Origin of the sequence: Pseudomonas sp. RIT357 (assembly GCF_000632245.1) — a bacterium.
Lineage (GTDB): Bacteria > Pseudomonadota > Gammaproteobacteria > Pseudomonadales > Pseudomonadaceae > Aquipseudomonas > Aquipseudomonas sivasensis.
The window spans coordinates 56092-112429 of record NZ_JFYX01000008.1 but is presented as its reverse complement, the minus strand read 5'-3'; the positions used below and the strand labels follow the sequence as shown (position 1 = coordinate 112429).

Annotated in this window: 55 protein-coding genes and 2 pseudogenes; 31 read left to right on the top strand and 26 right to left on the bottom strand. The window is 59.4% G+C overall.

What is annotated here, in order from left to right; translation table 11 throughout:
• Window positions 1-104: 104 nt before the first annotated feature.
• Window positions 105-256 (bottom strand): annotated as a pseudogene (locus BW43_RS28230) (sulfoxide reductase heme-binding subunit YedZ); the annotation flags it as partial.
• Window positions 257-463: 207 nt separating this feature from the next.
• Here BW43_RS28230 and BW43_RS19450 point away from each other — a divergent pair.
• Genes BW43_RS19450 through BW43_RS19460 form a run of 3 tightly spaced genes read left to right on the top strand, consistent with a single transcriptional unit; the run spans window position 464 to window position 3207 of the window.
• Complete coding sequence (locus BW43_RS19450; protein ID WP_032885651.1) at window positions 464-1957, top strand: hypothetical protein; 1494 nt, start codon at window positions 464-466, stop codon at window positions 1955-1957.
• 54 nt (window positions 1958-2011) lie between these two features.
• A complete protein-coding gene (locus BW43_RS19455; protein WP_032885650.1) occupies window positions 2012-2752 on the top strand; it encodes a hypothetical protein in 741 nt (246 codons plus the stop codon).
• Between the two features lie 8 nt (window positions 2753-2760).
• On the top strand, window positions 2761-3207 hold the full coding sequence (locus tag BW43_RS19460; protein ID WP_032885649.1) for a hypothetical protein: 447 nt from the start codon (window positions 2761-2763) through the stop codon (window positions 3205-3207).
• 2 nt (window positions 3208-3209) lie between these two features.
• Here the strand turns inward: BW43_RS19460 and BW43_RS19465 are convergent, their stop codons facing one another.
• Window positions 3210-3494, bottom strand: coding sequence for a hypothetical protein (locus BW43_RS19465; RefSeq protein ID WP_032885648.1), 285 nt, complete (start codon window positions 3492-3494; stop codon window positions 3210-3212).
• An 18-nt stretch (window positions 3495-3512) separates the two neighbouring features.
• Entirely contained in the window at window positions 3513-4409 is an 897-nt protein-coding gene (locus BW43_RS19470) for a hypothetical protein (protein WP_032885647.1), read from the bottom strand.
• A 198-nt stretch (window positions 4410-4607) separates the two neighbouring features.
• On the opposite strand from BW43_RS19470, the gene BW43_RS19475 reads away from it, so the two are divergent.
• Window positions 4608-4937 (top strand): hypothetical protein, encoded by a 330-nt coding sequence (locus BW43_RS19475; RefSeq protein WP_032885646.1) that lies wholly within the window; start codon window positions 4608-4610, stop codon window positions 4935-4937.
• Window positions 4938-4943: 6 nt separating this feature from the next.
• Here BW43_RS19475 and BW43_RS19480 read toward each other — a convergent pair whose 3' ends face one another.
• Complete coding sequence (locus BW43_RS19480; RefSeq protein WP_032885645.1) at window positions 4944-5579, bottom strand: LysE family translocator; 636 nt, start codon at window positions 5577-5579, stop codon at window positions 4944-4946.
• A gap of 127 nt (window positions 5580-5706) precedes the next feature.
• Between BW43_RS19480 and BW43_RS19485 the strand changes: the two genes are divergently transcribed.
• From BW43_RS19485 to BW43_RS19495, 3 genes and pseudogenes are all read left to right on the top strand, one after another.
• Window positions 5707-6078, top strand: coding sequence for a PH domain-containing protein (locus BW43_RS19485; protein ID WP_032885644.1), 372 nt, complete (start codon window positions 5707-5709; stop codon window positions 6076-6078).
• A gap of 146 nt (window positions 6079-6224) precedes the next feature.
• Window positions 6225-7355 (top strand): annotated as a pseudogene (locus tag BW43_RS19490) (colicin E3/pyocin S6 family cytotoxin).
• Window positions 7352-7576, top strand: a complete 225-nt coding sequence (locus BW43_RS19495) for a pyocin S6 family toxin immunity protein (RefSeq protein WP_032885643.1) — start codon at window positions 7352-7354, stop codon at window positions 7574-7576. Before BW43_RS19490 ends, BW43_RS19495 begins: the two are co-directional and overlap by 4 nt.
• Window positions 7577-7799: 223 nt before the next feature.
• Here BW43_RS19495 and BW43_RS19500 read toward each other — a convergent pair whose 3' ends face one another.
• Window positions 7800-9179 carry a sensor histidine kinase gene (locus BW43_RS19500; RefSeq protein WP_032885642.1) on the bottom strand — a complete coding sequence of 460 codons (1380 nt, stop codon included), beginning with the start codon at window positions 9177-9179 and terminating at the stop codon, window positions 7800-7802.
• Complete coding sequence (locus tag BW43_RS19505; protein ID WP_032885641.1) at window positions 9176-9838, bottom strand: response regulator; 663 nt, start codon at window positions 9836-9838, stop codon at window positions 9176-9178. Before BW43_RS19505 ends, BW43_RS19500 begins: the two co-directional genes overlap by 4 nt.
• A gap of 147 nt (window positions 9839-9985) precedes the next feature.
• Between BW43_RS19505 and BW43_RS19510 the strand changes: the two genes are divergently transcribed.
• From BW43_RS19510 to BW43_RS19530, 5 genes are read left to right on the top strand one after another with little or no spacing between them, the layout of a single operon-like run.
• A complete protein-coding gene (locus tag BW43_RS19510) occupies window positions 9986-10252 on the top strand; it encodes a PepSY domain-containing protein (protein ID WP_032885640.1) in 267 nt (88 codons plus the stop codon).
• Window positions 10252-10797, top strand: coding sequence for a cytochrome b/b6 domain-containing protein (locus tag BW43_RS19515; protein WP_032885639.1), 546 nt, complete (start codon window positions 10252-10254; stop codon window positions 10795-10797). Before BW43_RS19510 ends, BW43_RS19515 begins: the two co-directional genes overlap by 1 nt.
• A gap of 22 nt (window positions 10798-10819) precedes the next feature.
• A complete protein-coding gene (locus tag BW43_RS19520) occupies window positions 10820-12088 on the top strand; it encodes an exo-alpha-sialidase (RefSeq protein WP_122680689.1) in 1269 nt (422 codons plus the stop codon).
• On the top strand, window positions 12088-12672 hold the full coding sequence (locus tag BW43_RS19525; RefSeq protein WP_032885638.1) for a hypothetical protein: 585 nt from the start codon (window positions 12088-12090) through the stop codon (window positions 12670-12672). Before BW43_RS19520 ends, BW43_RS19525 begins: the two co-directional genes overlap by 1 nt.
• Window positions 12672-14693 carry an LTA synthase family protein gene (locus BW43_RS19530; RefSeq protein WP_032885637.1) on the top strand — a complete coding sequence of 674 codons (2022 nt, stop codon included), beginning with the start codon at window positions 12672-12674 and terminating at the stop codon, window positions 14691-14693. The genes BW43_RS19525 and BW43_RS19530 overlap by 1 nt, the downstream gene beginning before the upstream one ends.
• Here the strand turns inward: BW43_RS19530 and BW43_RS19535 are convergent, their stop codons facing one another.
• Complete coding sequence (locus tag BW43_RS19535) at window positions 14694-15068, bottom strand: cytochrome c family protein (RefSeq protein WP_032885636.1); 375 nt, start codon at window positions 15066-15068, stop codon at window positions 14694-14696. It abuts the gene before it with no gap.
• Window positions 15069-15344: 276 nt separating this feature from the next.
• On the opposite strand from BW43_RS19535, the gene BW43_RS19540 reads away from it, so the two are divergent.
• The 7 genes from BW43_RS19540 (at window position 15345) to BW43_RS19570 (ending at window position 24652) form a co-directional block, all read left to right on the top strand.
• Window positions 15345-15725, top strand: coding sequence for a response regulator (locus BW43_RS19540; protein WP_032885635.1), 381 nt, complete (start codon window positions 15345-15347; stop codon window positions 15723-15725).
• A gap of 194 nt (window positions 15726-15919) precedes the next feature.
• Window positions 15920-16534 (top strand): biliverdin-producing heme oxygenase, encoded by a 615-nt coding sequence (locus BW43_RS19545; RefSeq protein ID WP_032885634.1) that lies wholly within the window; start codon window positions 15920-15922, stop codon window positions 16532-16534.
• Window positions 16531-18774 carry an ATP-binding protein gene (locus BW43_RS19550; RefSeq protein WP_032885633.1) on the top strand — a complete coding sequence of 748 codons (2244 nt, stop codon included), beginning with the start codon at window positions 16531-16533 and terminating at the stop codon, window positions 18772-18774. Before BW43_RS19545 ends, BW43_RS19550 begins: the two co-directional genes overlap by 4 nt.
• A gap of 513 nt (window positions 18775-19287) precedes the next feature.
• Window positions 19288-21186 carry an alkaline phosphatase D family protein gene (locus BW43_RS19555; RefSeq protein ID WP_032885631.1) on the top strand — a complete coding sequence of 633 codons (1899 nt, stop codon included), beginning with the start codon at window positions 19288-19290 and terminating at the stop codon, window positions 21184-21186.
• A 136-nt stretch (window positions 21187-21322) separates the two neighbouring features.
• Window positions 21323-22336, top strand: coding sequence for a diguanylate cyclase domain-containing protein (locus BW43_RS19560; protein WP_032885630.1), 1014 nt, complete (start codon window positions 21323-21325; stop codon window positions 22334-22336).
• Window positions 22337-22553: 217 nt separating this feature from the next.
• Complete coding sequence (locus BW43_RS19565; RefSeq protein ID WP_032885629.1) at window positions 22554-23804, top strand: aspartate aminotransferase family protein; 1251 nt, start codon at window positions 22554-22556, stop codon at window positions 23802-23804.
• A gap of 131 nt (window positions 23805-23935) precedes the next feature.
• Window positions 23936-24652, top strand: a complete 717-nt coding sequence (locus BW43_RS19570; protein WP_032885628.1) for a hypothetical protein — start codon at window positions 23936-23938, stop codon at window positions 24650-24652.
• A gap of 54 nt (window positions 24653-24706) precedes the next feature.
• On the opposite strand, the gene BW43_RS19575 is transcribed toward BW43_RS19570, so the two are convergent.
• Both BW43_RS19575 and glyA read right to left on the bottom strand, forming a co-directional pair.
• Window positions 24707-25801, bottom strand: coding sequence for a pyridoxal phosphate-dependent aminotransferase (locus tag BW43_RS19575; protein ID WP_032885627.1), 1095 nt, complete (start codon window positions 25799-25801; stop codon window positions 24707-24709).
• A 145-nt stretch (window positions 25802-25946) separates the two neighbouring features.
• Entirely contained in the window at window positions 25947-27302 is a 1356-nt protein-coding gene (gene glyA, locus BW43_RS19580; protein ID WP_032885626.1) for a serine hydroxymethyltransferase, read from the bottom strand.
• A gap of 308 nt (window positions 27303-27610) precedes the next feature.
• Between glyA and BW43_RS19585 the strand changes: the two genes are divergently transcribed.
• Together BW43_RS19585 and BW43_RS19590 are read left to right on the top strand one after the other, a co-directional pair.
• Window positions 27611-28213 (top strand): helix-turn-helix transcriptional regulator, encoded by a 603-nt coding sequence (locus tag BW43_RS19585; protein WP_032885625.1) that lies wholly within the window; start codon window positions 27611-27613, stop codon window positions 28211-28213.
• The gene (locus BW43_RS19590) at window positions 28200-29078 is read left to right on the top strand and encodes a queuosine precursor transporter (RefSeq protein ID WP_032885624.1); all 879 of its coding nucleotides are present in this window, start codon (window positions 28200-28202) and stop codon (window positions 29076-29078) included. The genes BW43_RS19585 and BW43_RS19590 overlap by 14 nt, the downstream gene beginning before the upstream one ends.
• Window positions 29079-29119: 41 nt before the next feature.
• On the opposite strand, the gene queC is transcribed toward BW43_RS19590, so the two are convergent.
• From queC to hmpA, 8 genes are all read right to left on the bottom strand, one after another.
• Window positions 29120-29818 carry a 7-cyano-7-deazaguanine synthase QueC gene (queC, locus tag BW43_RS19595; RefSeq protein ID WP_032885623.1) on the bottom strand — a complete coding sequence of 233 codons (699 nt, stop codon included), beginning with the start codon at window positions 29816-29818 and terminating at the stop codon, window positions 29120-29122.
• A gap of 103 nt (window positions 29819-29921) precedes the next feature.
• Window positions 29922-30809 carry a heme o synthase gene (cyoE, locus tag BW43_RS19600; protein WP_014719864.1) on the bottom strand — a complete coding sequence of 296 codons (888 nt, stop codon included), beginning with the start codon at window positions 30807-30809 and terminating at the stop codon, window positions 29922-29924.
• A gap of 11 nt (window positions 30810-30820) precedes the next feature.
• Window positions 30821-31162, bottom strand: a complete 342-nt coding sequence (cyoD, locus tag BW43_RS19605) for a cytochrome o ubiquinol oxidase subunit IV (RefSeq protein WP_017734785.1) — start codon at window positions 31160-31162, stop codon at window positions 30821-30823.
• A complete protein-coding gene (locus BW43_RS19610) occupies window positions 31162-31788 on the bottom strand; it encodes a cytochrome o ubiquinol oxidase subunit III (RefSeq protein ID WP_032885622.1) in 627 nt (208 codons plus the stop codon). The genes cyoD and BW43_RS19610 overlap by 1 nt, the downstream gene beginning before the upstream one ends.
• Before the next feature lie 3 nt (window positions 31789-31791).
• Window positions 31792-33810 (bottom strand): cytochrome o ubiquinol oxidase subunit I, encoded by a 2019-nt coding sequence (cyoB, locus tag BW43_RS19615; RefSeq protein ID WP_032885621.1) that lies wholly within the window; start codon window positions 33808-33810, stop codon window positions 31792-31794.
• A 3-nt stretch (window positions 33811-33813) separates the two neighbouring features.
• Window positions 33814-34755 (bottom strand): ubiquinol oxidase subunit II, encoded by a 942-nt coding sequence (gene cyoA, locus BW43_RS19620; RefSeq protein WP_032885620.1) that lies wholly within the window; start codon window positions 34753-34755, stop codon window positions 33814-33816.
• Between the two features lie 792 nt (window positions 34756-35547).
• Complete coding sequence (locus BW43_RS19625) at window positions 35548-36054, bottom strand: disulfide bond formation protein B (RefSeq protein ID WP_032885619.1); 507 nt, start codon at window positions 36052-36054, stop codon at window positions 35548-35550.
• Window positions 36055-36264: 210 nt separating this feature from the next.
• Window positions 36265-37446, bottom strand: coding sequence for an NO-inducible flavohemoprotein (gene hmpA, locus BW43_RS19630; protein WP_032885618.1), 1182 nt, complete (start codon window positions 37444-37446; stop codon window positions 36265-36267).
• Between the two features lie 147 nt (window positions 37447-37593).
• Between hmpA and norR the strand changes: the two genes are divergently transcribed.
• Window positions 37594-39138, top strand: a complete 1545-nt coding sequence (gene norR, locus BW43_RS19635) for a nitric oxide reductase transcriptional regulator NorR (RefSeq protein ID WP_032885617.1) — start codon at window positions 37594-37596, stop codon at window positions 39136-39138.
• Window positions 39139-39264: 126 nt separating this feature from the next.
• On the opposite strand, the gene BW43_RS19640 is transcribed toward norR, so the two are convergent.
• The gene (locus BW43_RS19640; protein WP_032885616.1) at window positions 39265-40167 is read right to left on the bottom strand and encodes a DMT family transporter; all 903 of its coding nucleotides are present in this window, start codon (window positions 40165-40167) and stop codon (window positions 39265-39267) included.
• A 136-nt stretch (window positions 40168-40303) separates the two neighbouring features.
• Between BW43_RS19640 and BW43_RS19645 the strand changes: the two genes are divergently transcribed.
• Window positions 40304-41176, top strand: coding sequence for a helix-turn-helix domain-containing protein (locus BW43_RS19645; RefSeq protein ID WP_032885615.1), 873 nt, complete (start codon window positions 40304-40306; stop codon window positions 41174-41176).
• Here BW43_RS19645 and BW43_RS19650 read toward each other — a convergent pair.
• From BW43_RS19650 to BW43_RS19680, 7 genes are all read right to left on the bottom strand, one after another.
• Window positions 41173-43674: a LuxR C-terminal-related transcriptional regulator gene (locus BW43_RS19650; RefSeq protein WP_032885614.1), complete on the bottom strand. Its 2502-nt coding sequence runs from the start codon at window positions 43672-43674 to the stop codon at window positions 41173-41175. The two genes, BW43_RS19645 and BW43_RS19650, sit on opposite strands and share 4 nt — an antisense overlap.
• A gap of 228 nt (window positions 43675-43902) precedes the next feature.
• Window positions 43903-45261: a DUF1329 domain-containing protein gene (locus BW43_RS19655; protein WP_032885613.1), complete on the bottom strand. Its 1359-nt coding sequence runs from the start codon at window positions 45259-45261 to the stop codon at window positions 43903-43905.
• 26 nt (window positions 45262-45287) lie between these two features.
• A complete protein-coding gene (locus tag BW43_RS19660) occupies window positions 45288-47066 on the bottom strand; it encodes a DUF1302 domain-containing protein (protein WP_032885612.1) in 1779 nt (592 codons plus the stop codon).
• 482 nt (window positions 47067-47548) lie between these two features.
• Window positions 47549-48460, bottom strand: a complete 912-nt coding sequence (locus tag BW43_RS19665; RefSeq protein ID WP_032885611.1) for an SDR family oxidoreductase — start codon at window positions 48458-48460, stop codon at window positions 47549-47551.
• A 118-nt stretch (window positions 48461-48578) separates the two neighbouring features.
• Window positions 48579-49481, bottom strand: coding sequence for an alpha/beta fold hydrolase (locus BW43_RS19670; protein WP_032885610.1), 903 nt, complete (start codon window positions 49479-49481; stop codon window positions 48579-48581).
• The gene (locus BW43_RS19675; protein WP_032885609.1) at window positions 49481-50263 is read right to left on the bottom strand and encodes a class II aldolase/adducin family protein; all 783 of its coding nucleotides are present in this window, start codon (window positions 50261-50263) and stop codon (window positions 49481-49483) included. The genes BW43_RS19670 and BW43_RS19675 overlap by 1 nt, the downstream gene beginning before the upstream one ends.
• A gap of 198 nt (window positions 50264-50461) precedes the next feature.
• On the bottom strand, window positions 50462-50917 hold the full coding sequence (locus BW43_RS19680) for a flavodoxin (RefSeq protein WP_032885608.1): 456 nt from the start codon (window positions 50915-50917) through the stop codon (window positions 50462-50464).
• A gap of 128 nt (window positions 50918-51045) precedes the next feature.
• Here BW43_RS19680 and BW43_RS19685 point away from each other — a divergent pair, with 128 nt between their 5' ends.
• The gene (locus BW43_RS19685) at window positions 51046-51513 is read left to right on the top strand and encodes a PAS domain-containing protein (protein WP_032885607.1); all 468 of its coding nucleotides are present in this window, start codon (window positions 51046-51048) and stop codon (window positions 51511-51513) included.
• Between the two features lie 59 nt (window positions 51514-51572).
• Entirely contained in the window at window positions 51573-52178 is a 606-nt protein-coding gene (locus tag BW43_RS19690; RefSeq protein WP_032885606.1) for a hypothetical protein, read from the top strand.
• A 2-nt stretch (window positions 52179-52180) separates the two neighbouring features.
• Here the strand turns inward: BW43_RS19690 and BW43_RS19695 are convergent, their stop codons facing one another.
• On the bottom strand, window positions 52181-53140 hold the full coding sequence (locus BW43_RS19695) for a MerR family transcriptional regulator (protein ID WP_032885605.1): 960 nt from the start codon (window positions 53138-53140) through the stop codon (window positions 52181-52183).
• Window positions 53141-53354: 214 nt separating this feature from the next.
• Between BW43_RS19695 and BW43_RS19700 the strand changes: the two genes are divergently transcribed.
• Genes BW43_RS19700 through BW43_RS19725 form a run of 6 tightly spaced genes read left to right on the top strand, consistent with a single transcriptional unit; the run spans window position 53355 to window position 56285 of the window.
• Window positions 53355-53915, top strand: a complete 561-nt coding sequence (locus BW43_RS19700) for an antibiotic biosynthesis monooxygenase (RefSeq protein WP_032885604.1) — start codon at window positions 53355-53357, stop codon at window positions 53913-53915.
• A gap of 57 nt (window positions 53916-53972) precedes the next feature.
• The gene (folM, locus tag BW43_RS19705) at window positions 53973-54683 is read left to right on the top strand and encodes a dihydromonapterin reductase (RefSeq protein ID WP_032885603.1); all 711 of its coding nucleotides are present in this window, start codon (window positions 53973-53975) and stop codon (window positions 54681-54683) included.
• A gap of 20 nt (window positions 54684-54703) precedes the next feature.
• Window positions 54704-55264: a GTP cyclohydrolase I FolE gene (gene folE, locus BW43_RS19710; protein WP_032885602.1), complete on the top strand. Its 561-nt coding sequence runs from the start codon at window positions 54704-54706 to the stop codon at window positions 55262-55264.
• Window positions 55265-55266: 2 nt separating this feature from the next.
• A complete protein-coding gene (gene folX / locus BW43_RS19715) occupies window positions 55267-55638 on the top strand; it encodes a dihydroneopterin triphosphate 2'-epimerase (protein ID WP_032857710.1) in 372 nt (123 codons plus the stop codon).
• A 16-nt stretch (window positions 55639-55654) separates the two neighbouring features.
• Window positions 55655-55951, top strand: a complete 297-nt coding sequence (locus BW43_RS19720) for a DUF1244 domain-containing protein (protein WP_010206472.1) — start codon at window positions 55655-55657, stop codon at window positions 55949-55951.
• Window positions 55944-56285, top strand: a complete 342-nt coding sequence (locus tag BW43_RS19725; protein WP_032885601.1) for a HopJ type III effector protein — start codon at window positions 55944-55946, stop codon at window positions 56283-56285. Before BW43_RS19720 ends, BW43_RS19725 begins: the two co-directional genes overlap by 8 nt.
• Window positions 56286-56338: the final 53 nt, after the last annotated feature.

The window sequence follows — 56338 nt, the reverse complement described above, 5'->3', positions numbered from 1 at the left end:
TGCCGAAAACTGCGTAACTCATTGTTTACCAAGGAGTTTTCCGTTTCGACTGCGCCGGAAGTGGGGCGAATTATAGGCTCCCAGAATCTGCGGTCAAGCGTTAATTACGCTTTTGTTGCAGAAGGTGCTTTTTTCGCAATAAGCCGTGGGATTCGGCGCATCACTGGCGGTACACGCAACACCAGCAGCAGCGCAGCTATAGATAGATGCATAGCCTGTGATCAGCCCGCACGATCCAAAATATATGCAGCAGCCCACCCCAGCAATGCGCGCCCGGCGCACAGACTTAGCTCCCCTCACACTGAATCCGCGCAGACCTGATAAGTCCCGCTATCAATCGCCTGACGCAAGGGCGGGCGCATAACCGCCGGGTGGAGTGGATATTGGAGCGGTGAGCAGCGGGGTTGTTTTTAGCGCGCAGGAACAGTGATCATCGCCCTCCCCCCTGAAAGAACGGTTGGCGATGCTGAACATGGACGATCTGCTGGCCAGCCCTGACGAGCGCACCCTCAAACGCCAGTACGCCAAGCTGCTCAAGGTAACGCGGCCGGACGATGACCCCGTCGCCTTCCAGCGTCTGCGGGAAGCGTACGAGCGGGCGTTGCAGCGACTGCGTGACGGCGACAGCCTCGTCGCCCACGCCCTCCCCCCTGCTGCGTATGAACAAGCGATGGCGCTGCTGGCCGAATTCGATGACTGGAAAGTCGACGAATGCTGGGCCCGCGCCGTGGCACAAGGGTGTGCCGCCGACTTTGAACAACTGCTGTTCCAGCGTTGCGTCAACGCACCCGACCGGCATCTACCGCTGTTGACCTGGGGCATTGAAAAACGCCAATGGCTCACGCCATGGCAGCAAATAAACAGCGGCGGTTTTCCCCATCAACGCCTGGTCCACGCACTCAAGTGCGCGCTGTACGACGACCTTGAAAAATACCTGGCAGACGCCCAGCCTCAGGCGTTCTTCGAACGACTGGAACGGGCATGCCGCCAGGGCTGGCTGGTTGACCTGACCCATCACCAGGCGTTGCAGGTGCAGGTGTTGCACCTGTTCACGGTGCAAGAAAGCTGGTCGCCGACTCTTTTCCAACAGGTCTGCCAGCTGTTCGCCTGGGACGCTGGCGCTGCGGTGCCTATCGATCAAGCCCAGTGGCAGGCCCTGGTCCGGCGCAGCGAGCAATACGTCTGGCTGAACGCGTTGCGAGATCAGGCGCAACAACCGGGTGCGGCGGCGTTGTTTTTGATGTGTGCAAAACCCGCGCAGCAAGCGCAATTGGCCGCCACGTTCGGAGAAGCCGATTGGCAGGCCTGCGAGCAACTGTCCGCAGCGTTTTCCACACGGTTCCCCGACCTGCTGGGCTTGTTCCCCAATCACAACCCGTGGTTCTGGCACGCCCTCGTCGGCTATCGCCCCACCCGCCACGGCCTGAAACGAGCCACCGCCGTCCTTGCAACCTGCCTGGCGTTGGGTAGTCTCTCCAGCCGATTCGCACTCGGCCCGACCTTATTGATGCTGCCGCTATACCTACTGGGCGGCTGGTTGATGGCCCGCGTCGGCCAGTGGCTGCTGACCTACTGGACCGTCATGGCCGAGAGCCTGCAAGACCTCGACCAACGCGTCAGCCGCTGGTGTGTGCGCCGCAAATGGATCCCCGACCGCCGCTATCGGGTGATCCGCAACGGCGGCCCATTAGTAGCGCTGGGTTTTGTCGTGTGGCAATGGCTTGGGTGGTTGGGGCTTGCTACCTACGCAGTGACCGGTTTGATCGGCGTGCTCCAGCCGGCACGCTGGGCACCTGCCGAGTATGAGTACCGCTGGCGGCGACCGTTGCAGGCGATCTATCGGATTGCCGGGCTGAGTGCGCTCCAATGGCTGTTTTGCGCAGTAATGGTCGCGGTGATTGCGTATATACAGTTGGAATTGCCCGGCACCGCGCTTACCCGAGGGGCATGGCGTTAACATGCCCGTTACCTGATTTTTTGCGCTGATATCCACGATCAAGGAAGACACCCCATGACCAATACGCTCTCCCAAGACTTCACCCAAATCCCCACAGGTATGCAGCCCTTTCCGGCGATTGAAGACGTGTTCGTCGCCGATCAACTGGAACTGGCCAAGCATCTGCATCCGCTCTTCAGCCTTGACCTGAGCCAGGTGAATCCCGAATGGTCGGGCGTCGTGCACATGCTGAGCCCGTTGGAGCCCTATGAGAGTCTTGTCGGCGAGCTGACCGAATGGGACGGCTTTCACGGTGACCTGCTGAAAACCAACTGGATCGGATTTCAGCTTGAGCAGGGGCGATACCGCCTATGCGGCGACCCGCGCTACTTTTTTCTCCATGCAGGCAACGCGCAACTGGCCGACCCTCACCCCGGCGCGCGGGCGGACCTGGAGCGTCACTGTGCTGAGCAACACCGCGCATTTGCCCGTACGGTCGAGCGGTTCAACACCCACGGGGTACTGGCACGCGAAGACGGCGAGCCGCTGGATGCGGTGGAGTTTGTCACCCAACTGGGCGGCGAAGTCGACGGCTTGGCTAACTGGGTGGAGTCGGTGGAGTTTCCGATGCAGATCATTGAACTGGACCCCGACCGTGGCGATTCGAACGTGTATCCCTTGAGCCCGGCCGGCAACCGGTTTTTCCACGTCGCCAGCGTGCCGGGCTGGCATTACCGCACCGCGGGGGCCGACTTGATCGTGATGTTCTACGAGCCGATTGAAGGCCTGGTGTTATTTACCTTCGACTACAGCTGAGCAAAGTGATGACTCAACGGACCAAAACGCTTCTCGGTTGGGCCTTTCTAACCTGCCTGGCAGTGCTGTTGGCTTACGCGCTCGTACATAAACCGCAATTCCCGTCGCAAATAGTCCTCAAGCAAGCGTTCATACCCGGGCAGTGGGTGTACATCGTGCAAGGCGCGAGGAACGCAGGGGAGCCCAAAAGTCTGCGGTTCTACGCAGACGATTACGAAAGCAGCGACGAGGTGATGAAGGTGCGCCTGGGCAAGAAGCCACCGTTTCTGGTTTCGGACAGCGACTTGCAGGATGTAGTGATCGAACGGGTCGCCAATGGCCTGCACATCAAACTCGATGGCGCAGTCGAGGTGTACCGAAGCAACCTCTACCTGGCCGATGGCGACACGTACACCACGTTCCGCGTCAATCTGGAACAACGCGACACGCGGCCGCCCTTGCCGAGCGGCCGGTAGGTTTATTTCAACAGGGCGATCAGCGCACAGACCACGGTGATCACCAGCGCCGGCCACTGCATCGGCATGAAAAAGAAGTGATGGCGCACCCCATCAGCGTGCGGATGCCGATTGAGCACGAAGCCCAGCACCACGTTGATCGCCGAGCCAACACCCGCGCCTATCAGGAACTGCATCAGCGAGACATTGCCTGGCTTGACGCTGGGATCAGGCCACAACCCCATCAACAACAGCACCATGGCCACCGGAGTGAACAGCGTGAGCCAGCCTGCGCCGCGATAAATCATCGTTTGATACTCCTGGGCTTAGGCCAACTCACGGGCTTGTTCTTCAACCGCAAACACCACATCCAGGGTGTTGAGGAACAGGTCATGGCTGAGGATGCCGGTGGCGATGGTCGACAGCACGGGCTTGCCGCTGTCGTCCTTGATCACCACGTTCTCGGTCCAGGCGTTGAGGTCGACGGTGCGCAACGATGCCATCGGCACTTTGCGGCCCTGGTACTCAAGGAAGGCGGCGCTGACCAGAATTGGCGTCGTGGTGATCTTGAGGAAGTTGCCGCTGACCCGCTTGCCCCAGACCTGCGCAGTGCTGATGCAATTGAACGTTACCGCCCCGCCCGCCTCCAGCGTCGCCGCCACCGCCGGCAGGCGTGCGCGTACGTGCAGTTCACGCACCAGTTGCTGGAAATCGTGAAAGCCCTTGAGGGTCTCGATCACCCGGTGAAACGGTTCCGAAGCATTGCGGCGATAGGCAACGTTGGTAACCATACCGGTCAACACGGTTTGGCCGGAGCCGAACAGATACAGGTCCTCGATATCGGCAAAGGCCGTGTATTCGCGCTCATCGTTCACGAAGCGCTCGATGCCATGCTCATACACGTCATAACGGGGCGCACGCAGCTTTTTGTGCCAGGCGTAGACCGCAAACATGCTCAGGCCGATCACCGCCAGCAAGGCGCTGGTGGCATAAAACACCATAAGCGGGTCGCTGAAATTCAAGGTCATGCCGCGTGACGTCTGGAGAGTGACGGGGCCATTGTTGCCCTGCGGCAGGATGGTGCTCAGGTACAGCACAAACCCGGCCATCCCCAGCATCACAGAACCAAAGATCAAACTGACCACAAGAAAGGCTTTGCCATGACGGAAGCTGGCGATCAGCTCACCAGTATTGGAAGGCGATTGAAAAGGGGATGAGGGCATGGGGGCTTGCGTCCTTGTAAGTAGATAAAGCGGGCTGCTTGGGTGCGCTTGGCACGGCGAGTTGGAACATGGCCAATTAGTATCGTTCCTTGTGCAGAGGCCTTAATGTGATGCACGCCGCAAAGTGGGCCAGGTCTTTTTTTTCACACACAGAACAGTGATCATCCCCCTCCCCCCGTATGTTGAGGAACCAAGACCATGGAATTGACGCTGGAAGCTGTGGCGCTTTTTGCACTCAAGTTGGTGCATGAGGTGGACGGTGGCAGCCCGGTTTTGCGGGATGATCCGGTGATGGTTGGCTATGACAGGGAGGTGTTTGGGCTGTTGGTGCGGCAGGGGGATTTGGCTGAAATCTTGGTGAAGATTGATGACTGTGCGGGCCAGGCTTTGATGGCGGTGGGCGGTGCCGACACAGTACTGGGACGTGAACTGCAACGGCTGGCGGCGGCTGTGCAAAATGCCCATCAACTGGATGAGCTGCCCGAGCCGTTAACCACCCTCAAGGATTATCTGAAAGACATCCAGTGAGGCGACCTACCGCCGCCCTTCCACCGCCATGCGCACCGCCAACCCCATCAGCACTGAGCCCATCAGCCAGCGCTGCACCACTTGCCAACCGGGCCGGGTGACGAAAAACACCGCGATGGAGCCCGCCAGGGTGGCAATCACCGCGTTGACACCCACGCTGATAAAAATCTGCGTAAAGCCCAACACCAGTGATTGTGTCAGCACACTGCCATGGCCGTTCGGGTCGATGAACTGGGGCAGCAACGACAAATACATCACCGCCACCTTGGGGTTCAGCAGGTTGGTCACAAGCCCCATTGTGAACAGCTTGCGTGGGCTGTCCTTGGGTAAATCGCGCACCTGAAACGGTGAACGCCCGCCCGGCTTGATCGCTTGCCACGCCATATAGGCCAGGTACAACGCCCCACCAAACCGCAGCACGTCGTAGGCAAACGGCACCGCCATGACCAACGCGGTAATTCCCAACGCCGCACAAAGCATATAAACCAAAAAACCCAACGCCACGCCGCCCAAGGAAATCAATCCAGCCGTACGGCCCTGACAAATCGAGCGGGATATGAGGTAAATCATGTTCGGTCCGGGCGTCAGCACCATGCCGAGGGAGATCAGCGCATAGGCAAGCCAGCTGGATAGTTCAGGCATGGTGCGGCTCCGGTTGTTGAAACATCTGGGCAAGGTTGTAAGGTTGGTCGCCATGGTAGGGCGTTCAAAATGCCCGCGTTAGATACAGATCCACGAGCAAATCGGCATACACCCACGAGGCAGGCCCATGATCGACTTCAACAACAAAGGTTTCTTCAAGCTCAAACAAAACAACGAATACGCCGAACGCGTAGCCGCCCTGCTGCTGGACGGCGAGGAAGTGGTCGACGCCTACAAAGCCATGCGCGACGGCGTAGTGTTTACCACCAAGCGCATCATCGCCGTGAACGTGCAGGGGATTACCGGGAGCAAGAAGGACTTCACGTCGCTGCCGTATAAAAATATCGTGGCGTACTCGGTGGAAACGTCCGGCACGTTTGATCTGGATTCGGAGTTGGAGATTTACTTTTCTTCGCTGGGGAAGGTGAAATTTGAATTTACGGGGAAGACGTCGATTGTTGAGATTTCGCGGTTGATTTCCAAGCACCTGCTGACCTGATCAGCAGGTAAAAATCAAAATATTCGAAACGATAGCGCCCTTCTGACCCCTGTCTCGTTTTCCCACACCCATCATCGAACAAATCCGATTTAGTCCGCTCATCCCCCTCTTAGGCTCACGTCCCCACACAAGGAAGTGAGCCTGTCATGTCAGAGCGCGCATACCCTCTCACCGAAGAACAACAACTCAAACAGCGAATCCTGACACCGCAACCGGCACGGCCTTTTTCGCCACCGCTCCATCTACTCGACCGTCCTCCCGCGCCAGCCCCCTCCCCCACCAAGCCTCCCGGCTGCGTATTCACCAAACCCTGCCAACTGCCCGACGGCATCACCCACTACGCCGATCCCTGCGGTTTCGTACCGCTGGAGTTGGTCAAGGAATACGGACATTTCAGCCTGCTGGGCGGGCGTGAAGTGGACGCTCGGGGGACGGTCTCGCTGCGCAAGATCAGCGGAAGCGCATTGCCCGTTGGCTTGGGGCAGTTGGCGTTGCGTGCAGCGGTGTTGGAGTCGGCAGCGACTGCTGTCGGCTCTGTAGCCGGGGCGTTGTTGACGGGGTTAGTGGCGTTGGCTTGGCCATCGGCGCTGGGTGATAGCGCGCTGTACAGCGATGAGCAATTGCGCTCGATGCAACGGGCTCGCTCACAGATGCGTTTGCATGTTGAGCAGTTGAAGGACGGCACGCTCAAGGGCTATGGGTTTTACACCGGCAACAATGCCGACTGTCAGATGATCGATGTGGTGCAGTTGCAAAGCCGTGGCGATCAGTTTGTGGCGGATTTGGGCCAAGGTGTGGAGCAGATCTGGACGCCTGCGGTTGAATCCGGGGGACGCCCTGGGAATCCCAGCGTTGGAGGCTGCACCGCAGGCGCCGGTAATTTGGATTTACCCGCCAAACCAGAAGGCTGCGCAGATTTTGGTGAACCCGGTTTATCCGCCGGAATATCGGGATTTTATTCTGGTGTTCCCGGTGGAGTGGGGGGTTCGGCCGTTGTATGTGGTGGTCAGTGTTCGGGCTGGGGATCATACCTATCACCCCAAACCAAAACTCCTAGCTGCATTTCCGAAAGCCAAGTGGGCTCGCTCGAAAACTCCAATGACGGGGGTGGCCAACGCCCAAGATGGAAAGATCCCGACGGGACGATCTATGAATGGGACGCTCAACATGGCGCTGTGGAAAAGTCCTCCAAGCGCGGAATTCATCTCGGCGAGTTCGATCATTTGACCGGTAACCAACGTAAGCCAGCCAAGCCTGAAAGGACGGTAGAACCATGAACCACTCAGTTATGGGCGTTTTGCCTAACGAGGACTTTGCATCCTTTGAACAGCCGCTACCTCTGTCCACTCAAGACCTGATGGACATTATGGGGTGGGAAAAACTGGAGGATTGCGTATTTGACTATCTATTGACGGAAGAACAAGTACTCAAGATAGAAAAAGCGATTGCTCTAAAGCTGCCCACTCACTTTGACTTATTCCTTACCTCACACGACTAAGTGAGCCAAGGGGCATTCAAACTCCATTCGCCGACTAAAGGCTGACGAGGATCTCCCTGGTGAGCGGGCTTTTTTTGTGGTGAGCGGGCTTGCCCCGCGCTGGGGCGCGAAGCGGCCCTGAAACCAAGCCCTGCGGTTCCTATGGAAAATCTCGGTGGCCGAGTTGGGGCTGCTTCGCAGACCTGCGCGAGGCAAGCCCGCTCACTACACATGCCCTTTCAGCTCAGGCAGTTGAAGGGCTGCTGTTCTGGATTTCTTCGTTAAATACCAACCGCGCACACAACCCACCACGCTCCAGGTTGTGCAACGCCAGCCGGCTGCCGATCTTGCCGACGATCATCTCGACAATCGCCAGCCCCAACCCGGCGCCATTGGCATTGTCACGGCTATAAAACCGCTCAAACAAACGCCCGATTTCCGCTTCATCAATCCCCGGCCCCTGGTCCTGCACGCTCAGGCAAAAAGCACCAATCACCACCTTCACCTCGCTGCCCGGCGGGGAAAAGTTGAGAGCGTTGGTCACCAGATTTTGCAGGGCGATGGCCAGTGCCACGGGCTCGGTTTCGACCCAGCATTCTTCGTCACCCTCCAGCACCAACTCCACACCTTTCTCCATGGCCAGCGGGGTAAGTTCTGCCAATTCTTCGCGTACTAACTCTGTCAATTGCACACGGCTGCGCACAGGGTTGTTCAACTGCGGCTCGATGCGCGCCATGGTCAGTAACTGGCTGCCGATACGGGTAGCGCGGTCGACACCGCTTACCAGAAATTCCAATGCCTCGCGTCGTTGCTCTACTGTCTCCGCGCTTTGGGCGTTTTGCGCATGGATACGCAGGATCGCCAGGGGGGTGCGCAGTTCGTGGGCGGCGTCGGCGATGAACCGGCGTTCGCGTTCCAACAACTCGTCCACCTGCACCAACAGCCGGTTGAGCGCGGTTTGCATGGGTTCCAGGTCGGAGGGCAGCGGTTTGAGGTGCAGCGGTTGCAAGGTGTCGGAATTGCGTCCACGAATCGACAGTGCCATGGCGCGCAGGGGTTTGAGACCCCAACCGATTAACAGCCAGATCAACACCGTCAGCAGCGGCACGCCGATGAGGGTCGGCCAGAGGGTGTGACGCATGATGCGTTGGATCACGTCTTGGCGGATGTCGTCGCGCTCACCCACCCAAATCAACAGGCCCTGTTGCGGGTCGGCGAGGAGGAAGGCGCACCAGTCGTTGCCGTTGTCGATGATGTCGTGGGAACCAAGGGTCGCGGGCGGTGCGACCAGCACCGGCGCTTCGGCTGAGCGTACAAGTAGCTGGCCGTCGCTGCGCCACACCTGGAAGGTCAGGCGAGTTTCATAGGGATGAGCCACGCCCTCTTCGCCCACGCGGCTCATGGCCTGATCAAACGCCTGGTACAAGCGGTCCCAATCCGCCTCGCCGGGGTCGCGCTGGCGCAGTACGCCTTGCAGCAGGCGCGCGCTTTGGGCGAGTTGGGCGTCGTAGACTTCTTCGATTTCGTGGTGACTGTCGCGCAGCACCAGCCAACTGATCAGGGCATCGCCGAGCAGGATCAACACCAGCACAGGCACGAGGATGCGCGCGCGCACGGAGGTCATGGCTTGAGTACCAGCACATAGCCAACGCCGCGCACGGTGCGTATGAGCTCTGTGGATAACTTTTTACGCAGGTTGTGGATCAACACTTCCAAGGTGTTGCTTTCGACGCGGTCCTGCCAGCCATACAACGCGCGAGACAAGCGCTCGCGGGTCACCACTTTGCCGGGGCGTACCATCAGTTGGTGCAGCAGTTGATATTCCATGGGGGTGACGATGATGTCCTCATCCAGGTAACGCACCTGCTGAGTGGCGGGGTCGAGGTTGACGCCGGCGTGTTCGAGCATCGGTTGCGCGCGGCCCTGGCTGCGGCGCAACAGCGCGCGCACGCGTGCCTTGAGCTCTTCGACGTCGAAGGGTTTGACCAAATAGTCGTCGGCGCCGGCGTCCAATCCGGCGATGCGCTCGGCGGTGCCGTCGCGGGCGGTGAGGATCAGCACCGGAAGATCATGTTGCTCGGCGCGCAGTTGCTGCAACAGGTCGAGGCCGTCGAGGCGGGGCAGGCCGAGGTCCAGCAGCAGTAGATCGAAGCTCTCCGTGCGCAACGCATGCAGCGCCGCAACGCCATCCTGCAGCCAATCCAGGGTGTAGCCCTCGGCGCCCAAGGCCACACGAATCCCTTGGCCAAGGGCCCGGTCATCTTCGACAAGGAGTAGGCGCATAGCAAAATCTCTGTAGGAATCGGCGGCATCATGCCGGGTTATGGCCGGGGCTATTTCAGCAAAGATGTTACGGCTCGTTGCCAACTAAGGTTGCCCTAAGGTTGGTTTTGCACTGTGAAATCTCCCACATTTGCTGAGAGCTTTTCCATGCGCAAAATTCTCCTGCTGTCCCTGATCCTCGCCAGCCCCCTGGCCTTCGCCGGCCCGCAATGCACCACCGCCGAGCGCTCGCAATGGCAAGACGAAAAAGCCTTCCAGGACAAGCTCAAGGCCGAGGGCTACACCATCAGCAAGTTCAAGGTCACTGATGGCAACTGCTATGAGATCTACGGGTTCGACAAGGACAAGCGCAAAGTTGAGATCTACCACGACCCGGTCACCGGCAAGGCCGTGAAGACTGAGATCAAAGGCTGATGCCAAGCGAATCCCTACGCCTTTGGGACCCGCTGGTGAGGCTGTTCCACGCCTCCATCGCCGGGGTCTTCGTCGCCAATTACTTCTTCAACGAAGCCGGCGACGACTGGCATGTCTGGCTGGGTTATTACGCCATGGCCTGGCTGCTGGTGCGAACGGTGTGGGGATTTGTCGGACCGCGCAGCGCACTGTGGGCAGACTTTTGGCCTACGCCAAAAAGGCTGAATGCCCACGCGCGCTCGTTGCTCAAGGGTAAGCCGCAACACCGCTTGGGGCATTCGCCGATTGGCGCGCTGGTGATGCTGTTGATGTTGCTGGCGTTACTCACCGTCGGCGTGAGTGGCTTTTTGATGCAGGAAGTCGATGCCCTCTGGGGCGCCGATTGGCCACTGCAAGTCCACGAGACCGCCGCCAATGCGCTGCTTGGCTTGGTTTGCCTGCATGTACTGGCTGCCGTGTTTGAAAGTATCCAGGTGCGGGACAACCTGCCGTTATCCATGCTCACCGGTCGCAGGAAGCGCCTGCCGGATGAACGTGCGCAGTAATCCTTTTACCCACAGGTTCCCTATGCGCTCCGCCTTATTGATATGCAGCCTGCTGGCAGTGTTTTTCGCTGCCTGGCAAAGCCATCCGCCCCATGTGCTGGCGCCGTTTGCCCAGACCAGCCCGAACACCGCAAAAGTGGCGGCGCCGGCGCAGTACAGCAGCCGGTTCGTATCCACCCAGCTCACCGACTTTGTGCACTCCTCATCCGTGACCGCCCTGCCCGGCGGCGACTTGATGGCGGTGTGGTTCGCCGGCTCACGCGAAGGTGCCGCTGATGTGCAGGTGCGCACCGCGCGCTTTGATGCACGTACCGGCGAATGGGGCGCCGAACAGGTGCTGGCCACGCGGGAAAGCACCCGCGACGGAACCCAGCGTTATATCCGCAAGCTCGGCAACCCGGTAATTGCCCTGGCGCCGGATAAACGCCTGTGGATGTTTTATGTGTCGGTGTCAGTGGGCGGCTGGGCCACCAGTGCGATCAACGTGATGGTGTCGGATGACCTGGGGGGCAGTTGGACGGCCCCTCGGCAACTGGTGACCTCGCCGTTCTTCAATATCAGCACCCTGGTTCGCGCCGCGCCGGTGTTCCACGCCGACGGCTCCATCGGCCTGCCGGTGTACCACGAGTTCATGGGCAAGTTTGCCGAGTACCTGTACTTGAGCGCCGACGGAGCGGTGATCGACAAATTCCGTATCAGCCGCGGCAAGAATTCCCTGCAACCGACCATCGTGCCCCTGGACGGCCAACGCGCCGTGGCGATGTTGCGCTATGCGGGCGACACCCATCACCGCGTGCTGGCCAGCCGCACTGAAGACGCCGGGCAAACCTGGAGCCAGCCGTACCCGCTGGAACCGGCCAACCCTAACTCGTCGCTGGCGGCGGTGGGCACGGTGGACGATGGGTTGCTGGTGGCGCTCAATGACCTGCAGGACGGCCGCTTCAAGCTCAGCCTCTATGGCACCGACGCCCAGCTCAGCCAGTGGCGCACTGTGGTGCAACTGGACGAATCACCGGACCCGCTCGGCCAACCGTTCGCCCCCGAAGCTTATAAAGAGATCATCGGCGAAGGCTTTCGCGCCTCCAGCGGCGCGCAGCGTTTACCGCTGGAGCAACGTTTTCTCAGCAGCCTCGACTACCGCGTGTGCAAACCCCGTGGCTGCGATTTCGAGTACGAGTACCCGTACTTCAGCCGCAGCCCGGACGGTATGTACCACCTGGTGTACTCATGGAATAACACGTTTATCAAACATGTCAGCTTCAACGAAGCCTGGCTCGCGGAGCGTCTGTGATGGTGTTGCTATGGCAGGCGCATTTGAGTTTTGTGCTGTTGGGGTTTGTGCTGTTAAGCACGTTTCGATTTACCGCCCGATGGCGACCGTGGTTGCTGCCAGTCCTGGTGGTGGTGAGCGTTATCCCGATCAATGAGCTGCCATTGGCGGCCTATGTCCGCAGTTTTACCGATGATTTGGCGATCAGCACGCTGGTGTTGTTGGGGTGGGTTGCGCTGAGCCGTCTGGGCGTGGTGCAGCCGCTGGCTCGACCACATCAGGTGCAGATGTTGCTGCTGTTTGGCCTGCTGAGCCTGGTGCTCTACCCGGCCACGTTAGGCCTGACCTATTTCGACCCGTACCGCTTGGGCTTCAACCCTCGACCGATGATTGTGCTGGTCGCGGTGGCGGCGCTGTTGATGCTGTGGCTGCGCAATGCGCTGGCGGTGTGGATGTTGGTGATCGGCACGCTGGCGTTCGCATTGCGGCTCAAGGCCTCAGAGAACTATTGGGATTATCTGGTTGATCCGCTCTTGGCAGCCTACTGCGTCGTCGCTGGATTAATGCAACTCAAACTGTACTGCTTTAAAGAATGGAAAATTTGATGAGTGCGTTGCAATCACGTCGCCTGCGCTACGGCATGGGCGCGATCGGGTTGGTGTTTGTGCTGCTGGCTGCGTCGCGACTGGTGTTTGTGCTGGGTTTTTCCGGCCTCGATGTGACAACCCCGGCGCTGCTGGAAACCCTCGGCATCGGCCTGCGTTTCGACCTGCGCCTGGCGGTGTTGCTGCTGCTGCCGCTGGCCGTGCTGGCATGGCTGCCGCGCTGGAACCTCACCACGCTGCCAGTCCTGCGCTGGCTGGCACGTGCCTACCTGGTGGTCGCACTGGCGATGATCGGCCTGGTGTACATCATCGACTTCGGCCATTACGCCTACCTCGGCGTACGTATCAATGCGACGGTGCTGCGCTACCTGCAAGACGCACAGATTTCACAACAGATGGTGTGGGAAACCTATCCAGTGCTGTGGATAACCGCCTGCTGGCTGGCGGCAGTGGGGTTGTGGGTATGGGCGTTGATCTGCCTGGAGCGCCTGACCCTGGACCGTGCGCCAACCCCCATTAATCGATGGGCGGTGACGTCAGTCTCAGTGGTTGGCGTGGTCGCCGTGCTGCTCGCCCTGCTGGGGCGCGTGGCCAACCTCAACCTGGAAAACCCGGTGCCGCTGCGCTGGAGCGATGCGTTCTTTTCCGGCAACAGCCAGGTGGCCGCCGTGGGCCTCAACCCGGTGCTGTTTTTGTACGACACCCTCAAGGTCGGCCAATCGCAGTTCGATGAAGCCCAGGTGCGTAAGCATTACCCGCAAGTCGCCCAGTACTTGGGGGTGGATCAACCGGACGCCCAGCAACTGAATTTCACCCGCCACCAGGGTGTGCAGCCCTATCGCCTGGCCGGCGAGCGCCCGCTGAACGTGATCTTCGTGATGCTCGAATCCCTTGGCACGAGCGCCGTCGGGGCCTACGGCAACCCGCTCAATCCCACGCCGAACCTAGATAAACTGGCCAGCCAAAGCTGGTTCTTCAAGCACTTCTACGTACCGGTCACCGGCACCGCCAAGACTGTCTGGGCCAGCATCACCGGCGTGCCCGACGTCACCCGCCAGGAGACTGCCACGCGCAATCCGCTGATCACCCGGCAACACACGCTGATCAACGCATTCGAGGGCTATCAGAAGTTCTACATGATCGGCGGCAACGCCGGCTGGGCGAACATCAACGCGCTGATCCGCCAGAGCATCGACGACGTGCAGCTGTTTGAAGAGAGCGACTGGCAATCGCCACGGGTGGATGTGTGGGGTATTTCAGACTTGGACCTGTTCAAGGAAGGTGACGAACTGTTGAGCAGGATGCCCAAGGACCAGCCGTTCTTCGCCTACCTGCAAACCTCCGGCAACCATCGACCTTTCACGATTCCCAAAGACAACGACGGTTTCCAGGTGGCGAACGTGACCCTGGAGCAAGTCCAGGCAGCCGGTTCGCGCAGTGTCGAGCAATACAACGCAGTGCGCCTGCTCGACTACAACATCGGCCGCTTGATGGAAATCGCCAAGGCCGGTGGTTACTACGACAACAGCATTTTTGTGTTCTTCGGCGACCACAACACGCGCATCAGCCAGATCCCGCACATGCCGCCTGCCTTTGAACAGCTGGGGCTGGAAAGCAACAACGTGCCGCTGTTGATCCACGCGCCGGGCCTGGCACCTAGGGTGATCGAACAGGCGGTGGGCCTGGCGGATTTGTTGCCGACCGTTGCGGGCATGGCAGGCGTGCCGTTCACCAATGGCGCCATGGGCCGGGATATCCAACAGCCTGCTCCGGAAGGGGAACGCGTGGTGCCGCTGGTGTTGCGTGAGGGAACGTTCCCAATCATCGGCGGCGTGACCCAACACTTCCTGTTGCAAATGCAACACGACGGCAGCTCACCGACCCTGCATGACCTGGCCTCAAAGACGCCGCGAGAGGATGTGGCAACGCAACATCCCGCAGAGTTTCAGCGTTTGCAGGCGCTGACCCGTGGGCTGCATGAGAGCGCGCGATTGATGCTGTTCAGAAATGTGCGGGAGTGATTATTTGGGTTGGAAGGTTTCGAGGTAGGCCAGGATGTTGTCGATTTTCTCCTGATCACTGATGCCCCAAAAGATCATCCGCGTACCGCTCACTACCTTCTTCGGTGCCTCGATATAGGCGGCGAGTTTGTCCCGCGTCCAGACCACGCCGGAGTTTTTCATCGCGTCAGAATACTGATAGTCGGTGGTGGTGCCGGCAGGCCTGCCGATGATGCCGTTGAGTTCCGGGCCGAACCCACCGCGCGCCCCTTCGCCGACGCTATGGCAGCCGCCGCAGGTCTTGGTAAAGAGCTTGCCACCCGCCTCGGCGTCGCCGGCCGCGAGGGCTGACTGGGTGTTGAGGATCAGGGCGAGGGTGAGCAGGACGTACTTCATGGGAACTCCACATCGGCGAATGCGGGCGATTATGCCTGTTTGTCAGGAACGCATGCCCATCCAGATCAGCGCTTCGGTCCACGCTCGATCAGGGGAGCATTCAGGATCGACAGCCTTTTGCGTGCATTGCAGAGCACAGGGATCGTGCCGCACCTCCCCGCAAACAAGCAAAATAGACCCTCTGAGTAACCACCCATCGTTTTGGACATATCCAATCGAACCTATCCGATGGTCTTCCACTCCACCTTACTGAACCCTGATGGTGGAGTAACGATCATGGCTCAGCCATCGATTTTAGTACTGGAAGACGACGAGATCATTCGCTCGTTAATGGTGGATGTACTTGAGGATTTTGGGGCTCATGTGACGTCATTTCCTTCGGCGGATGAAGGGATGATTTTTCTGGAGCGGGATGATGAACCGGTCGACTTGATTGTCAGTGATGTTCAGATGCCAGGTTTGCTCAACGGCTATGACTTGAGCCGGGTAGTGGCCCATCGTTGGCCAGAGGTAAAGGTAGTGCTGACATCCGGCAACACTAAGATCGCGGCGGAACTGGGTAGCTCTGTGCGGTTTCTACCGAAACCGTGGAGCGCCGAACACCTGATTGAGTGCGTGCAAACGGCACTGACCCAGCAAAGCCCGCACCTGCATTGATAGCATCGCAACATCACTGAAGCCGAACTTTGGGACAAACACTGCGGTCATTAATGAGCAAGGAGAGACTTTTCTGATCCGCTGGTCAGGCTTTTCGCCTTGTGCGTACAGCCAATGGCCATGAGGTGTGTAGAATAACTGCCCAATTCTATGCGTCATTTATGGCCGGCAGGCCCACAGTTCGAGCTTATTGAATGCATTCACAGGCCCCTGACGGTGGTGTGCCCTCGTTGTTGGAAGCGTTGCGCACAGGCACGGCTCTGCTGCATGTAGCGCTGGAAAAGCGCCTGCCGTTTTTCAGCGAATACCTGAATGCCGACTGGTTTCGACGCTTGCTCCAGGCGTATTACGGGTTTTATGGGCCAATGGAAGCAGCGCTGTACGATTGTGAGTTGATCCCTGATGGCTATGACACAGAACTGCGTGTGAAAACGCCCACTCTGTTGAGCGATCTTCTCGCCCTTGGCCTGAATGACATGGCTATCAACGACCTGCCCCGCTGCACCCAACTGCCGCTCCTCGATACCCCTGCTGCCTGCCTGGGCGCCTTGTATGTGCTCGAAGGCGCTACGCTGGGCGGCCAGGTACTGCGCCGGGAAATGGCTCAGCGCCTGGATCTGGACGCCGATAACGGCGGTGCGTTTCTCAATGTGTATGGCCCCGAGACTGGTCGGCGCTGGAAAGACTTTCTCGACTATCTGGGCCACCAGCCGCTGGACGCACCAGCCAAACAACACGCGGTAGACGCGGCCCGTTCGACATTCCGCTGCTTTGAGCAATGGCTCGACAGCCAGGAGGTATTGCTATGAAACCCGATGATTTTGAAGAGCTGCTTGCCAACTGTGCGGACGAGCCTATTCGCATTCCGGGGGCCATCCAGCCCCATGGTGTGTTGCTGACGCTGTCTGACCCCGGCTTGCAGATCATCCAAGTCAGCGCCAACGTCGCCAGCCTGTTCAATCATGCACCGGAGACGCTGCTGGACCAGCCGCTGCATCGGTTGCTGGGCGCAGAGCACGCTAAGGCTGTGCAACACATGGTCGAGCTCAACAACTTTATCGACGCGCCGCCGCTGCACGTCACTTTCAACGGCACCAAGTTCGATGGCCTGCTTCATCGCCATCAGGGCGTGCTGATACTGGAATTCGAACCGTTGCTGGAGAATTTCCAGCCGCGTGCAATGAATCGTCGCACCAGTGATTTGGGCAAGATGCTGCAACGTTTGCAGGCGGCGAAAACCCTGCAAGCGCTGTACGAAATCAGCGTGCATGAAATCCAAGCCATGACCGGCTACGACCGCGTGCTGATCTACCGCTTCGAAGAGGAAGGCCACGGCCAAGTGATCGCCGAAGCGTCCGCGCCGTCCATGGAACTGTTCAACGGGCTGTTCTTCCCCGCGTCCGATATTCCCGAGCAGGCCCGCGAGCTGTATCGCACCAACTGGTTGCGCATCATTCCCAACGCGGCCTACGAGCCAGTGCCACTGCTGCCCAAACTGCGCCCGGACAACGGTGAGCCGCTGGACCTCAGCTTCGCCACCCTGCGCAGTGTGTCGCCGATTCACTGTCAGTACATGCAGAACATGGGTGTGCTGTCGTCCATGAGCATCTCGCTGATGAAGGGCGACAAACTCTGGGGCCTGATCAGCTGCGGCAACCGTGAACCGCTGCTGGTGCCCAACGAGTTGCGCACCGCCTGCCAGACCATCGGCCAGGTGTTGTCATTGCAGATCAGCGCCATGGAAGCCTTGGACCTGAGCCGCCAGCGCGAGGAAAAAGTCGAGGCCCTGGCGTTGCTGGATCAGGCGATGAAAGCCTCGGCGGACAACGTGTTCGATGGCCTGGCCCTGCAAGGCCAAGTGCTGATGGACCTGACCCTGTCCGGCGGAGTGGCGATCATCGAAGACAAGCAACTGCACCGCTACGGCAACTGCCCTGAACCGGCGCAGATCCGCGCGTTGCACAAGTGGCTTCAAGAGAGCGGCGATACGGTGTTTTCAAGCCATAACCTGGCCTCCGTCTACCCGCCGGCCGCTGAGTTTCAGCAGATGGCCAGCGGTGTCCTGGCCATGAGCCTGCCTAAACCGGTGGATAACGGTGTGCTGTGGTTCCGCCCGGAAGTGAAGGAGAACATCAACTGGAGCGGCGACCCGAACAAGCCACTGGATCTGGAAAACTCCGACTCTGGCTTGCGCCTTCGCCCACGCACTTCGTTTGAAATCTGGAAAGTGGAAATGGCCGGCATCTCCACCAAGTGGAGCCATGGTGACCTGTTTGCCGCCAATGACCTGCGTCGCTCCGCCCTGGAAAACGACCTGGCACGCCAGGTAGCGCGTGAGCAACAAGCCGTGCGCGCCCGTGATGAACTGGTGGCTGTGGTATCCCACGACTTGCGCAACCCGATGACGGTCATTTCGATGTTGTGCGGCATGATGCAAAAGGCCTTCAGCTCCGATGGCCCACACACGTCGCGGCGGATTTCCACGGCCATCGACACCATGCAGCAAGCCGCCGGGCGTATGAATGTGCTGCTGGAAGACTTGCTCGACACTTCGAAAATCGAGGCCGGGCGCTATGTGGTCAAGCCAGTGGCGCTGGATGTGAGCCAGATGTTCGAAGAGGCTTACTCGTTGCTCGCACCGCTGGCGATGGAAAAAGGCATCGACCTGTCGTTCAGCGCCGAGCCTGATCTGGTGATCAACGGCGACCCTGAGCGGATGTTCCAGGTGCTGTCGAACCTGATCGGCAACGCCATCAAGTTCACGCCGCGCCAAGGCACTATTGGCATCAGTGCCATGAGCAATGGTGAGGAGACCGTGTTTTCGGTGCGCGACTCCGGCGAAGGCATTGCGCCGGAGCAATTGCCCCATGTGTTCGACCGCTATTGGACCCAGACCGAAAACAATCCAACGGGCAGTGGCTTGGGGCTCTACATCACCCAGGGCATCGTCCACGCCCACGGCGGCAAGATCATTGCTGAAAGTGAAGTGGGGCGCGGCAGCGAGTTCCGGTTTACGGTGCCGAACGTAATTGAAAACTCACCGACCTAAGCGCCAGCGACCTTGTGGCAAGGGGTCTGTGGCAATAGCCAGGCATGGCTTGCTCTAGAGAGCGGGCCTCAACCTCCGTCATATCTTGCAGCAGGGCGTTTATAGCTCGACGCCCCTCGTCCTCTATAAGTTTGTCGCCACTTCGCTCAACAGGGCGAAGTCACCCTCGACTGATAGAAGGATACTTCCATGCTCGGCCCTATAAATTCTCCCCCTCTGCCTGCTCAATACCCCACTGCACCGCATGACGACGCCCCCCTTCAACGCAATAAGCGCAGCATCGACGGCCCTCAATCGCAGCTCGAACCTCAGGACGCTGACGGTTCGGCGCGCGATGGCCGACACAGGAATACCGGCAGCCTAGACAGCCTGGGCAAGGGCAACTTGCCTTAAACCGTCGTACGAGGGGCAGTGCACTGCCCCTCGTCTTTGTAGGTCGTCGCGTCTTAACAAAACACTGACATCCGTTGCGCTAACCTTTCCGGTTCAACCCTGGCCGGAGCCTTTTACTGCATGCCACATCCCGACACCTTGCCCGCCGTACTCGCCGGCCCTCTGCTGCGGCGCCTGGAACCCCAACGCTTGGTGTTGTGGCTGGTGGGAAGCCGAGCATTAACCCTGACCCTGAGGCTGCAATCTGCCGAGCAGCACCTGGATATCCCGCTGGGCCAGGACCAATGCCAAGTCGTGCAGGTGGGTCGCGAGGCGTTTGTCCACCTGATTGATATACGGCTGGAAAAGGCGCTGCCGCAGGATGTGATCATCGACTATGACTTGCTCGTCGACGGCACCGGCATAGCCCAGTGGGCGCCCCACTTGCTGTACGCCAACGCCCAATACCCGAGCTTCGTGCTGCACAGCCGTATCCATCAACTGGTGCACGGCTCGTGCCGCAAACCTCACCACAGTGCCGACGAAGGCCTGCTTTGCGTTGATCGCCTGCTGGCCAATGCGCAGAACCCAACCGAGCGCCCGGCCTTGTTGATGATGAGCGGCGACCAAGTGTATGCCGACGATGTCGCCGGGCCGATGCTGCGAGCGATCCATGGGCTGATTGCGCGCCTGGGCCTGTTCGACGAATACCTGGAAGGCGCCGTGGTAGACGATAGCGCCAGCCTCTACGGGCATCACGCCAGCTACTACAACCGCGCCGATCTGCTCCCGGCGCTGGACAGCAACGAGACCCTGCGTGAACGTTTTTTTGGCGGCGTGAAAAAACCGATTTTCACCAGCAGCACCGCCGACAACCATCTGGTGACCTTCGCCGAAGTCATGGCGATGTACTTGCTGGTGTGGTCGCCTGCGCCTTGGAACCTGATCACCCCACAACCGCCGCAACTGAGCGGCGAGGAGGCATCGCGCTATGCGCGTGAGCAAGTGACGCTGGATACATTCCGTGAGGGTTTGCCGGACGTAGCACGGGTATTTGCCCACCTCTCCACCCTGATGATCTTTGACGACCACGACATCACCGACGACTGGAACCTCAGCGCCCAATGGGAAGAAACCGCCTACGGCCATCCGTTTTCCAAACGCATCATAGGTAACGCGCTGCTCGCCTACCTGCTGTGCCAGGGTTGGGGGAATAACCCGGATGCCTTTGTTGAGCTGGTGGGCCAAACGCAGACACTGGTCACCCACACGCAGGACAATCACTTGGACGCGCTCGCGCAGGACCAGTTGGTGGAGACACTGCTGAAGTTCCAGCAGTGGCATTACGTCCTGCCCACAACGCCGGCCTTGGTGGTGCTCGACACCCGCACCCGGCGCTGGCGCAGCGAATTCACGCTCAAGCACCCATCAGGCCTCCTTGACTGGGAAGCCTTGAGCGAACTGCAACAAGAGCTGCTCGATCATCCCTCAGCCATCATCGTCTCTCCCGCGCCGATTTTTGGCGTCAAGCTGATCGAGACCGTGCAAAAAATCTTCAGTTGGTGCGGCCATCCTTTATTGGTGGACGCCGAGAACTGGATGGCTCATCGCGGCGCAGCTCAGGTCATCCTCAACATCTTCCGCCACTCGCGCACGCCGGGTAACTACGTGATCCTCTCGGGCGACGTGCACTACTCGTTTGTCTATGAAGTGCTGATCCGCCACCGCAACGCCGGCCCGAGAATCTGGCAGATCACCAGCAGCGGCATCAAGAACGAATTCCCACCCCGATTGCTGGAATGGTTCGACCGCCTCAACCGCTGGCTTTATTCGCCGCGATCGCCCCTGAACTGGTTCACTCGCCGCCGCACCATGCAGGTGGTCCCCCATATCCCGGAACATGCCGAAGCCGGTGAACGGTTATGGAATTCGGCCGGAATTGGCCAAGTGTTTTTCAACGAGCGGGGGCAGCCGGAGGCTATTTACCAGCACAACGCGGACGGCAAACCTCGAACAAGGATGGTGGCGCCGCAGCAATAGCCAATAGCCATCATCCAAAAGCAGCACACCCATCCTATTCAAAGCCTTCAATCCCCGCTGTACAGTAGCCCCAGCCACGGAGTATCGGCGACAACATTGGCAGGCCTAGGCGCCTGCCCACGCAAGGAATGCGCAGATGGACGATACTTCCGGCAACAACCCGCTGGACCATGATTTTTCCCACCTTAACGCCGACATGTTGCATGCCGTGCTGGAGCTGGTCAGCGACGGCATCTGGGACTGGAACGCCAATACCGGGTTCGTCTACCGCAACCCAGGCTGGTACGAAATGCTGGGCTACCCTCGCCATTCCCTGGAAAACAACGTGTTTACCTGGGAAAACGTTATCCATCCGGACGATTACCCCCGTGTGATGACGGTGTTCGATGACTACGTCCACCAGCGTACCCCTCACTACCAAACCGAATACCGTTGCCGCAAAAAAGATGGCAGCTACCTATGGATCGAGGATCGCGGCTATGTCATTGCGCGCAATGAGGACGGCTCGGTAGCACGGATGGTGGGCGCCCATCGCGACATCGATCTGCGCAAATCCTCCGTTGAACAGTTGGAGCGACGCAATCAATCCCTTGAGGCACTGGTGGCCGAGCGGACGCGCGAGCTGTCGCGGGTCAATCAGCAACTACAACTACAGCTGAACGAGAACCGCTCCCTGGCCGAACGGGACGCCCTCACTCTCGTCGCCAACCGCTACCGCCTGGAAAAGGTACTGCTGGAAGAGTGCGGCCGCGCACAACGTTTTCGCCTGCCGTTGGCATTGATCGCGGTGGATATCGATGACTTCAAACCAATCAATGACCGACATGGCCACGGCGTGGGCGACCAAACCCTGGTGCACGTCGTGGAATGCCTGGAGAGGTGCATTCGCCCAGGCGACCTATTGGCTCGGTGGGGAGGTGATGAGTTTATGGTGGTGCTGCCCAAAAGCTCACTGGAAACCGCCAGGGCGTTGGCTGAGAACATCTGCCGAACGATGCGCAAGATCCCGGTGCGCGGTGATCTCACCGTCACCCTGAGCCTGGGCGTGGCCGAGCGGCGCATGGATGAATCTCCCGCCGCCCTGATGGCGCGTGCCGACCAGGCACTGTATCGCGCCAAAGCGGCGGGGAAAGATGGGGTGTCGGAGTAGGTCAAGCCCGTCAACGTACTGGCGCCGGGTACTGGATGCCGCCTCTGCTCCACAGCGCATTGAGGCCGCGCTTGACGGGTTCAGCGCGTTGCCACAAACGACTTTTGGCAACGGCTCCTTCCGATTTGGAATGACCCGGCGACTTTATTTCGTTTGCGACAAGGGCTGGCCTGCGGCTTAGATAAAACGACGCCCGCCACTGCCGAGTCCGAGATTCATGAGCCGCGAAACCATCAGCCAGTCGATTTCCATCGTTCATCCCATCAGCCTCAGCCACGGCAAGAACGCCGAAGTCTGGGACACCACGGGCAAGCGCTATATCGATTTTGTCGGCGGCATCGGCGTGCTTAACCTCGGCCATTGCCATCCCGGTGTGGTGGAGGCTATTCGTGAACAAGCGACGAAGTTGACCCACTCTGCGTTCAACGCCGCGCCGCACACGCCCTACATCGAACTCATGGATCGACTGACAGCGTTTATCCCAGTGAACTACCCCGTCAGCGGCATGCTCACCAACAGCGGCGCGGAAGCCGCGGAAAATGCCTTGAAGATCGTCCGCGGCGCCACCGGCCGCACTGCAGTGATCGCCTTTGACGGTGCCTTCCACGGCCGCACCCTGGCCACTCTCAACCTCAATGGCAAAGTGGCGCCCTACAAACAAAAGGTCGGCGTCCTGCCCGGCCCGGTGTATCACCTGCCCTACCCCAGCGCCGATAACGGCGTGAGCTGCGCTGAGGCAGTGAAGGCCATGGATCGACTGTTCAGTGTGGAAATCGATATCAGCGACGTAGCCTGTTTCATCATCGAACCGGTGCAGGGCGAAGCCGGATTCCTCGCCTTGGATATCGCGTTCGCTCAGGCGCTGCGGCGCTTTTGCGATGAACACGACATCCTGTTGATCGCTGACGAAATCCAATCCGGCTTCGGCCGAACCGGCCAGCGTTTTGCCTTCTCGCGCCTGGGGATAGAACCGGACCTGATCCTGCTCGGCAAAAGCATCGCCGGCGGCGTCCCCTTGGGCGCAGTGGTCGGGCGCAAGACGTTGATGGACAACCTGCCCAAAGGTGGGTTGGGCGGTACGTACTCCGGCAACCCCATTGCCTGCGCAGCGGCGCTGGCCACCCTCGATGCAATGACCGATGAGCATTTGCAGGAGTGGGGCTCGCAGCAGGAAGAAGCGATCGTCGGCCGTTATGAAGCCTGGCGTTCGCAGCGCCTGTCGCCGTACCTGGGCCGCCTGACCGGCGTCGGCGCCATGCGCGGCATCGAGCTGACCAGCACCGACGGCACGCCAGCGCCTCAGCAACTGACCCAATTGTTGAGCCTGGCGCGAGACGCCGGGTTGCTATTGATGCCCAGCGGCAAGTCGCGGCACATCATTCGCCTGTTGGCGCCACTGACCATTGAGCCTGCGGTGCTGGAAGAAGGACTGGATATTCTTCAAGCGTGCCTCAAGCAATTGGTTTAACGCCCGTATCCGCCGGTCGGCAGCCTTGCGCCGCGATAGGGGCATTGTGCTGCCTTGACCTGATCCCCCTCCCCCCTGAAAATGCGCGACGCTTTTTTGTCTTCCCCGTTTACTGAAGTAGTGAAATTTCAATGTCCGATTCTTACACCGAACACTCCGCCGAAGAATCCGTAGTCGCCTTGCACGCCAAAGCTGAATACGAAAACGCCATCAATCTTTCACAGCACGTGCCAGCCGCCAAGATCATCAGCGAGATGGTGCTGGACGCCTTTCACACCTCCAAGGAAAGCGACCAGATCCGCGAACTGCGCGTCGCCATCCGCCAGGCCCACGACGCCTTCGACGACGACAAGGCCTACGACCTGATGGGCCAGCTCAAGCAGCTCAAGGACGCCGAAGCCGCCGATAACATCGCGCTGGAAGACCTGAGCAGCAAATTCTCCATCAGCCGCATCCTGTCCAGCTTCAAGGACGACCCCGAGTTTCAGGAACTGGTCTACGGCCTGGCCCTCAAGGTGCTGAACCAGTCTCACCAAGCCATCAGCAACCCAAGCGCCAGCAAGGGCAAGGCGGCTCGCCCCAAGAAAGAAGCTGAAGTGTTTGTGATCAGCAAGGACGGCATCAGCGTCACGCTGCCGCTGCGCACGCCACGTTCCAAGTTGAACGTCGACCGCGAGGCGTTCGAGTTCCTGGGCTTCAGCTTTGTGGGTGAAGGCGATGAAGCCGAGCTGCAAGTCGAAAGTTTTGTGGACAACGCCGGCGTCGAGCAGCCGCTGAGCCGCAAGAGCGTGATTACTGCACTGCAACAGCAGACGGCGTTTGCGGGTTACAGCATCGCGCAGCAGTAACCAACACCCTCGGATCAATGTGGGAGTCCTCTCCCACATTTTTTTTGCGCGGTGTCAGCTGGCGCCCTGAATCTGCGCCGCAAACACTTCGCGAAACCGCGCCATCTCCCGCTTATTCCCCACCGTGACCCGCACCCACTGCGGCCAGTTTTCCCACACTCGTCCGATCAGTACGCCGTGGGCGGCCAGTGTATCGATGACCTGCTCTGCCGGGCGCTTCACGTCAATCATGAAGCAGTTGGCCTGGGATGCCGTGCAAGTGAAGCCACGGCCCTTAAGCCAGGTGATGGTTTCTTCGCGCAGTTGCGCGTTGAGCGCCTTGCGTTGGGGCAGCACCTTCACATCTTCCAGGCTGGCGAGGCCGCCGAGCAAGGACGAGCCGGCCGGGACGTTGTCGCCGCCGAATACCGCCAAGCGCTCCAGCAGCGCCGGATGGCCGATCGCCAGGCCCAGGCGAGCGCCGGCCATGCCGTAGATTTTCGAGAAGGTACGCAGCACCAGCAGATCGTCGTTGTCCTTGACCCAGCTCACCACGCTTGGGGTATCGGCGAAGTCGATGTAAGCCTCATCCACCACCAGCACACAGCCTTTGGGTTTGTTCGCCAAAGCCTGGCGGATGGCCTCGGTCGGCGTCACGGTGCCCGTCGGGTTGTTGGGGTTGCACAGGTAGAGCATGCCGGCCTGGGGGTCAGCCGCGAGCATGGCCTGGACGTCGTGGGCATGCTCGGCGTTGAGGTTCACTTCTTTCACCGGCGCCTTGCGTGATTGGGCGGCCTGGCGTGGTACCTCGTAGGACGGCGTCGCCATCACCAGGCCCCGGGTTTCGCTGGTAAACGCCAGCACCGCGTAGCGCAGTGCGGCCATGGAGCCGGAAAACACCGCCACTTGATCTTCGGCAATCCCTTGTTGCTGTGCAAATAACTCGGCCAGGGCGTACATGTGTTTGTACGGATAACGCCCTGCAGTGTCGATGCCGCGCTGCATCGCTTCGCGTGCCGCTGCCGAGGGCCCGTAGGGACTTTCGTTGTAGTTGAGCAGCACTTTGTCAGTCTTGGTTGCCGACGACGCGGCCACCGCCCAATCCAGGCGCCCGAGTAAAGGCAGGGCGGCGCTGAGGGCGAGAAGGGATCGACGACTAACGCTGACCATGGTGACTACTCCTTGTAGGCGGATGATGGATTCGCACTGCTCGTACAAGTGAGTATGACGAGACAATACGCGGCGGATTTAACCGAGCGCCCATGAAAAAGCCCCGTACGACTTTCGACGACGGGGCTTTTTCATGGGCGGGCTTTCAGTGCTCCCAATAGTCCGCGATGGGGTATTTGGCACACAAATGCTCAAGTTCAGAGCGCAGTTGCGCCTGCGCAGTGGGCTCGAAGTGGTACTCGTATTCACCAAGCGGCGTCACCTGGTTGAGTACCCGGCACACCAGATCGACGACTTGCCGACAGCCATCGGCATCCACATTGCGTTGGGCCATGGAACCTGTGCCAATACACAGGCCACTGGCAACGGCAGACGAACGGGTCTCACCGGGTACGCGACTTTTATTCACAACGATTCCGCAGCCTTCCAACGCCGACTCGGCGATAGCACCGGTCATGTCCCCGCGCAGACGAATCAACACCGTATGGTTTTCGCTGCGCCCACCGACCACGTCATAGTCATGGGCCTGAAACGCGTAGGCCGCTTCGTCGGCCAGGGCGCGAACCCGCCCCATGCAAACGTCGAATTCCGCCGTCATTGCGTAGCCGAGCGCCGCGGCTTTTGCGGCGATCATATTGACCGCCGGCGCGCCCTGCATACGCGGGAAGACGGCTTGATCCAGCACACGGCTGAAAGTCGCCTTCAAGCCAGGCACCTTGGTATGGGCGTCGCGACCGGACAGGATCAGCCCACCACGCGGGCCACCCAACTGTTTGTGAGTGCAAGTGGTCGTGACGTGAGCCGCGTTAATCGGGCTGGGGTGGCGACCGGTCACAACCAGCCCTGCGATATGGGAAATATCGGCCAACAGGATCGCGCCTGCTTCATCGGCAATCGCACGAAACCGCTCGAAATCCAGCACACGCGAATAAGCCGATGCGCCGCAAATGATGATCCGTGGACGATGGGCCAGCGCCAGGCTGCGCACCTGCTCGTAATCGATAAGGCCCTCGGCAGTGGTGCCGTAGCGAATCGCTTTGTAGTAGGCCCCGGTAAACACGGCGGGGCTGCCGTGGGTCAGGTGACCTCCGTGATCGTGGGCCATGCCCAGCAAGGTATCACCCGGCTCAAGCAGGGCGGACAACACTTGGGCGTTGGCGTTGGAACCCGAGTGCGATTGCACGCCGGCGTAGTGGGCGTCGAACAGTTCACGCGCCCTGCGGATCGCCAGGGACTCAACCAGATCGACATTCTCGCAGCCGGCGCGATGACGCTTGCCGGGCGCACCCTCAGCAGTAACGTTGACCAGTGCGGACGCGGAAGCCGCCAGGGTGCGAGGCTTGACTGCACAGGAGGACGCGACCAATGACAGCGTGCGATGTTGGCGTGCCACTTCGGCGTCCAGCAGCATCGCCAGTTCCAGGTCCTCTGCGCGCAGGTCCGCCATGCCTCGGCGCAACAGGTCAGCCTGATCCTGCAGGTGTACGGTATTGAATGCCATGGCGGGTGTCCTTTCCTTGGTCGCTGCGTATCAGTTCGTCCTGAACCGTGGCGTTCAATTAAACAGGAAATTAAACATTTTCCAAATTAAATGTTCGCTTTTGTCCCCCCTTACCGAGCGGATGGCCATTAGCCTTGCGCAATGCGGATCCCTCGCATCCGGGACTTTATTGTTAGGTCGCACGCGTGCAACACTTGCGCCCGCCGCGACGTATGAAACGCCCTGGATGGGCGTTTTACTGTTGAAACAATCTACACGGCGTCTTCAAAGATCGACGGTTTTTACTATAGGGAAGTGGTGAGCGCGTGATGCACAGACGAGAAAAAACCGAGCATTTGAAGAGCAACATCAAGTACTTGATCAAGAGCCGTGGCGAGACCCAGCTGTCGCTGTGCAACGCCGCCGGCCTGACCCGCACTACGATCTACAACATCCTCGAAGGCAAGGTCGTCAATGTTCAGCAGTCGACCCTGCGCAAGATTTCCGACTTCTTCGGCGTGTCCTACGAAGAAATCGAGACCATCGATTTTGAAGCCAAGGAAATCATCGAGAGCAGTGCCTCGCCCCAAGGCAACATGAACCCAGCAGCCGTGCCGGTGCTCAAGGAAAGCCAGGTCATGCAGCACTTGGATAAGCGCATTGGCGAACTGGCTACCCTCTTCCCGCTCACGTACTACTTCGGCACCTCCCACAACCTGATCGGCGTGCGACTGGAGCGCCCTATACCGGGTGCGAATGAGCCGGGTGACCTGTTGATCATCCAAAAGGGTTCGTCGAGCGACGATAAGGAAAAACTGGTGTTCGACAGGGCTACCCACACGCTGTTTATCAGCCGTGAAGCCTGCGCCAGCTCAGAACGTCTGTGTGTACTGGGGGATATCATTGAGGAGCGCTTCAATGACCACGTATGAAAGCGAGATCGAAAACAGTAAATACAAACTGCTGGGCTTCGAAAATGACAAGCGCCTGGCGGTGATCATGATCATCGCCACGGGCAAGATCATTCGGGTCAAGTTGAGCGAAGTCTTAAACAGCGAAATCATGGATAACTTGAATAAAATGGAAGTTAAAAACCTGTACAAGAAGTACTACTCCCAAGCGGGCACGGTGACGGCGTACGACCTCAACGATCGCAATGAAAGTTCGTGGATGATCTACATCATCCTCAACCTGCTGCTCTTCACCTTTTACATCTTCACCAGCATTGCCGCGACGAAACCGATCTACATTGAGTCCCTCGACATCATCGTTACGCCGGGCACTTTCCTATACCCGCTGACCTTCCTGATCGTGGATCTGCTCAACGAAAACTTTGGCCTGAGGCTCGCCCGGAAGGCCATCCTGTTTGCCTTTGCCAGCAACGCGATGATCATCATTTTGCTCTACGGCTCCACCTTCTTACCCGGCTTGCCCGGTTGGAAACTCGACGGTCCCTATAACGATGTGATTGTGCAGGTGTCGTCAGTGTTGATCGCGTCTTCGGTGTCGTTCCTGGTATCGGAAAACATCAACTCGTATTTGCTGTGCAAGATCAAAGAGCTGACTAACTCCAAATACCTATACCTGCGCATCTTCCTCAGTACGTTCTTTGCGGTGATTATCGACAGCTTCCTGTTCTGCTTTATTGCGTTCTACGGCGCCATGCAGACCAGCGATATCCTGAGCATGATCTATGTGCAGATCGCAATTAAGGTGGGCTTTGCGTTCTTTAATATTCTGCCGGCCTATGGCGCGCGTTCGTTGTTCAAGCGCTATATCACCGGCAACGCTGCCTGATTGAAACACGCCGATGGGCCTTGCCCATCGGCTTCATCACCTTAGTTCAGCTGCAACTTCTGCTTCAGGTTCTGCATGACATCCGTCTTGTTCTGCAGGTATTCATTCAAGCCCCGTGCACGCAGGTTGCACGCATCACACTCGCCACAGCCACTGCCGAGGACGCCGTTGTAACAGGTCAGGGTCTGCTGGCGGACCAAGTCCAGTTGCTGGTGGTAATCGGCCAAGGCCCAGGTCTCGGCCTTGTTCAGCCACATCAGCGGGGTTTCCAGGCGCACGTCATATTCCATGCCCAGCTTGAGTGCCTGATTCAGCGCCTTGACGAATTCATCGCGGCAGTCCGGATAACCGGAGAAGTCGGTTTCGCACACGCCTGTAATGACGGTCTCGGCTTTCACCTGGTAGGCGTAGATTGCCGCCAGGGTCAGAAACAGAATATTGCGCCCCGGCACAAAGGTGCTGGGCAGGCTTTCACCTGAGCTGTTCACGGTCGGCACAGGAATGTTGTCGCGGGTCAGGCTGCTGATGGCCAGCTCGTTGAGCAACGACACGTCCATCACTTTGTGAACGGTGGCCCCCAACTGCTTGGCAAGCTGCTGGGCGACTTCGACTTCCGCCACATGGCGTTGGCCATAGTCGAAGGTAATGCAGTGCACTTCATCGTAGTGCGGCAGTGCGTGGATTAAACAGGTGGTGGAGTCTTGTCCGCCACTGAACACGATTACGGCTTTTTTACTCATCGTTCTGCGTCCTGCATGGGTAGGATGTGGGCATAGTTTAAAGGTCACTCAATAAAAAACCCCGCGCTTCTTTCGAAGGCGGGGCCTTTTGCTACTCAGACACTCAGTGTGCGTAGGTCAGCAACAGCTCTTTCGGCACTTGGAAATCCAGGGACATCATCACGCTGAGCGCGGTGATGGTGAAAATCGAGAACACGAACAGCTTGCGCGCCCAGACGGTGTCATCCACCGCCTTGTAGCCTGTCCAGGCCATGTACAACCAGTACATGCCCATGGCAGCCGCGACGGCGAGGTAGCTCATGCCGGCGTAGCCACTGAAGGTCAACATCAAGGTCGCCACGAGGAAAGCCAGGATGTAGAGCAGGATGTGTTTCTTGGCAACCTGGATGCCACGCTTGACCGGCAAAACCGGAATCGATGCAGCCAGGTAGTCGTTGAAACGGAAGATCGCGATGGCGTAGGAATGCGGCATCTGCCACAGGCTGAACATCACCAGCAGCACCAGCGCGGCCATGTCGAAGCTATTGGTTACAGCCACATAACCAATCACCGGCGGCATCGCCCCCGACAGACTGCCCACCAGCGTGCCGTGAACCGACTTGCGCTTGAGGTACAGGCTGTAGAGGCCGACGTAGATGACAAAGCCGATCACGGCAAACAGCGCCGCCAACGGGTTGGCCACCTTGTACAACAGTGCCACACCGGCAACACCCAAAACGGTCGCGTAGATCAGTGCCAGCTTCAGGGAGATAAGGCCCTGGACCAGCACGCGATTCTTGGTGCGCTCCATCTTGATATCGATGTCACGGTCGATGCAGTTGTTGAAGACACAACCGGAAGCAACCACCAGGGACGTACCGATCATCGCAGCCAGGAAGATGGCCAGATCGACATGTCCCTTGGAGGCCAGGAAGAAACCGCCCGCCACAGAAAGCACGTTACCGAAAATGATCCCCGGTTTGGTGATTTGGATAAAGTGCTTAAGCGACATCGGGTCTTACCTCACTTCGCCATCATGAACGTATGGATGCTGAACATGATCCATATCGACAAGCCAACCAGCAGCAGGATTACTAAGCCTGCGAACACGAACGCAATCACGTTATCGCGCTGCTCTTTAGAACGATCCAGGTGCAGGAAGTACACCAGGTGAACCAGGACCTGAATCACCGCGAATGCCAATACGATCATCAAGGTGATCGACTTCGGCAGGGTCGGGTACATCACCAGACCGAACGGGATGAGCGTCAGGATTACCGACAGGATGAAGCCAATGGCGTACGACTTAACGCTGCCGTGGCTCGAATCATGGCTGTCATGGTCATGGGAGTGTGCATTAGCCATTACAGAGTCCCCATCAGGTAAACAACGGTGAAGACGCAGATCCAGACCACGTCCAGGAAGTGCCAGAACAGGCTCAGGCAAGTCAGGCGAGTCTTGTTGGTGTTGGTCAGGCCGTGTTTATTGACCTGATACATCATCACCGCCATCCACAGCAGGCCGGCAGTAACGTGCAGACCGTGGGTGCCGACCAGCGTGAAGAACGCCGACAGGAAACCGGAACGGTGCGGGCCGTAGCCTTCGGAGATCAACAGGTGGAACTCGTTGATCTCCATGCCGATGAAGCCCAGGCCGAACAGGAAGGTCATACCCAACCAGGTCAGCACGCCTTTCTTGTTGCCCTTGTAGAAGGCCAACATGGCGAAGCCGTAGGTGATCGAACTGAACAACAGCAAGGCGGTTTCGCCAAGCACGTAAGGCAGTTCGAAGATGTCGTGGCCCGACGGGCCACCCGCTACGTTGTTTACCAGTACCGCGTACACCGCGAAGATCGACGCAAACAAGATGCAGTCGGTCATCAGGTAGAGCCAGAAACCGAAAACGGTCATCGGCCCCGAGTCGTGGTGATGGTCATCGTGCCCATGGTCATCGACATGGGCGTGTCCAGCATTGGTCACTAAGTTCGACATGGTTTAAGCCTGTTCCAACGAGGTTTCTACACGGTTGGCCGGGATTTTCTTCTCGGCGACCAGGCGAGCGTGCTGCTCGGCTTCGATGCGCTCGATCGTTTCGACCGGCACCATGTAGCCTTGATCATCACGTGCTGCGTGGACAATGAAGTAGCCGATGGTGCCCACCAGGCTCACGATTGCCAGCCACCAGATGTGCCAGATCATCGCGAAACCGAACACGGTCAACAGCGCACCCATCACCACGCCAGTGGCGGTGTTGCTTGGCATGTGGATCGGCTCGTAGTGCTTAGGACGCTGGTACGCAGTACCGTCTTCCTTGGCTTCGGTGAACGCATCAATGGTGTTCGCAGTAGGGATCACGGCGAAGTTGTAGAACGGCGGCGGCGACGAAGTCGACCATTCCAGGGTGTGGCCATTCCATGGGTCGCCGGAGTCGCAAGCGTTCTGCTTACGGTCACGGATGCTCACGTACAGTTGGATCAACTGGCAGGCGATACCCACAGCGATCATGATTGCACCGAACATGGCAACGTACAGGTACGGCACCCACTCAGGGTTGGTAGTAGCGTTCAGACGACGGGTCATGCCCATGAAGCCCAGTGCATAGAGCGGCATGAACGCGACGAAGAAGCCCGAGATCCAGAACCAGAATGCAGCCTTGCCCCAACCTTCGTGCAGCTTGAAGCCGAACGCTTTCGGGAAGTAGAAGCTGAAACCAGCGATGTAACCGAATACAGCACCACCGATGATCACGTTGTGGAAGTGAGCGATCACGAACAGGCTGTTGTGCAGTACGAAGTCAGCACCCGGGATGGCCAGCAGTACGCCGGTCATGCCGCCGATGGCGAAGGTCACCATGAAGCCCAGGGTCCACAGAACCTGGCTGGTCATGCGCAGACGACCGTGATAGATGGTGAACAGCCAGTTGAATAGCTTCACCCCCGTCGGGATGGAAATCAGCATCGTCGCCAGGCCGAAGAAGGCGTTGACGCTGGCCCCCGAGCCCATGGTGAAGAAGTGGTGCAGCCAAACCATGAAGCCCAGTACCGAGATCGCGCCCGATGCATAAACCATCGAGTGGTGACCGAACAGGCGCTTGCCGGTAAAGGTCGAGATCACTTCGGAGAAGATACCGAACGCTGGCAGGATCAGGATGTACACCTCAGGGTGACCCCATGCCCAGAACAGGTTCACGTACATCATTGGATTGCCACCAAGTTCATTGGTGAAAATGTGGAAATCTAGGTAACGGTCAAGCGACAGCAGCGCCATGGTAGCGGCCAGGATCGGGAACGAAGCCACGATCAGGACGTTGGCCCAGGTGCAGGTCCAGGTGAAGATCGGCATGTCCATCAGTTTCATGCCAGGGGCGCGCATTTTCAGGACGGTGGCCAGGAAGTTGACCCCCGTCAGCGTCGTCCCGAGTCCTGATAACTGTAGCGCCCAGATGTAGTAGTCCACACCCACGCCAGGGCTGTACTGGATACCCGACAATGGCGGATACGCAACCCAGCCGGTCTTGGCGAATTCGCCGACGCCCAGGGACACGTTGATCAGCACAACGCCGGATACCAGCAGCCAGAAGCTCAGGGAGTTCAGGAACGGGTAGGCAACGTCACGGGCACCGATCTGCAGCGGCACCGCAAGGTTCATCAGGCCGGTGAAGAAAGGCATCGCCATGAAGATGATCATGATCACACCGTGGGCGGTGAAGATCTGGTCATAGTGTTCAGGCGGCAGGTAGCCAGGCGAACCTTCGGTGGCCATGGCCAACTGGGTACGCATCATGATGGCGTCGGCAAAACCACGCAGCAGCATGACCATGGCAACGATGATGTACATCACGCCGATTTTCTTGTGGTCGACCGACGTCAGCCACTCGGTCCACAGGTAGGTCCACTTCTTGAAATAAGTGATTGCTGCAAACAGTGCCAGACCACCCAGCGCGATCATGGCGATGGTAATCATCACAATCGGCTCGTGGAACGGGACCGCATCCCAACTTAATTTACCAAACATCGTTTACTCCTCTGCCCCAGCAGTTGAATGCGAGCCCGTGTCAGAACCTTCAACCGCGGCCACTTCTTTCTTCTCGTGCTTGACCGGCTTGCCTGGCTTCATACCTTCGTACTTGTCGACGATTTTCTGAAACAGGTTCGGCTCATACGCGGAGTACAGAGCGACTGGGTTGTTCTGGCTTGGTTTGGTCAGGGCGTCGTATTCAGCTTGATCAAGCTGTTTAGGTGCGGCCTTGACTTCGGCTACCCAGGCGTTGAAATCTTCCTGGCTCGTCGAGATCGCTTTGAATTTCATGCCGGTGAAGCCAGCGCCGCTGTAGTTCGCGGAGATGCCTTCCATTTCAGCTTTTTCGTTCGCGATCAGGTGCAGACGGGTCTGCATGCCTGCCATCGCGTAGATCTGGCCACCCAGGGCTGGGATGAAGAACGAGTTCATCACGGCGTCGGAGGTGATCCGGAAGTTAAGCGGGGTGTTCTCCGGGAACCGGATCTGGTTAACCGTGGCGATACCCAGGTCCGGGTAGATGAACAGCCACTTCCAGTCCAGCGCGACCACTTCGATGTTGATCGGCTTGACGTCGGACTCCAGCGGACGGTACGGGTCCAACTCGTGGGTCGACTTATAGGTGATGTAACCCAGGGCGATGATGATGAGGATCGGAACCAGCCACACCGCGATTTCGATCTTGGTGGAGTGCGACCACTTAGGCGCGTAGGTCGCGTTGGTGTTCGACGCGCGGTATTTCCAGGCGAAGGCGAAGGTCATGATGATCACAGGCACCACAACCAACAGCATCAGCAGGGTGGCAGTGATGATCAGGTTTCGTTGATCCAGACCGATCTGTCCTTTTGGGTCCATCAAGGTCCACTTGCAGCCTCCCAGCATTAACATCATGCCAAGCAGCGGCAAAAAGCCTAGTAATCGGGGGTACCTGTTTTTACTCATCTCACGACCTCTAAAGCAGCTTGCGCAATGCAGTTGGGTTTTGATCGCCAACACTTCACCCTGCCAAGGGTTGGCATTTCTCTTCGATTGAATAAGAGCCTGCCCGGCACGCCATAACGGAGCGTTTCACGGACCTGCGGTGAGTTCTTATTCGATTTCGTGGTTAAAGGCCTTGTTACAGACCAATTCCGTTTGGTGCGGATAGTTGAAAGGCTGCCGGAACCTTGGGGTCGCACAGAGCCATCCATCTGCCCCTCGACCGCTCCAGTGCTCAAATATTGAACAGCACGGGACATTCAGTGCGTGCGATTGTAGTTAGCTAGCGATGTATAAACCATGTCTTATAAAGAAATAATTTTTATCGATTACAGCAATAATCCTTCACCGATATTGCAACGGTTCGCGATTTTATCGCGTTCGATTCTCAACAAAAACCACAAAAATTGCGGTGTTATAGGCTGAACCGCCACGGCCTTCAGTCGTCGTAAGGGCATGCAAAACCTATCTAACCCCCCAGAAAACAAGGCATTGGGACATCACGCAAAGGTGTGTCCGCCGCGAGGTGCGCAACGTCGTCCAGACCACGAACTGACAGCACACCTTGGGCGTTTTTTGCAAATTTAAGCGATGGCTTCGCGAAGCAGAAACGTCCTGCGGCGGCCTCTGTGTGACAACATGTCGCACGCTTCGCGCACCCTCAGTTGTCCCGTGTCACGCTCTATTCACAAAAGCCTACAAACAAAAACGCCCCGGCCTTCGTCAAAGAAGGACCGGGGCGTTTGACAGTTGGGTTCAGGCCTTGCGCTGGCGATTGCGATAGATGCCCAGCGGCACCAGGATCACCGTCAGCACGAACGCCACCAAGGCCCACTGCGCCAGGGACAGGCCCAGCACCGGCGGGTACGGCGTGCTGCAGAAGCCATCGACCTGAAAGCCCAGCGGGAAGACCTTGGCCAGGGGCAGGTCATCGACGATGGGTTGCAGCACATCGATGCCGCAGCTGACCTGCGGGAAGAACTGGGTGTACACGTGGTGACCCGCTGCGGCCACCCCGCCGACGGCGCTGAGGATCACCAGCCCTTCGAAAAAGGTCAGGGCACCCTTGGTGCGCATGGCTGCGCCGATGAACGCGAAGATCGCAATCAACAACAAGGCATAGCGTTGCAGGATGCACAGCGGGCACGGCGCCTCGCCCAGCACCACCTGCATGTACAACGCCCCACCGATCAGCGCCAGGCAGATGATGCCCAGCAACACCAGAAAGCGCCGCTCCCTGCCTAAACGCAATTCGTCACTCATCCCCGTATCCCTTTGTTTGGTTGTGCCAATGGCCGCAAGTTTACACACAGAGAGTGGTTTAAACAGAGGGGGGTTAACGGGGGATTAATCTGAAGAAATAGAGAGCCAAATGTGGGAAGGGGCTTGCCCTCCATAGCAGTGGATCAGCCAGCTTATCTTCAGCTGACACACCGCTATCGAGGACAAGCCACCTCCCACATTTTGACCGTGTTATTCCAAGGCAGCAGCCGGGCCGAAGAACTCGTAGCGGCTTTGCTTCTCGGGCACACCCAGGGCCTTGAGGTGGCGCTTGATTGCGGCCATGAAACCTTTAGGCCCGAGGAAGTACGCGTCCAGGTCACGCTCTTGCGGCAACCAGGCCTGCAACTGCTCCAGACTCAAGAGCCCAACGTTATCCGCCGCTGGGCTCACGCCGTCATCCTCGGCATAGCAATAGAAGCGCTTGAGTTGAGGGTGCTTCGCGGCGAGCGCGTCCACCCAATCGCGAAACGCGTGCACCCCGCCGTTACGCGCGCAGTGGATAAAATGCACCGGACGCTGGGTGGCCAGAGCGGCTTCAAGCATCGGCAGGGTCGGCGTGATGCCCACGCCGCCGCTGATCAGCACCAACGGTTTATCGCTGGCCTGCAGGATGAACTCACCCGACGGCGGGAACAGGTCGATGGTTGCGCCGACGTGCAACTGGTCATGCAGGTAGCTGGACACCCGCCCACCGGCTTCGCGCTTGACGCTGATGCGATACTGCCCGGCATCGCTGAGGGCCGACAGGGAATAGTTGCGGCGCACTTCTTCACCGTCGAGCACCAGCTTCATACCGATGTATTGGCCTGGCGCGGCGGCAAGGATCGGACCGTTATCCACAGGCGCGAAATAGAAAGAGACGATCTCGGCACTCTCCTCCACTCGCTTGACCAACGTAAACGCCCGCGCACCGCGCCAGCCGCCGGGGGCCTGGGCTTTCTCTTCGTAGATGGCGGCTTCGGCACCGATCAGAATGTCGGCCAACTGGCCATAGGCGGCGCCCCAGGCCTTCATCACCTCAGGCGTGGCAATCTCGCTACCCAGCACTTCGGAAATCGCCCGCAGCAGGCAGGCGCCCACGATCGGGTAGTGCTCCGGCAGGATCTGCAACGCCACATGCTTGTTGATGATCTTCGCCACCAAGTCGCCCAGTTGGTCGAGCTGGTCGATATGCCGCGCGTACATCAACACGCCGTTGGCCAAGGCGCGAGGCTGGTCGCCGCTGGCTTGGTGGGTCTGGTTGAACAGCGGGCGCACCTCAGGGTACTCGGAGAGCATCATGCGGTAGAAATGGGTGATCAGCGCCTCACCGCCACTTTCCAGCAGGGGCACGGTGGATTTGACGATGGCACGGTCTTGGGCACTAAGCATGAGAGCCTCCTGGGCTTCTTTACTGATTACCCTTAGCTACTCAGTATTCATGCCAACTAATAAATCGTTAATTTTCAATACCTTAAACATTGTGTAGTCAGTATGACCTCCTACACTCTATAGTCATAAGGACTACAAGGAGTCATTATGACTGCGCAATCATTGCTCACCACCCTCCTGCCCTTGGTCGCCGACCTGTCCCGCGACCTGCCCGAAGGCGAGCGCTATCGCCGCCTGTTGCAAGCCATGCGTGCCCTGCTGCCGTGCGACGCCGCAGCGTTGCTGCGCCTGGACGGTGAATGGCTGGTGCCGCTGGCAGTAGACGGGTTGAGCGCCGACACCTTGGGCCGACGCTTCAAGGTGAGCGAGCACCCGCGCTTCGCCGTCCTGCTCGGCAGCCCCGGCCCGACGCGCTTTGACAGCGACAGTGAATTGCCCGACCCCTACGACGGCCTGGTCGATGGCCTGCACGGACACTTGGAAGTGCACGACTGCATGGGCTGCCCGTTGTTTGTCGACGACCAGCCCTGGGGCCTGCTGACCCTGGATGCCCTCGACACCGAACGTTTCGAACGGGTTGAACTGGACGCCCTGCAAGCCTTCGCCAGCCTCGCTGCCGCCACCGTCAACGTCGCCGAACGCATCGAGCGCCTGGCGCTGCGCGCTGAAGACGAACACCAACGTGCCGAGATCTACCGTCAAGCCAGCGGCCAGCAGCACAAGGAAATGATCGGCCAGAGCAAAAGCCACAAACGCTTGGTCGAGGAAATCAAACTGGTGGGCGGCAGCGACCTCACCGTGCTGATCACCGGCGAAACCGGAGTGGGCAAGGAATTGGTGGCCCAGGCTATCCACGCGGCATCCAATCGTGCGGATAAACCGCTCATCAGCCTCAACTGCGCCGCCCTGCCGGAGACGCTGGTGGAGAGCGAGTTGTTCGGCCACGTACGCGGAGCCTTTACCGGCGCGCTCAATGAGCGTCGCGGCAAGTTCGAACTGGCCAACGGCGGCACCTTGTTCCTGGATGAAGTAGGCGAACTGTCGCTGACCGTGCAAGCCAAGCTGCTGCGAGTGCTGCAAAGCGGTCAGTTGCAGCGCCTCGGTTCGGACAAGGAGCATCAGGTTGACGTACGCCTGATCGCCGCCACCAACCGCGACCTCGCCGACGAAGTCCGCAACGGCCACTACCGCGCGGACTTCTACCACCGTCTGAGCGTATACCCGCTGCAAGTGCCGTCACTGCGCGAGCGCGGGCGCGATGTATTGCTGCTGGCGGGTTTCTTCCTCGAACAGAACCGCTCACGCATGGGCCTGGGCAGTCTGCGGCTGACCAGCGATGCCCAGGCCGCGCTTTTGGCCTATAACTGGCCGGGGAATGTGCGGGAGCTGGAACACTTGATCGGACGCAGCGCGTTGAAGGCATTGGGCAACTGTCGCGAACGGCCGAGGATTCTGAGCTTGAGTGCGCAGGATCTGGACTTGCCGACGGTGAATGCGCCGGTCATCGAAGCACAGGCTCAAGCCGCACCCGTGGTCACCGGCGACCTGCGCCAGGCCACCGAAGACTATCAACGCCAGATCATCAGCGCCTGCCTGGAACGCCACCAACACAACTGGGCCAGCGCGGCCCGCGAACTGGGCCTGGACCGCGCCAACCTGGGCCGCATGGCCAAGCGCCTCGGACTGAAATAGCAAGGACAGCTCGGCCAAATGTATGCAATGCAGAGAATGTGGGAGGGGGCTTGCCCCCGATAGCGGTGGGCCAGCTATAGAGGGGCTGGCTGACACACTGCCATCGGGGGCACACCCCCTCCCCCATTAGACTGTCTTCGCCTGGAAGACCGGACTGGCAGACTTAGGCTTACGAAACACCAACACATTGCCCAACATCACCAGCACCAACCCCGCCAACGCGGGCGCGGTCCATTGGTAGCCCTCGGCAAACGCTGACACATTCAGCGCCACCACCGGGAACAGCACCGTGCAATACGCTGCCCGCTCCGGCCCCATGCGCCCAACCAGGGTCAGGTAGGCCGTAAAGCCGATCACCGAACCCGGAATCACCAGGTACCACAGCGCGCTGATGTACCGTGCGCTCCAGTCCATCTCAAACGGAATGCCCCGCACCACACAGTAGGTCGCCAGCATCAAGGAGCCGTACAACATGCCCCAGGCATTGGTGGTCAGCGGCCGCAAGCCGGCCTTCTGTTGCAGGCTCGACAGCATATTGCCGGCCGAGAAACACATCGTCCCCAGTAACGCCAGACCCAAGCCGAACAAGGTCTGCGGACTGGCGGTGTGTCCCACCAATTCCGGCCAGAACAGCAAGCCCAAGCCCGCCAACCCGAGGCCACCGCCCATCAACACGTTACGTGCCACGCGCTGGCCGAAAAACACCCGGGCATTCAGCGCGTTCCACAACGTGGCGGTGGAAAACACCACTGCCACCAGGCCGCTGGGAATCCACTGGCTGGCGGTCAGGAAGCACATGAAGTTGACGCAAAACAGGCACAGCCCCTGCGCCAGGCAGATCAGATGCCCGCGCCGGTTCATCACCTGCAACTTGCGGCTGAGCAGCAACAACGCAAACAACACCAGCGCCGCCAAGCCAAAGCGATAGACGATGGACACAGGAATCGCCACTACGCCCAATTGCCATTTGAGGGCGATCCAGGTGGTGCCCCAGATCAGCACGGTGAGTAAATACAGGGAAAGGTTCATAGCGGGCTCCATCGGTTGAGCCACAGTGTCGCCCTCAACCGGCGCCGCGCTCTTGCAGATTCTTGCGCTTTTGTCGGGCGGTGGGCTCACAGCGCCCACCTCGCGGAGTAGGATGCAAGGCGTCGGAGAACACACCATGTCAGATCTGGAATCCCTACAAGTCTTTCAAGCCCTTAACCGCTCGCCCAACGCACGCCTTGAAGCCTGCGCCGAGCTCGGTGACGGCTTGTCGGCAGCTTTGTGGAGCAACCATCACGATTCCCAGGACTACCAGGCGCCCAGCCATCACACCTTATCCTGCTACATCGGCGGTGGCACTGGCACCTTTCGGCGTGACCAGCCGGGCACCAAGGGCGGCCCCGACAAGCTGTGTATCCTGCCCGCCGAGCATCAGTCGGCGTGGGTGATCAACGGTGAAATCCGCCTGGCCCACGTGTATTTCAGCCCAGAGCAATTTGCCCTCGGCTGCGTCACCCTGCTCGACCGCGAACCGCGCACCCTGGAACTGCGCGAAAGCACCTTTCTGCAAGACGACAGCCAGGCCAGACGCTTCCACCAGTTGATCGCGCTCAACTGGCAGGAGCCCGCCGAACGCCTGCTGACCAGCAGCCTGGCCCATGAAATGCTCAGCCACACCCTGCTCAGCCAGGTAGGCGCCCGCGAAGGCCTGCGTTTGAAAGGTGGTTTAGCAGCGTACCAGCGACGGCTGTTGGTGGACTACATCGACCAGCACCTGGAAGACCCCATCAGCCTCGGGCAACTGGCTGGCCTGTGCGCGCTGTCGGAATACCATTTTGCGCGGATGTTCCGCCAAAGCTTCGGCCTGCCGCCCCATCAGTACTTACTGGCGCGTCGGCTGACCCGCGCGCAACACCTGCTGCGCAGCGGTGCCCTGCCCTTGGGCGAGATTGCCTTGCTGTGCGGTTTTTCCAGTGCCAGTCACTTCACTCATCGCTTCCGCCAGGCCATGGGTGCCACGCCCGGCGACTACCGTCAGGCGTTCATTTAAACCATCAAGCCCAACGTCTTGGCCTTGGCCACCGCCTGAGTTCGCCGCTCGACGCCCAGCTTGCTGTGGATGCGCCGCGCGTGAGTCTTGACGGTGTGCAGGGAGATAAACAGCCGGTCGGCAATTTCCAGGTTGGAGCTGCCCAGGGCGATCAGTTGCAGCACTTCCAATTCACGCTGGCTCAAGGGGTTTTCTACCGTGCCGGGGGTTGACGCCTGGGGTTCCATGCCCAGCTCGCTCAACAGTCCCGGCGAGCGCAAACGCAGTTCACGAATCGCTTGTTGCACCTGACAACGCCCGGCCAGTTCCAGGCCGGTTTGCAGCGAACGGCGCGCCAAGGCAGCATCGCCCAGTTGCCAAGCGACTTCGCCCAGCACCAGGTGCAGCTCGGTTTCCAGGCAGAGCATGCCGCGCTGATGGGTGGTTTCCAGCAACGCGTTGAGCCGTGCCACAGGTTGATCGGCGCAGCCCAGTTTCACCTCCGCCAGCACCAGCAAGTACTCCAGGCGTGGAATCAGTTCCAGGGTGGCCGGTGGCGCCTGTTTGGCCTGGGGGCCACGGAAATGGCGCAGCACACGACGCACCGCTTCCACGGTCAATTCGGCGCGGCCTTGCTGCAACCAGAAATGCCCACTGACCAACAACAGCACCGCCCGGTATACCGTGTCCGGCACCTGGCGCTGCTGCATCAGTCGTTCGGCCTCGCGCAGTTGCACAAAGGCCTGGGCGTAATCACCCCGGTTGGCGGCCAGCAAGGCCAGACCGAGAAAACCGTAGAGCACGCGTTTGTCCTGGCTGTGCAGGCACATCTTCAGGCCAGTCTCGAAACAGTCGGCGGCCAAGCTGTCCTGGCCCTGGCGCAGCGCCAAGTGCCCGCGCCGCAAGGCGATGCGCCCAACCAGTGGCCCGGCCTTGAGCCGCTGCTTGAGCAACATCGCCTGCACCGTTTCCAGCAGGCTTTGCGCCCGATACGGCGCGCCACGCTGTTCCAGCAATTGCGCGTGATCCAACTCCAGCAACGCCTCCAGCACCAACGAACCATGGGCGCGCGCCAGGCACAGCGCTTCGCGGTTCAGGCCTTGGGCTGCGTCCAGTTCACCGCGCAGCAAGGCTTGTTGGGTCAGCCCCGACAGGCACATCAGGCGCGAAGTCCAGGCGCTCTCGGGCAAGGCTTGCAGGGCCTCAAGAAAATGCAGACGGGAACTCTCGGCATCGCCGCCCAGGTGCAGCAACCAGCCCCACTGCGCCTGCCAGCGCGCCAGTAAATAACGCTGTTGCACCGCCGAGGGTTGCGGGGCAAATCGAGCGAGCTGATCAATGCACGCAGCCGCCTGTTCGAAGCGCCCGGCGAACAGGAGCGCAGCAGTTACCAACCCCACCAGTTGCGCCGAGCCGAGCATCAGTTCATCGCCATGCTGCTCATGCAGGCGCAACAGCAAGACGGCGTTCTGCTGGCGGAACAGATCCTCGAAGCTGAAGTGCTGCAAGAGGCTCACCGCCATTTCATATTCTTCGGCCAGCAGAGCCTGTTCAAAAGCGGCCTGCCAATCCTGCTCGGTGCAAAACCACTGGCAAGCGCGTCGATGCCAAGAGCGCCTGGCAGGCCAGGGTTCGTTGTGCATCAGTTGCGCCAGGGGCGGGAAAACCTGCAACCAGTCGGTGTCTTCCCACGGCTCGATAAACGCGCCCAGCGCGTGTAAATCCCTCAGGTATTGGCCACCGTCGCCAGCGCCGAACAAGTGTTCGCACAGGCCAGTATTGAAGCGCGGCAGATGGGCCAGCACCCGCCAAGCCTCGGCCAACTCCGGCGGCAGCGTGCTGAACAGTTCGTGTTGCAGGTAGTCGAGCAACGTCTTATCGGGATGACCATCACCCAGCAAGGCGATGCGCACACCCGCGCACCAACCCGCGCTGAACTGCAGCACGCTGTCGACGGACTGGGCCGGCGCATGGCTGAGCAGTGCCTGGATTTCCACAGGGGTAAATGCCAGTTCGGCGCCGCACTCAAGTAACTCATCGTCGAGCAGCAGCCGAGGCCAATTGCAGGCCGGACGCCGTCGAGCGCCCAGCCACCAGGTCAGGGCCGGGCTGCTGGCGGTGAGCAGGCGATCGAGCAAGGCGTCGGTGTCTTGAGTGGGTAAGCGGCAGAAATCATCGAGAAACACCCATGCCTGGGCCTGCCAGCGGCTGAGGTCCAGCAGCAATGTGGCTTCGTCGGTAAACGTCAGGCCAAGGTTTTGCGCCAGCCGTTGGCACAGGTCGAGGGGGCTGAGCGACGCGCCATTGAGCGGCAACCAGTACACCTGGCAACCGATGGGCGCCTGCAACGCACATTCGGCGAGCAACGCGCTCTTGCCGCTGCCGCCGGGGGCGCATAACAACTTGACCCTGACCGGTGCTGCCAGCAAAGGCTCGGCCAGGCGGGGGCGCAGCAAATGATGGGCGGACAGCCGGGGCATGAATCCAGGACGGTCCAGGCAGCGTGTCATGGCGGTCATTGCTGCATCCTGCTTTTTTATTGTTATGCAACGTGATGCGTACCCTAGTCCTGTGGCGGGGGGTTGTTGAAGAAGTATTCAGCAGGGTGATTGAAGGCCATGCACAGAACCCAATGTGGGAGGGAGCTTGCCCCCGATGGCGGCGTATCAGTCAACCAATCCAGTGACTGATACTCCCTCATCGGGGGCAAGCCCCCTCCCACATTTTGACCCCGCTTCGATCCGGGATCAGCGCACGCCTTCAGCCCTCAAGGCTGCCGGAGTGTAGTCCGCAGCCTTGGCCGCGAAGCCGAACACGAAGCTGCTCTTCTCCTCGTTCTTCATGCCCAGTGCGATGTAGCGCCCCGCAATGATGTCGTACAGGGTTTCGACCGTGTAGGCCGGCACCTGGTGGTCGTAGTAGAACTGCGCATGACCTTCGGCGACGCGCCACAGTTGGCCGCGACCGTCGTAGTGATCCACCAGTGCGACTTGCCAGCTGTCTTCGTCGATGTACATGTGCCGCTTGGCGTAGATGTGCCGCTCGCTCGGTTTGACCGTGCCGACCACTTCCCACACGCGGTGCAGTTCGTAGCGGGTCAGGTCCTGGTTGATGTGACCAGCCTTGATGATGTCGTCGTACTTGAGGCTCGGCGAGTCGAGCTTGTAGCTGTTATAGGGGATGTACATCTCTTTCTTGCCCACCAGCTTCCAGTCGTAGCGGTCGGGGGCCCCGGAGAACATGTCGAAGTTGTCGGTGGTACGCAGGCCGTCGGACGCGGTGCCCGGCCCGTCATAGGACACTTGCGGAGCACGGCGCACACGGCGCTGGCCGGCGTTGTAGATCCAGGCCAGGCGCGGTTCTTTCACCTGGTCGAGGGTTTCATGCACCAGCAGCACGTTGCCCGCCAGGCGCGCTGGGGCGGTGACCGATTGCTTGAAGAAGCTCAATACGTTGGCCGCCTTGGCCGCGTCGATATCCGGGATCGCTTGAGGCACCGCCACTTCTTCTTCGAAGCGGATCGGCGTGTAGCTGCCATTGGTCTGCGGGGTGGCCTGGGTGATGATGCGGCGCAGGTTACCGCCGTGGTAACGGGTGATGTGGTTCCACAGCACCTCCACGCCATTCTTGGGAATCGGGAACGCGTAGTAGCGGTTGCCGGTGAAGTTTTCCAGGCCGTTGCCGTCGTTGATCGCCTTGACGTTCAGTGCGCTGCGCTTGATCGATTCGTAGATGTCCGCCGGTAAGTTGACCGTACGGTGGCTCGGGTATACCGGAATCTTGTAGGTCTCGGGGTAGCGTTTGAACATCGCCACCTGGCCGTCGGAGAGTTTGTCTTTGTACTTGTCGACGGTGGCGGCGGTGATGACAAACAGCGGTTTTTCATTGGCGAACGGGTCGGCCAGGAAGCCTTTGCTGTCCACCGCGCCAGCGTTTTTCGGGATACCGCCAGTCCAGGCCGGGATCGAGCCGTCAGCGTTACCGGCTTTTTCGGCACCGACCGGCGTGAGGGTGGTGCCCAGCTTGGCAGCTTCTTCCGGCGACACCGCCGCCATTACGTGAGCAGCCAACAGACTCAGGGCCAACACTGCAATTGTCTTACGCATAAGTTCTTGTCCTTCTTTAAGCCAAATCAGAAGTTCACGCCGAAGCTGAGGGCGAGGAAGTCGCGGTCGGTCAGGGTGTTGTAGTCGCCACCAAAGAAATCGGTGTAGCTGAGGCTGGCGGTGTAGGTGCTGCGGTAGTCCGCATCCACACCGACGCTGATCGCCTTGGCGCCCTTGTTGAAGATCCCGTTGGGCCCATAGCCGGCCACGTCATGGGACCAGGACAGGTTGGGCTTGAGGTTCACCCCGAAAATGGCGTTGTTGTAGTCAAGGATCGCCCGCGCGCGGTAGCCCCAAGAGGTGGAGGTGACGAAACCGTCGGTGTCACCCTCGAAACCGTAAGCGCCGTAGACCGAATCGCGGCCGTAACGCAGTTTGGATTTGTCCTCCAGGCCAGCCACGTGCACCACGGCCGCTTCGCCCACCAAAGTCAGGCGTTCGGCGCCGAGGACTTGGTCAAAGAACTGGGTCATGGTGCTTTGGATCTGGGTGATTTCCTTGCGGCGGTAGCCTTTGTTGTCGCTGCCGAAATTGCTGCGGATGGGCGAGGCCAATTGGCCGGCGATTGGGTTAAGCAAGGCCAATGTCAGGTCGGTGGTATTCAACTGCACCGGGGCATTGGGCCGGTAGCTGATTTCCCCGGTCCACGCCGTGCCGGTGGGCAAGGTTGTGGAGAAACTCGCGCCGAACAGGCGGATGTCTTCCGGGTAGTCGAGGTAGTACTGGCCACGGCCGAGCATGGTGCTCTGGGCGAGGGCCTGACCGAAACCTCCAGCGGCGGCGGCGATGCCACCGATGGTTTGCAGTGTGGTGTTGTTGGTGATGGTGCCTACAGTGGGTGTGCGGCTGTGGTAATTCATGAAATACAAACCGTACTCGGTGTCGTCACCCAGCCAACGCAAAGCCGCCCCAAACTGACCGGAGTCCCGCGCATCACGGTCGCCCGCACGCTGTACCACCACACCCTCGCGCGTCACCACAAAACCCTGACCGCGGTTTGCCGCAATCGATTGCAGCGGCGCGATACCAGGGCTGCCTACTGTGTAGTTACCGGTGCAACCATCCGCCGCCACGTCACCGCCAAAGAAGGTGCCGCAGTTATCCAGCACGGTCTGATCCCACTCCAACTGATAAAACCCTTCCACGGTCAGTTGGTTGGTCAGGCTCTGGGACGCAAACAGCATGTTCACCGGGATCAGGCCTTCCTTGATCTCGGCACCCGGGCGGCGGAACGCCGACACGTCAATCGGGTTGATGCTGTTGATGGAGTTGCCGATGAAGGTACTTTCACCCCAACTGACCACCTGCTTACCGGCGCGTACGGTGCCCGGCAGGTCGCCCAGGGAGTAGTTGTGATAGACGAACGCATCGAGGATCTGCGCACCGCTGGACTTGGCGCCTTCCTTACGGTTGTGGTCGCTGATCTGCTTGAACTCGCGGTCTTCGTCCTTGAGCTCAAAGTCGTACCAGTACTTGCCGCGCACGAACACACCGGTGTCGCCGTACTTGAGTTCAAGGTCGTGCAGGCCCTTGAAGATTTTCGAGAAGGTCTCGCCCTTCTTGAAATTAAGCCGCCCGTCATCCCCCGTGGAAGCCTGGCCCGTGCCGCCATTGACGGTACCCACGAGTTTTTTATCGGCATCACGCATGCCCCAACTCGAACCCACCGACAACGACGAATCGAATTGCCCTTCGATCTCGCCAATATTGAACGAAACAGCCTGAGCCTGGGCACAGCAACCCAAGGCAACCGCAGCGGCCAGCGCCTGTGGCGTGAAGATGGCGCGCATTGTTGTTTTTGTCATGCGTCTTCCCCGGTGAGTGACAGAAGGCCCCACCCTACTGCCGCACATCAGGAGCGATAAGCGCACCAAGGAGGGATTCGTGTTGTCGCTCGAAAGGATTACCGGGCGCTCTGGCCTGGGTCTGGGCGGGGGCATGAACCGTGTGGATGGCGGGTTATCAGGGCCATGGATGGCGAGCGTCAAGACTGTTGCAGTTTTTACAACAGTCCTTGTCCCGAAGCGCTATTACTCATCTTGTCGCAAACGACTATTCTTGCCGGGCTTTCAGGGCAAACGGCCCGCTTCCCCAAACGGGAGAAAAGCCAGACTCAAATAGATTGATGTCTTTATTCAATCTGTTACCGGTGTTCACTGACGTTGATTTGTCGCTCCTTGATCCAACGTCTTACTTCAGCCGCTGCGTTTGCAGCGGCTTTTTTTTGCCTGAAATAAAACGGGGCGCCATCAGCGCCCCGTAAGATTCAAACTTTTTCAAGCAATGATCACAGGCTGTACTTCTGCAAGTTGGCCATCATCTCCTTCAAGGCCTCGATGTTGTCCTTGGGATGAGCCGCCCCTTCAAAGTCGCAGATCTGCTGCCAGTGCGCCGCCACATCGTCCGGTGAAAAACCGGCTTCGGGATCAAAGCCCACACCCAGGCTGCGCTCCCAGCGGGTCTTGCCAATCCAGCCACCGCCCACTTCAAACAACCCAGAAGTTTCCTGGCACGCTTCGCTGCCCAGGTACACCACGAGCGGGCTGACCAATTCCGGCTTGAGGCGCTCGAACACTTGCGGCGGGATCAGGCCTTCGGTCATGCGCGTGGCGCCAGTGGGGGCGATGGCGTTGACCAGGATGTTGTTCTTGCGTCCCTCCAGCGCCAGGGTGCGGGTCAATCCGTACAGGCCGAGCTTGGCCATGCCGTAGTTGGACTGGCCGAAGTTGCCGTAGATGCCCGAAGTGGACGCGGTGAAGATCACCCGGCCATAGCCTTGCTCACGCAGATGGGGCCAGGCGGCGCGGGTGACTTTGTAGGCGCCTTCGACATGCACCCGGTAAACCAGGTCCCAGTCGGCGTCTTCCATTTTGTGGAACGTTTTGTCGCGCAGGATGCCGGCGTTATTGACCACTACGTCGATGCGGCCAAAAGCGTCGAGGGCGTTTTGCACAATCTTGTCACCATCGGTGACAGAGTCGTGGTTGGCTTCCGCAATACCACCCGCCTCGCGGATCTCGGCCACTACACGGTCGGCCGCCGAAGCACTGGCGCCTTCGCCTTGGGTGGAACCGCCGAGATCGTTGACCAGCACCTTGGCCCCATGTTTAGCGAACAACAGCGCATGGGCCCGGCCCAATCCGCCGCCGGCACCGGTGACGATCACGACCTTATCCTGGAACTGCACTGACTCACTCATACCGAACTCCAATGGCGACAATGGGAATGGGTCGAGTGTCAGGCACAGGGCTGCCGGTCACAATAAAGACAGCCAAGGCTGAATGGTGCTCGATAAGGCAGGGGGATGATCCTAAGGCTCAGGAATAAGCCATGCGGGTTTCAACCTGCCCAATCCGATCACGAAACGCCTGGTAATGCTTGAGCACCTGCACCGGCGCTTCAATCTGTGGGTAGTGGCCGATGTTGGCCAGTAACACCGTGTCGGCATGGGGCACCAATTGGTGGTAACGCTCCACCATATGGACACCGGAGATCGGGTCGATCTCGCCGTCGATCACTCGCAATGGCACGTCACCCTGCTGCATCGCCGCCACCCAGCGATCACGCAGGCGCCGACGCTGGGGAATGTAGGCGATCAGCTTGTGCAGGATGCGCGTGCCATCGTTGCAGTCGATCAGGCTCCAGAAATCGTCCAGTGCGCTTTCGCTGGGCCGGGTGTTGGGGCCGAAGATCTGGCCGAAGCTGTCGGCCAGGGCATTGCGCCCGAATGCGCGGCCGATCATCCAGCCCAGCGGGCTGAGCAGGAGTTTTTGCACCAGCGCCGGGCGATGGGTTTCCGGGAACAGCCCGCCGTTGAGAAACACACAACTGGCCATCTTGAATCGGCCTTCATAGTGCCGGGCCAACAGTTCCTGAGCGACGCTGTCACCGTAGTCGTGGGCCAGCACGTGCACCGGCTGATCCACCCGCAGATGCTCCAGCAAAGCCTGTTGCAAATCCGCCTGTTCCAGGAGGCAGTAGCCATGGTCCAGAGGCTTGGCTGAATCGCCGAAACCGAGCATGTCGCAGGCGATGACCAAGTTGTGCTGGGCCAGGGGTTGCCACAGGTAATGCCAGTCCCAACTGGCGGTGGGAAAGCCATGGATCAGCAGCAACGGTTCGCCCTGCCCCGACACCCAGTAACGGATGGTGCGTCCGTGAAATTCGAAACTCTGGCTGCGTTTGCGCCAGGCTCTGAGCGGGATCTCGGCAAGTGGCATCAGCTTCTATACCCAGGATCTTGAGCATCCAATTTGCGCAGCAACGCCGGCCAGGCCAGCGCGCCCCCCATACCTTGAGCGCTCTTGGTGACAGCAGCGACCATGGCTTTGGCGCCCGCAAGAATCTGCGGACCAATGGCGATCAATTCAGCGCCGCCGTTTTGCGCCAGCACCTGGATATCGCAGGCGCGCTGAAAGGTGAACATCATCAGGAAGGTGTCGGCGATGGTGCTGCCACAGGTGAGCAGGCCATGGTTGTGCAGCATCAAGAAATTATTGTCGCCAAGGTCGGCTTGCAGGCGGGCCTTTTCCTCGTGGTTCAGCGCGACGCCTTCATAGGCGTGATAGGCCAGGCTCGACAGCACGAAGATCGATTGCTGGCTGATCGGCAGCACGCCCTGTTTCTGTGCCGCCACCGCCACACCGGCGGCAGTGTGGGTATGCAGCACGCAGGTAACATCGTGGCGAACTTCATGGATGGCGCTGTGGATCGTGTAGCCCGCCGGGTTGATCTCGTAGGGGCTGTCCATCAGCTTGTTGCCGGCCTGGTCGACCTTGACCAGGCTCGACGCAGTGATCTCGTGGAACATCAGACCGTAGGGATTGATCAGGAAATCATCGGTGCCCGGCACCTTGGCCGAGATGTGGGTGAAGATCAGGTCGTCCCAGCCATGCAACGCCACCAGGCGATAGCAGGCCGCCAGGTCGACACGGGCTTGCCACTCGGCAGCACTGACCTGATCTTTGACATTCTGTGGCGGCACAACAGGGGCTAGGCTCACGGTAACGACCTCCTTGGCGCACTTCTTATTATTTTTCGAGTGATGGGCCAGTCTAGTCAGACGCCCTGGCGGACGGAGTTGCCTTCGCAGCCAGCTTGATGACCGTACGAGTCAGCTATGAGAATAGTTTAGATCTATACAAACGGCGTCAAAGAGACGCCGTCAATAAAGGGACTGAAAACCGCTAGAACCGCTCAATCAAGCGCGCAGTGCAGTGACCAATTCTGCCAACCACGGCTCGGCATCAGCTTCCGGCGTCACGCTCTCGCTGGCGTCCAGGCGCAACATGGGCAGTACTTCGCGCACGCCCAACTCGCCAAACAGCTCGCGCATTTGCTCACCGCCACCACAAAAGGTGTCGCCATAGCTGGCGTCGCCCAAACCGATCACCGCACCGGGCAAACCGCGCCAGGCCGAAGGCAGTTGGTCGCGAATCATCGAATACAACGGTTGCAGGTTATCGGGCAGTTCACCCATGCCGGTGGTCGAAGTCACCGCTAGAAACGCCTCAGGGGCAAACGCCTGCACATCCGCCAGGGTCGCGCGCGGGTTGTGCCAGGCTTCAAAACCAGCGTCTTTGAGGATGCCGGCGGCGTGCCGGGCGACTTCTTCAGCCGTGCCGTAGACCGAGCCGGAAAGGATGGCGACTTTCATCAATCTGATCCTGTAGTTGAGCGAAAGCCTGGGATATTAACAGCGACGCAAATATTTCGGGGCGCACCGTGCAAGATTCACGACTTGCCATAAACTGCCCATTCCAACAACACGCCACGGACCGCTCAATGATTAACGCCAAGCTGATGCAGATGGTGATCGACGCTTCCAACGAAGGCATCGTGGTCGCCGAACGCGAAGGCGATGAAAAGCCCCTGATTTATGTGAACCCGGCCTTCGAACGGATGACCGGCTACACACTGGATGAAATCCTCTATCAGGACTGCCGCTTTCTACAGTCGGGCGACCGTGATCAGCCAGCGCTGACGGTGATTCGGGATGCTTTGGCGAAGGGTGGTTCGTGCCGGGAAACCCTGCGCAATTACCGTAAGGACGGCAGCCATTTCTGGAACGAACTGTCGCTTTCAACGGTGTTCAACACGGCTGATAAGCAAACCTATTTTATCGGCGTACAAAAAGACGTCACGCTCCAGGTCAAGGCCCAGCAGCGTGTCGAGCAATTAGAAAGCGAACTGGCCCAAGTCAAAGCCGAACTGGCCGCGTTCAAGTCGACAAATGGATTGAACAAAATTTAGAAAATACGGCCATATGAGCGGATAATGGCACTTTAATGCCCCTCTATTGAGCAAGCACAATGCAACGCGATGCGCTTCTGACCAAGGATGAGCTGGATTTCATTCAGAACATGCAACACAACCCGCAACTTAATCTGCGGGATGCGTCGTCGAGCCTGACCGTCAACGGCGGTGCGCAGATTCGCGACTTGCTCACCCGCCTGGCCGCCCACGACCATGTCACCATCCAAGCGCAGTTCGACAACCAGCAACTGACCTTTCCCCTCCAATTGGTGGAGGATGAGTTCAATGCAGTGCATCTGCGTCTGGGTGTGCCGAGTATTTTTGAAGACGGCCCGGTGATCCGCGCCTGGCGCCTTGCACTTGAAGCTCCGGTGGCCCTGGAGAACATCAAGGGCACCGCAAGTGCGCTGTGGGTGCATGAGGTGTCATTCAAGGGCGTGCTGGTGGAGATTCGTGGCCGTATCAAACCACCAAAAACCTTTTCCCTTTGGTTCAGCCCTTCCGGCTATGAGCGCATTGCCCTGCGCGGCGCCTTTGAGAGGGAAACCGCGCGGGGTTTGTTTGCCTATCGCCTCAGTCAAAGCGATGCGGATGAAATCGAACGCCTGCGCCAGTTCATCCTGCATCAGCACCGCCTGGTGCACCCGCAGATGCACGCCTGAGTTCAGGTATCCAGGTTACCGCTGAGGAACTGCTGCAAGCGGCGTTGCATTTGGCGCCCTTCGCTGCCCAGACAACCGATGGAGGAACCTGCCAGCGCGCTCTGCGCCAGGTCCGACACTGCGCCAGCAAGAAATAACGGGCAATCAAGGGTCAACGCCAAACGATTGAGGCGGCCAGCCAGATCAACGTTATGGGAGTGGTTGGAGAAGATGATCAGCGCCTGGGGATGAGTCTTTTCACATACGAGGGTCAGCTCATCAAACGGCTGCCCCATCCCCAGCACCTTCACGACCAGGTCATCGCTGCTCATCAACAGCGCCGCCACCAGCAACTCCAGTTTGCGGCATTCGCCGGGTATGGCTGACAGCAATACCCGAGGCGCAGGCGACAGTGTCGCCGCTTGCAGGCGCTGAAAGGCATGGATACGCAAGAAGGCGTCGAAAAACAGCCATTCGCTGGCTTGACCAAAACGCCCCTGGTGGCGCAAGAGCTCGTTCCAGAGAGGCATCAGGATCTCTTGGAACGCGACGTTGAGGGGATAGGTAGCGAGAATCTGGCCATACAGGCTTTCCAACTGACGGTCGTCAAAGGCCTTGACCGCCAGCAACAGCCTCGCCCGCCATTGCGGCAATTCGCTTTCTTCGACTGAGTCGCGCTCAGCGCGAATCGCTTCGGCCTGCTGATCGTCGCGGGCGAGAATCTTGCCGACCTTGCTGACCGCCACGCCACGCTCAATCCAACCAAGAATGCGATTGACCGTCTCAATATCGGCCTTGGAGTAGAGGCGGTGCCCACTTTCGGTGCGGATGGGCTGGATCAGGCCGTAACGACGCTCCCATGCACGCAAGGTGACCGGGTTGACGCCTGTCAATCTTGATACATCACGAATTGGAAAAAGCTCAGCGCAATCAGGCGAATCCAGATGCGAAATGCTGTCAGCAGGAGCAGTAATCACGGGCATTCAAGACCAACAAACCAGCGGTAATTGGGTGGTCATTTAACGCCTATAGACCCCTCTTTTTCAAGGTGTGTACTTTTCGGACCAATGTCGCTGGCGTATTTCAGCAAAACCGGAATAATCCTTGCCTGTTTTTTCTACGTCGCTGCAACACCCCGCAGCTTCGTTTGTGCGCCACCTACCCGGATCAGCGCACCCGTACATTTGGAGATACACAATGTCTACCTCTCCCGTCACCTTGATGGTTGCGCGCCGCGTCGCCAAAGGGCGCTACGAAGAACTGATGGCCTGGCTGCGCGAAGGCGAGCAATTGGCTACCGACTTCCCCGGTTATCTGGGCTCCGGCGTACTTGCACCGCCGCCCAACGATGACGAATTCCAGATCATTTTCCGCTTCGCCGACGAAAAAACACTGCATGCCTGGGAATTCTCCGCCTCCCGTTGTGCCTGGCTTAGCCGCGGCAGCGATTTGTTTGCCGACCCCTCCGAGCACCGTGTGCGCGGCATCGATGGCTGGTTTGGTGCCGCGGGTGCCCGTCCGCCGCGCTGGAAGCAGGCCGTGGCAATCTGGCTGGCGTTTTTCCCGGTGTCGCTGCTGTTCAACTTTGTCTTGGGGCCATTGCTCAATGGGCTCGACCTGGTGCCTCGCGTACTGGTCAGCACGATGGCACTCACGCCTCTGATGGTTTACTGGTTCATTCCGCTGTCGACACACCTGTTGGCGAACTGGCTGCATCCCACGCCTGCACCGCGCAAGGCCACCGAAGCGGCGGCGTGAGTACAGGGGCGACCCGTCGCTGGTATGATTTGCGCCTGCCAGCGACGCGAGCCTCCCATGACTGCAAAGAACGCCCCGATCCTGATCACCGGCGCCGGCCAACGTGTCGGCCTGCATTGCGCCCAGCGCCTGCTGGACGAGGGCCAACCGGTGATTTTCAGCTACCGCAGCGAACGCCCCGGCGTGCAGGCCCTGCGCGAGCGTGGCGCGATCGGTGTGTTTGCCGACTTCTCCAACGAAGCTGGGATCCTGGCGTTTATCGCTGAACTGAGTACCCACACCCAAAGCCTGCGCGCGATCATCCACAACGCCTCGGCCTGGGTCGCGGAAACGCCGGGCGACGAAAGCCGCGCGTTTACCGATATGTTCAGCGTACACATGCTTGCGCCGTACCTGATCAACCTGCATTGTTCGACCTTGCTGCAACGCTCTTCACCTGCCGATATCGTGCATATCAGCGATGACGTGGTGCGCAAGGGTAGCCGCCAGCACATCGCCTACTGCGCCACCAAGGCCGGGCTCGACAGCCTTACGCTGTCGTTTGCCGCGCAGTTCGCGCCGCTGATCAAAGTCAACGGCATCGCCCCGGCGATGGTGATGTTCAACGAAGACGACGACGCGGCCTATCGCACTCGGGTGTTGGCCAAATCAGCCCTGGGCATCGAGCCCGGACCCGAGGTGATTTACCAGAGCGTGCGCTACCTGCTGGACAACCCCTATGTCACCGGTACCACCCTGACCGTCAACGGCGGGCGGCATATCAAGTAAGCCGTTTGTGAGGATGTTGTATGACCTTATCCCTGCCCCACCATTACCGCGAGATCCTCAAGAACCTGGGCGAAGACCCGGAACGCGAAGGCTTGCTCGACACCCCCAAGCGCGCCGCCAAGGCCATGCAGTACCTGTGTCATGGCTATGAGCAGAACCTCGAAGAAATCGTCAACGGTGCACTGTTCGCCTCCGACAACGACGAGATGGTGATCCTCAAGGACATCGAGTTGTACTCGCTGTGCGAACATCACCTGCTGCCCTTTATCGGCAAGGCCCACGTGGCCTATATTCCGACCGGCAAGGTGCTCGGCCTGTCGAAACTGGCGCGTATTGTCGACATGTTCGCCCGGCGCCTGCAGATCCAGGAAAACCTCACGCGGCAGATCGCCGACGCGATCCAGGACGTGACCCAGGCCGCCGGCGTGGCCGTGGTAATCGAGGCCAAGCACATGTGCATGATGATGCGCGGCGTGGAAAAACAGAATTCAACCATGAACACCTCGGTGATGCTCGGCGCGTTCCGCGAGTCGAACACCACGCGCATGGAGTTCCTGCAACTGATTGGACGGAGCAAGTAGCAATGCCACAACTTCAACCAGGCATGGCGCGCATCCGGGTCAAGGACCTGTGTCTGCGTACCTTCATCGGTATCAATGAGGACGAAATCCTCAACAAGCAGGATGTGCTGATCAACCTGACCATCCTGTACGCCGCCCAGGACGCCGTGCGCGACAACGATATTGACCACGCGTTGAACTACCGCACTATCACCAAGGCGATCATCGCCCACGTAGAAGGCAACCGCTTCGCGCTGCTGGAACGCCTGACCCAGGAATTGCTGGACCTGGTGATGAGCAATGAATCGGTGCTGTACGCCGAGGTCGAAGTGGATAAGCCCCATGCGCTGCGCTTTGCCGAATCGGTTTCGATTACCCTGGCGGCCAGCCGCTGACATTGAAGTGGACCCTATGAACGATCAACAACGCCTCGAACTCGAAGCCGCCGCTTTTCGCCGGCTGGTAGCACATCTGGACAGCCGCAAGGATGTACAGAACATCGACCTGATGAACCTCTCCGGTTTCTGCCGTAATTGCCTGTCCAAGTGGTACAAGGCCGAGGCCGACGAGCGCCAGATCGAGCTGAGCCTCGATGACGCTCGTGAAGTGGTGTACGGCATGCCGTACGCCGAGTGGAAAGCCCAATACCAGAAAGAAGCCAGCGCTGACCAACAGGCAGCGTTCGCCAAAGGAAAAACCCATGACTGATTTGAACACCCTGCGCGCCAGCCTCAACAGTGGCGAACACGTCTTTGCCGACACCCTGGCATTTGTCGCGGCCGGTTACGATTACCAACCGCAGGCCTTCACCAATGGCACCGTGGAAAACGCGGCCGGGCAGAATGAAGGGTCGTGCAAGACCTTGGGTTTGGCGGTGCTGGAAGGCTTGAGCGACCAAGAAGCGCTGCTGGCGTTTGGTGAGCATTACCGCTCGGTGGTGGCGACGCCTGAGGGCAGCGACCACGGCAATATTCGGGCGTTGATTGCCCATGGGTTGGCCGGTGTGAAATTCACCGCGCAGCCCCTTACCCGCAAATCCTGAGTCAGACGCGGATCAAAATGTGGGAGGGAACTTGCCCCTCCCACATTTAAATT

Bases quoted from the DNA above. Each gene is read 5' to 3' on its own strand.
- cyoA (WP_032885620.1), bottom strand. From the start codon at position 34,755: ATGAGTAAAAACAGGTACCCCCGATTACTAGGCTTTTTGCCGCTGCTT.
- BW43_RS19545 (WP_032885634.1), top strand. From the start codon at position 15,920: ATGCATTCACAGGCCCCTGACGGTGGTGTGCCCTCGTTGTTGGAAGCG.
- BW43_RS19530 (WP_032885637.1), top strand. From the start codon at position 12,672: ATGAGTGCGTTGCAATCACGTCGCCTGCGCTACGGCATGGGCGCGATC.
- BW43_RS19465 (WP_032885648.1), bottom strand. From the start codon at position 3,494: ATGATTTATCGCGGCGCAGGCTGGCTCACGCTGTTCACTCCGGTGGCC.
- BW43_RS19585 (WP_032885625.1), top strand. From the start codon at position 27,611: ATGCACAGACGAGAAAAAACCGAGCATTTGAAGAGCAACATCAAGTAC.
- BW43_RS19525 (WP_032885638.1), top strand. From the start codon at position 12,088: ATGGTGTTGCTATGGCAGGCGCATTTGAGTTTTGTGCTGTTGGGGTTT.
- queC (WP_032885623.1), bottom strand. From the start codon at position 29,818: ATGAGTAAAAAAGCCGTAATCGTGTTCAGTGGCGGACAAGACTCCACC.
- BW43_RS19500 (WP_032885642.1), bottom strand. From the start codon at position 9,179: ATGACCTCCGTGCGCGCGCGCATCCTCGTGCCTGTGCTGGTGTTGATC.
- BW43_RS19660 (WP_032885612.1), bottom strand. From the start codon at position 47,066: ATGACAAAAACAACAATGCGCGCCATCTTCACGCCACAGGCGCTGGCC.
- BW43_RS19505 (WP_032885641.1), bottom strand. From the start codon at position 9,838: ATGCGCCTACTCCTTGTCGAAGATGACCGGGCCCTTGGCCAAGGGATT.
- BW43_RS19470 (WP_032885647.1), bottom strand. From the start codon at position 4,409: ATGCCCTCATCCCCTTTTCAATCGCCTTCCAATACTGGTGAGCTGATC.
- BW43_RS19555 (WP_032885631.1), top strand. From the start codon at position 19,288: ATGCCACATCCCGACACCTTGCCCGCCGTACTCGCCGGCCCTCTGCTG.
- hmpA (WP_032885618.1), bottom strand. From the start codon at position 37,446: ATGCTTAGTGCCCAAGACCGTGCCATCGTCAAATCCACCGTGCCCCTG.
- BW43_RS19680 (WP_032885608.1), bottom strand. From the start codon at position 50,917: ATGAAAGTCGCCATCCTTTCCGGCTCGGTCTACGGCACGGCTGAAGAA.
- folE (WP_032885602.1), top strand. From the start codon at position 54,704: ATGACCTTATCCCTGCCCCACCATTACCGCGAGATCCTCAAGAACCTG.
- BW43_RS19650 (WP_032885614.1), bottom strand. From the start codon at position 43,674: ATGACCGCCATGACACGCTGCCTGGACCGTCCTGGATTCATGCCCCGG.
- BW43_RS19575 (WP_032885627.1), bottom strand. From the start codon at position 25,801: ATGGTCAGCGTTAGTCGTCGATCCCTTCTCGCCCTCAGCGCCGCCCTG.
- BW43_RS19725 (WP_032885601.1), top strand. From the start codon at position 55,944: ATGACTGATTTGAACACCCTGCGCGCCAGCCTCAACAGTGGCGAACAC.
- BW43_RS19655 (WP_032885613.1), bottom strand. From the start codon at position 45,261: ATGCGTAAGACAATTGCAGTGTTGGCCCTGAGTCTGTTGGCTGCTCAC.
- BW43_RS19460 (WP_032885649.1), top strand. From the start codon at position 2,761: ATGACTCAACGGACCAAAACGCTTCTCGGTTGGGCCTTTCTAACCTGC.
- BW43_RS19495 (WP_032885643.1), top strand. From the start codon at position 7,352: ATGAACCACTCAGTTATGGGCGTTTTGCCTAACGAGGACTTTGCATCC.
- BW43_RS19455 (WP_032885650.1), top strand. From the start codon at position 2,012: ATGACCAATACGCTCTCCCAAGACTTCACCCAAATCCCCACAGGTATG.
- BW43_RS19475 (WP_032885646.1), top strand. From the start codon at position 4,608: ATGGAATTGACGCTGGAAGCTGTGGCGCTTTTTGCACTCAAGTTGGTG.
- BW43_RS19590 (WP_032885624.1), top strand. From the start codon at position 28,200: ATGACCACGTATGAAAGCGAGATCGAAAACAGTAAATACAAACTGCTG.
- BW43_RS19695 (WP_032885605.1), bottom strand. From the start codon at position 53,140: ATGCCCGTGATTACTGCTCCTGCTGACAGCATTTCGCATCTGGATTCG.
- glyA (WP_032885626.1), bottom strand. From the start codon at position 27,302: ATGGCATTCAATACCGTACACCTGCAGGATCAGGCTGACCTGTTGCGC.
- BW43_RS19515 (WP_032885639.1), top strand. From the start codon at position 10,252: ATGCCAAGCGAATCCCTACGCCTTTGGGACCCGCTGGTGAGGCTGTTC.
- BW43_RS19485 (WP_032885644.1), top strand. From the start codon at position 5,707: ATGATCGACTTCAACAACAAAGGTTTCTTCAAGCTCAAACAAAACAAC.
- folM (WP_032885603.1), top strand. From the start codon at position 53,973: ATGACTGCAAAGAACGCCCCGATCCTGATCACCGGCGCCGGCCAACGT.
- BW43_RS19700 (WP_032885604.1), top strand. From the start codon at position 53,355: ATGTCTACCTCTCCCGTCACCTTGATGGTTGCGCGCCGCGTCGCCAAA.
- BW43_RS19665 (WP_032885611.1), bottom strand. From the start codon at position 48,460: ATGAGTGAGTCAGTGCAGTTCCAGGATAAGGTCGTGATCGTCACCGGT.
- BW43_RS19640 (WP_032885616.1), bottom strand. From the start codon at position 40,167: ATGAACCTTTCCCTGTATTTACTCACCGTGCTGATCTGGGGCACCACC.
- BW43_RS19520 (WP_122680689.1), top strand. From the start codon at position 10,820: ATGCGCTCCGCCTTATTGATATGCAGCCTGCTGGCAGTGTTTTTCGCT.
- BW43_RS19570 (WP_032885628.1), top strand. From the start codon at position 23,936: ATGTCCGATTCTTACACCGAACACTCCGCCGAAGAATCCGTAGTCGCC.
- BW43_RS19510 (WP_032885640.1), top strand. From the start codon at position 9,986: ATGCGCAAAATTCTCCTGCTGTCCCTGATCCTCGCCAGCCCCCTGGCC.
- BW43_RS19720 (WP_010206472.1), top strand. From the start codon at position 55,655: ATGAACGATCAACAACGCCTCGAACTCGAAGCCGCCGCTTTTCGCCGG.
- BW43_RS19690 (WP_032885606.1), top strand. From the start codon at position 51,573: ATGCAACGCGATGCGCTTCTGACCAAGGATGAGCTGGATTTCATTCAG.
- BW43_RS19450 (WP_032885651.1), top strand. From the start codon at position 464: ATGCTGAACATGGACGATCTGCTGGCCAGCCCTGACGAGCGCACCCTC.
- BW43_RS19550 (WP_032885633.1), top strand. From the start codon at position 16,531: ATGAAACCCGATGATTTTGAAGAGCTGCTTGCCAACTGTGCGGACGAG.
- cyoB (WP_032885621.1), bottom strand. From the start codon at position 33,810: ATGTTTGGTAAATTAAGTTGGGATGCGGTCCCGTTCCACGAGCCGATT.
- BW43_RS19645 (WP_032885615.1), top strand. From the start codon at position 40,304: ATGTCAGATCTGGAATCCCTACAAGTCTTTCAAGCCCTTAACCGCTCG.
- BW43_RS19565 (WP_032885629.1), top strand. From the start codon at position 22,554: ATGAGCCGCGAAACCATCAGCCAGTCGATTTCCATCGTTCATCCCATC.
- BW43_RS19685 (WP_032885607.1), top strand. From the start codon at position 51,046: ATGATTAACGCCAAGCTGATGCAGATGGTGATCGACGCTTCCAACGAA.
- BW43_RS19480 (WP_032885645.1), bottom strand. From the start codon at position 5,579: ATGCCTGAACTATCCAGCTGGCTTGCCTATGCGCTGATCTCCCTCGGC.
- BW43_RS19610 (WP_032885622.1), bottom strand. From the start codon at position 31,788: ATGTCGAACTTAGTGACCAATGCTGGACACGCCCATGTCGATGACCAT.
- norR (WP_032885617.1), top strand. From the start codon at position 37,594: ATGACTGCGCAATCATTGCTCACCACCCTCCTGCCCTTGGTCGCCGAC.
- BW43_RS19540 (WP_032885635.1), top strand. From the start codon at position 15,345: ATGGCTCAGCCATCGATTTTAGTACTGGAAGACGACGAGATCATTCGC.
- BW43_RS19535 (WP_032885636.1), bottom strand. From the start codon at position 15,068: ATGAAGTACGTCCTGCTCACCCTCGCCCTGATCCTCAACACCCAGTCA.
- BW43_RS19625 (WP_032885619.1), bottom strand. From the start codon at position 36,054: ATGAGTGACGAATTGCGTTTAGGCAGGGAGCGGCGCTTTCTGGTGTTG.
- BW43_RS19560 (WP_032885630.1), top strand. From the start codon at position 21,323: ATGGACGATACTTCCGGCAACAACCCGCTGGACCATGATTTTTCCCAC.
- cyoD (WP_017734785.1), bottom strand. From the start codon at position 31,162: ATGGCTAATGCACACTCCCATGACCATGACAGCCATGATTCGAGCCAC.
- cyoE (WP_014719864.1), bottom strand. From the start codon at position 30,809: ATGTCGCTTAAGCACTTTATCCAAATCACCAAACCGGGGATCATTTTC.
- BW43_RS19670 (WP_032885610.1), bottom strand. From the start codon at position 49,481: ATGCCACTTGCCGAGATCCCGCTCAGAGCCTGGCGCAAACGCAGCCAG.
- folX (WP_032857710.1), top strand. From the start codon at position 55,267: ATGCCACAACTTCAACCAGGCATGGCGCGCATCCGGGTCAAGGACCTG.